Source organism: Sagittula sp. (assembly GCF_052825245.1).
This window is the reverse complement of the sequence record NZ_JBRBWD010000036.1, coordinates 1-55,088: the sequence shown is the minus strand read 5'-3', so window position 1 is coordinate 55,088 and position 55,088 is coordinate 1. Positions and strand designations below refer to the sequence as shown.

The 55,088-nt window shown below is 65.7% G+C and carries 59 protein-coding genes and 1 tRNA gene (1 of these 60 running past the window's edge); 27 read left to right on the top strand and 33 right to left on the bottom strand.

Annotation, left to right across the window (positions count from 1 at the left end; translation table 11 throughout):
* On the top strand, window positions 1–397 hold the 3' portion of the coding sequence (dtd, locus tag ACU0DV_RS15925) for a D-aminoacyl-tRNA deacylase (RefSeq protein WP_446241079.1). Its footprint begins 47 nt before the window's first position; 397 of the gene's 444 nt are visible here — the last part of the coding sequence; its start codon lies off the left edge, out of view; it ends in the stop codon at window positions 395–397.
* A 73-nt stretch (window positions 398–470) separates the two neighbouring features.
* On the opposite strand, the gene ACU0DV_RS15920 is transcribed toward dtd, so the two are convergent.
* The 6 genes from ACU0DV_RS15920 to ACU0DV_RS15895 all read right to left on the bottom strand — a co-directional run bounded on the left by ACU0DV_RS15920 (window position 471) and on the right by ACU0DV_RS15895 (window position 11,727).
* Window positions 471–1,652 (bottom strand): HlyD family efflux transporter periplasmic adaptor subunit, encoded by a 1,182-nt coding sequence (locus ACU0DV_RS15920; RefSeq protein WP_283981989.1) that lies wholly within the window; start codon window positions 1,650–1,652, stop codon window positions 471–473.
* Complete coding sequence (locus tag ACU0DV_RS15915) at window positions 1,652–3,880, bottom strand: ATP-binding cassette domain-containing protein (RefSeq protein ID WP_446241115.1); 2,229 nt, start codon at window positions 3,878–3,880, stop codon at window positions 1,652–1,654. The genes ACU0DV_RS15920 and ACU0DV_RS15915 overlap by 1 nt, the downstream gene beginning before the upstream one ends.
* A 14-nt stretch (window positions 3,881–3,894) precedes the next feature.
* Window positions 3,895–5,190 (bottom strand): TolC family protein, encoded by a 1,296-nt coding sequence (locus ACU0DV_RS15910; protein WP_446241080.1) that lies wholly within the window; start codon window positions 5,188–5,190, stop codon window positions 3,895–3,897.
* Between the two features lie 139 nt (window positions 5,191–5,329).
* On the bottom strand, window positions 5,330–9,730 hold the full coding sequence (locus ACU0DV_RS15905) for an Ig-like domain-containing protein (RefSeq protein ID WP_446241081.1): 4,401 nt from the start codon (window positions 9,728–9,730) through the stop codon (window positions 5,330–5,332).
* Between the two features lie 186 nt (window positions 9,731–9,916).
* A complete protein-coding gene (locus ACU0DV_RS15900) occupies window positions 9,917–11,029 on the bottom strand; it encodes a Gfo/Idh/MocA family protein (RefSeq protein WP_446241082.1) in 1,113 nt (370 codons plus the stop codon).
* Window positions 11,026–11,727: a GntR family transcriptional regulator gene (locus ACU0DV_RS15895; RefSeq protein WP_446241083.1), complete on the bottom strand. Its 702-nt coding sequence runs from the start codon at window positions 11,725–11,727 to the stop codon at window positions 11,026–11,028. Before ACU0DV_RS15895 ends, ACU0DV_RS15900 begins: the two co-directional genes overlap by 4 nt.
* Window positions 11,728–11,812: 85 nt before the next feature.
* On the opposite strand from ACU0DV_RS15895, the gene ACU0DV_RS15890 reads away from it, so the two are divergent.
* The 4 genes from ACU0DV_RS15890 to ACU0DV_RS15875 all read left to right on the top strand — a co-directional run bounded on the left by ACU0DV_RS15890 (window position 11,813) and on the right by ACU0DV_RS15875 (window position 15,926).
* Window positions 11,813–12,967 carry an LLM class flavin-dependent oxidoreductase gene (locus ACU0DV_RS15890; RefSeq protein ID WP_446241084.1) on the top strand — a complete coding sequence of 385 codons (1,155 nt, stop codon included), beginning with the start codon at window positions 11,813–11,815 and terminating at the stop codon, window positions 12,965–12,967.
* Entirely contained in the window at window positions 12,964–13,854 is an 891-nt protein-coding gene (locus ACU0DV_RS15885) for an aldo/keto reductase (RefSeq protein WP_446241085.1), read from the top strand. The genes ACU0DV_RS15890 and ACU0DV_RS15885 overlap by 4 nt, the downstream gene beginning before the upstream one ends.
* Before the next feature lie 9 nt (window positions 13,855–13,863).
* A complete protein-coding gene (locus ACU0DV_RS15880) occupies window positions 13,864–14,367 on the top strand; it encodes a flavin reductase family protein (protein WP_446241086.1) in 504 nt (167 codons plus the stop codon).
* A 215-nt stretch (window positions 14,368–14,582) separates the two neighbouring features.
* Complete coding sequence (locus ACU0DV_RS15875) at window positions 14,583–15,926, top strand: cytochrome-c peroxidase (protein ID WP_446241087.1); 1,344 nt, start codon at window positions 14,583–14,585, stop codon at window positions 15,924–15,926.
* Between the two features lie 74 nt (window positions 15,927–16,000).
* On the opposite strand, the gene ACU0DV_RS15870 is transcribed toward ACU0DV_RS15875, so the two are convergent.
* Window positions 16,001–16,462: an NUDIX hydrolase gene (locus ACU0DV_RS15870; protein ID WP_446241088.1), complete on the bottom strand. Its 462-nt coding sequence runs from the start codon at window positions 16,460–16,462 to the stop codon at window positions 16,001–16,003.
* Between the two features lie 250 nt (window positions 16,463–16,712).
* Entirely contained in the window at window positions 16,713–17,885 is a 1,173-nt protein-coding gene (locus ACU0DV_RS15865; RefSeq protein WP_446241089.1) for an MFS transporter, read from the bottom strand.
* 230 nt (window positions 17,886–18,115) lie between these two features.
* Between ACU0DV_RS15865 and ACU0DV_RS15860 the strand changes: the two genes are divergently transcribed.
* Window positions 18,116–18,922: a LuxR C-terminal-related transcriptional regulator gene (locus tag ACU0DV_RS15860; RefSeq protein ID WP_446241090.1), complete on the top strand. Its 807-nt coding sequence runs from the start codon at window positions 18,116–18,118 to the stop codon at window positions 18,920–18,922.
* 298 nt (window positions 18,923–19,220) lie between these two features.
* On the opposite strand, the gene ACU0DV_RS15855 is transcribed toward ACU0DV_RS15860, so the two are convergent.
* From ACU0DV_RS15855 to ACU0DV_RS15840, 4 genes are all read right to left on the bottom strand, one after another.
* Window positions 19,221–19,297: transfer RNA gene (locus ACU0DV_RS15855), tRNA-Arg, on the bottom strand.
* A gap of 58 nt (window positions 19,298–19,355) precedes the next feature.
* Window positions 19,356–20,738: a sensor histidine kinase gene (locus ACU0DV_RS15850; protein ID WP_446241091.1), complete on the bottom strand. Its 1,383-nt coding sequence runs from the start codon at window positions 20,736–20,738 to the stop codon at window positions 19,356–19,358.
* Between the two features lie 34 nt (window positions 20,739–20,772).
* Entirely contained in the window at window positions 20,773–22,194 is a 1,422-nt protein-coding gene (locus ACU0DV_RS15845; protein WP_446241092.1) for a dihydrolipoyl dehydrogenase family protein, read from the bottom strand.
* A 128-nt stretch (window positions 22,195–22,322) separates the two neighbouring features.
* On the bottom strand, window positions 22,323–23,060 hold the full coding sequence (locus ACU0DV_RS15840; RefSeq protein ID WP_446241093.1) for a TVP38/TMEM64 family protein: 738 nt from the start codon (window positions 23,058–23,060) through the stop codon (window positions 22,323–22,325).
* 395 nt (window positions 23,061–23,455) lie between these two features.
* Between ACU0DV_RS15840 and rpmH the strand changes: the two genes are divergently transcribed.
* From rpmH to ACU0DV_RS15780, 12 genes are all read left to right on the top strand, one after another.
* Window positions 23,456–23,590 (top strand): 50S ribosomal protein L34, encoded by a 135-nt coding sequence (gene rpmH, locus ACU0DV_RS15835; RefSeq protein ID WP_005854912.1) that lies wholly within the window; start codon window positions 23,456–23,458, stop codon window positions 23,588–23,590.
* Between the two features lie 35 nt (window positions 23,591–23,625).
* Window positions 23,626–24,018: a ribonuclease P protein component gene (gene rnpA, locus ACU0DV_RS15830; protein ID WP_446241094.1), complete on the top strand. Its 393-nt coding sequence runs from the start codon at window positions 23,626–23,628 to the stop codon at window positions 24,016–24,018.
* Window positions 24,015–24,236, top strand: coding sequence for a membrane protein insertion efficiency factor YidD (gene yidD / locus ACU0DV_RS15825; protein WP_100928251.1), 222 nt, complete (start codon window positions 24,015–24,017; stop codon window positions 24,234–24,236). The genes rnpA and yidD overlap by 4 nt, the downstream gene beginning before the upstream one ends.
* 360 nt (window positions 24,237–24,596) lie before the next feature.
* Window positions 24,597–24,839 carry a hypothetical protein gene (locus ACU0DV_RS15820; protein WP_283981973.1) on the top strand — a complete coding sequence of 81 codons (243 nt, stop codon included), beginning with the start codon at window positions 24,597–24,599 and terminating at the stop codon, window positions 24,837–24,839.
* Window positions 24,840–24,941: 102 nt separating this feature from the next.
* On the top strand, window positions 24,942–25,793 hold the full coding sequence (gene ttcA / locus ACU0DV_RS15815) for a tRNA 2-thiocytidine(32) synthetase TtcA (RefSeq protein WP_100928253.1): 852 nt from the start codon (window positions 24,942–24,944) through the stop codon (window positions 25,791–25,793).
* 69 nt (window positions 25,794–25,862) lie between these two features.
* Window positions 25,863–27,407 (top strand): putative bifunctional diguanylate cyclase/phosphodiesterase, encoded by a 1,545-nt coding sequence (locus tag ACU0DV_RS15810; protein WP_446241095.1) that lies wholly within the window; start codon window positions 25,863–25,865, stop codon window positions 27,405–27,407.
* 137 nt (window positions 27,408–27,544) lie between these two features.
* A complete protein-coding gene (gene yidC, locus ACU0DV_RS15805) occupies window positions 27,545–29,347 on the top strand; it encodes a membrane protein insertase YidC (protein ID WP_446241096.1) in 1,803 nt (600 codons plus the stop codon).
* Window positions 29,344–30,087, top strand: coding sequence for an MOSC domain-containing protein (locus ACU0DV_RS15800; RefSeq protein WP_446241097.1), 744 nt, complete (start codon window positions 29,344–29,346; stop codon window positions 30,085–30,087). Before yidC ends, ACU0DV_RS15800 begins: the two co-directional genes overlap by 4 nt.
* The gene (gene yihA / locus ACU0DV_RS15795) at window positions 30,087–30,737 is read left to right on the top strand and encodes a ribosome biogenesis GTP-binding protein YihA/YsxC (RefSeq protein WP_446241098.1); all 651 of its coding nucleotides are present in this window, start codon (window positions 30,087–30,089) and stop codon (window positions 30,735–30,737) included. The genes ACU0DV_RS15800 and yihA overlap by 1 nt, the downstream gene beginning before the upstream one ends.
* Before the next feature lie 189 nt (window positions 30,738–30,926).
* Window positions 30,927–31,805, top strand: a complete 879-nt coding sequence (gene argB / locus ACU0DV_RS15790; RefSeq protein WP_370313263.1) for an acetylglutamate kinase — start codon at window positions 30,927–30,929, stop codon at window positions 31,803–31,805.
* A complete protein-coding gene (locus ACU0DV_RS15785; protein ID WP_446241099.1) occupies window positions 31,802–32,461 on the top strand; it encodes a ferredoxin in 660 nt (219 codons plus the stop codon). The genes argB and ACU0DV_RS15785 overlap by 4 nt, the downstream gene beginning before the upstream one ends.
* Window positions 32,458–32,943 (top strand): SixA phosphatase family protein, encoded by a 486-nt coding sequence (locus ACU0DV_RS15780; protein ID WP_370313265.1) that lies wholly within the window; start codon window positions 32,458–32,460, stop codon window positions 32,941–32,943. Before ACU0DV_RS15785 ends, ACU0DV_RS15780 begins: the two co-directional genes overlap by 4 nt.
* Before the next feature lie 29 nt (window positions 32,944–32,972).
* Here the strand turns inward: ACU0DV_RS15780 and ACU0DV_RS15775 are convergent, their stop codons facing one another.
* The 6 genes from ACU0DV_RS15775 to ACU0DV_RS15750 form a co-directional block, all read right to left on the bottom strand.
* Complete coding sequence (locus tag ACU0DV_RS15775; RefSeq protein WP_446241100.1) at window positions 32,973–33,983, bottom strand: amino acid ABC transporter substrate-binding protein; 1,011 nt, start codon at window positions 33,981–33,983, stop codon at window positions 32,973–32,975.
* Between the two features lie 177 nt (window positions 33,984–34,160).
* Window positions 34,161–34,871: an ATP12 family chaperone protein gene (locus ACU0DV_RS15770; RefSeq protein ID WP_370313266.1), complete on the bottom strand. Its 711-nt coding sequence runs from the start codon at window positions 34,869–34,871 to the stop codon at window positions 34,161–34,163.
* Complete coding sequence (locus ACU0DV_RS15765; protein WP_446241101.1) at window positions 34,868–35,545, bottom strand: HAD-IA family hydrolase; 678 nt, start codon at window positions 35,543–35,545, stop codon at window positions 34,868–34,870. The genes ACU0DV_RS15770 and ACU0DV_RS15765 overlap by 4 nt, the downstream gene beginning before the upstream one ends.
* A complete protein-coding gene (locus ACU0DV_RS15760; RefSeq protein ID WP_100928263.1) occupies window positions 35,542–36,585 on the bottom strand; it encodes an RluA family pseudouridine synthase in 1,044 nt (347 codons plus the stop codon). The genes ACU0DV_RS15765 and ACU0DV_RS15760 overlap by 4 nt, the downstream gene beginning before the upstream one ends.
* Window positions 36,582–36,956 (bottom strand): fluoride efflux transporter CrcB, encoded by a 375-nt coding sequence (gene crcB, locus ACU0DV_RS15755; RefSeq protein ID WP_100930877.1) that lies wholly within the window; start codon window positions 36,954–36,956, stop codon window positions 36,582–36,584. Before crcB ends, ACU0DV_RS15760 begins: the two co-directional genes overlap by 4 nt.
* A 90-nt stretch (window positions 36,957–37,046) precedes the next feature.
* A complete protein-coding gene (locus tag ACU0DV_RS15750) occupies window positions 37,047–38,324 on the bottom strand; it encodes a DEAD/DEAH box helicase (protein WP_100930878.1) in 1,278 nt (425 codons plus the stop codon).
* Window positions 38,325–38,923: 599 nt separating this feature from the next.
* Here ACU0DV_RS15750 and rplO point away from each other — a divergent pair.
* The 3 genes from rplO (at window position 38,924) to ACU0DV_RS15735 (ending at window position 41,529) form a co-directional block, all read left to right on the top strand.
* Window positions 38,924–39,385, top strand: a complete 462-nt coding sequence (rplO, locus tag ACU0DV_RS15745; protein WP_005854878.1) for a 50S ribosomal protein L15 — start codon at window positions 38,924–38,926, stop codon at window positions 39,383–39,385.
* 135 nt (window positions 39,386–39,520) lie between these two features.
* Window positions 39,521–40,888 carry a preprotein translocase subunit SecY gene (secY, locus tag ACU0DV_RS15740; RefSeq protein WP_100928264.1) on the top strand — a complete coding sequence of 456 codons (1,368 nt, stop codon included), beginning with the start codon at window positions 39,521–39,523 and terminating at the stop codon, window positions 40,886–40,888.
* A complete protein-coding gene (locus tag ACU0DV_RS15735; protein WP_100928265.1) occupies window positions 40,885–41,529 on the top strand; it encodes an adenylate kinase in 645 nt (214 codons plus the stop codon). Before secY ends, ACU0DV_RS15735 begins: the two co-directional genes overlap by 4 nt.
* Here ACU0DV_RS15735 and ACU0DV_RS15730 read toward each other — a convergent pair.
* Complete coding sequence (locus ACU0DV_RS15730; RefSeq protein WP_446241102.1) at window positions 41,504–41,977, bottom strand: BLUF domain-containing protein; 474 nt, start codon at window positions 41,975–41,977, stop codon at window positions 41,504–41,506. The two genes, ACU0DV_RS15735 and ACU0DV_RS15730, sit on opposite strands and share 26 nt — an antisense overlap.
* 321 nt (window positions 41,978–42,298) lie before the next feature.
* On the opposite strand from ACU0DV_RS15730, the gene rpsM reads away from it, so the two are divergent.
* From rpsM to rplQ, 4 genes are all read left to right on the top strand, one after another.
* Window positions 42,299–42,667: a 30S ribosomal protein S13 gene (gene rpsM / locus ACU0DV_RS15725; RefSeq protein ID WP_005854870.1), complete on the top strand. Its 369-nt coding sequence runs from the start codon at window positions 42,299–42,301 to the stop codon at window positions 42,665–42,667.
* Window positions 42,668–42,682: 15 nt separating this feature from the next.
* Window positions 42,683–43,078: a 30S ribosomal protein S11 gene (rpsK, locus tag ACU0DV_RS15720; RefSeq protein WP_100928267.1), complete on the top strand. Its 396-nt coding sequence runs from the start codon at window positions 42,683–42,685 to the stop codon at window positions 43,076–43,078.
* Between the two features lie 117 nt (window positions 43,079–43,195).
* Window positions 43,196–44,212, top strand: a complete 1,017-nt coding sequence (locus ACU0DV_RS15715) for a DNA-directed RNA polymerase subunit alpha (RefSeq protein ID WP_100928268.1) — start codon at window positions 43,196–43,198, stop codon at window positions 44,210–44,212.
* 154 nt (window positions 44,213–44,366) lie between these two features.
* Window positions 44,367–44,783, top strand: a complete 417-nt coding sequence (gene rplQ, locus ACU0DV_RS15710; RefSeq protein WP_100928269.1) for a 50S ribosomal protein L17 — start codon at window positions 44,367–44,369, stop codon at window positions 44,781–44,783.
* Between the two features lie 109 nt (window positions 44,784–44,892).
* Here rplQ and ACU0DV_RS15705 read toward each other — a convergent pair whose 3' ends face one another.
* Genes ACU0DV_RS15705 through ACU0DV_RS15695 form a run of 3 tightly spaced genes read right to left on the bottom strand, consistent with a single transcriptional unit; the run spans window position 44,893 to window position 46,062 of the window.
* Entirely contained in the window at window positions 44,893–45,315 is a 423-nt protein-coding gene (locus ACU0DV_RS15705) for a DUF4174 domain-containing protein (RefSeq protein ID WP_446241103.1), read from the bottom strand.
* A 49-nt stretch (window positions 45,316–45,364) separates the two neighbouring features.
* A complete protein-coding gene (locus ACU0DV_RS15700; protein WP_100928270.1) occupies window positions 45,365–45,820 on the bottom strand; it encodes a host attachment family protein in 456 nt (151 codons plus the stop codon).
* Window positions 45,821–45,822: 2 nt separating this feature from the next.
* The gene (locus ACU0DV_RS15695; RefSeq protein WP_100928271.1) at window positions 45,823–46,062 is read right to left on the bottom strand and encodes a hypothetical protein; all 240 of its coding nucleotides are present in this window, start codon (window positions 46,060–46,062) and stop codon (window positions 45,823–45,825) included.
* A 124-nt stretch (window positions 46,063–46,186) separates the two neighbouring features.
* Here ACU0DV_RS15695 and ACU0DV_RS15690 point away from each other — a divergent pair, with 124 nt between their 5' ends.
* Together ACU0DV_RS15690 and ACU0DV_RS15685 are read left to right on the top strand one after the other, a co-directional pair.
* Window positions 46,187–47,572 carry a trypsin-like peptidase domain-containing protein gene (locus tag ACU0DV_RS15690; protein WP_446241104.1) on the top strand — a complete coding sequence of 462 codons (1,386 nt, stop codon included), beginning with the start codon at window positions 46,187–46,189 and terminating at the stop codon, window positions 47,570–47,572.
* Window positions 47,573–47,574: 2 nt separating this feature from the next.
* Window positions 47,575–48,885: a replication-associated recombination protein A gene (locus ACU0DV_RS15685; protein ID WP_446241105.1), complete on the top strand. Its 1,311-nt coding sequence runs from the start codon at window positions 47,575–47,577 to the stop codon at window positions 48,883–48,885.
* A gap of 111 nt (window positions 48,886–48,996) precedes the next feature.
* Here the strand turns inward: ACU0DV_RS15685 and ACU0DV_RS15680 are convergent, their stop codons facing one another.
* From ACU0DV_RS15680 to rplX, 11 genes are all read right to left on the bottom strand, one after another.
* Window positions 48,997–50,202: a cytochrome P450 gene (locus ACU0DV_RS15680; protein ID WP_446241106.1), complete on the bottom strand. Its 1,206-nt coding sequence runs from the start codon at window positions 50,200–50,202 to the stop codon at window positions 48,997–48,999.
* A gap of 82 nt (window positions 50,203–50,284) precedes the next feature.
* The gene (locus tag ACU0DV_RS15675) at window positions 50,285–51,076 is read right to left on the bottom strand and encodes an MBL fold metallo-hydrolase (protein WP_446241107.1); all 792 of its coding nucleotides are present in this window, start codon (window positions 51,074–51,076) and stop codon (window positions 50,285–50,287) included.
* 155 nt (window positions 51,077–51,231) lie between these two features.
* Window positions 51,232–51,357, bottom strand: a complete 126-nt coding sequence (locus ACU0DV_RS15670) for a hypothetical protein (protein ID WP_256388405.1) — start codon at window positions 51,355–51,357, stop codon at window positions 51,232–51,234.
* Between the two features lie 239 nt (window positions 51,358–51,596).
* Window positions 51,597–51,785, bottom strand: a complete 189-nt coding sequence (gene rpmD / locus ACU0DV_RS15665) for a 50S ribosomal protein L30 (protein ID WP_100928276.1) — start codon at window positions 51,783–51,785, stop codon at window positions 51,597–51,599.
* A gap of 3 nt (window positions 51,786–51,788) precedes the next feature.
* Complete coding sequence (rpsE, locus tag ACU0DV_RS15660; protein ID WP_100928277.1) at window positions 51,789–52,367, bottom strand: 30S ribosomal protein S5; 579 nt, start codon at window positions 52,365–52,367, stop codon at window positions 51,789–51,791.
* A 212-nt stretch (window positions 52,368–52,579) separates the two neighbouring features.
* Window positions 52,580–52,939, bottom strand: a complete 360-nt coding sequence (gene rplR, locus ACU0DV_RS15655; RefSeq protein ID WP_100928278.1) for a 50S ribosomal protein L18 — start codon at window positions 52,937–52,939, stop codon at window positions 52,580–52,582.
* An 11-nt stretch (window positions 52,940–52,950) separates the two neighbouring features.
* Window positions 52,951–53,484, bottom strand: coding sequence for a 50S ribosomal protein L6 (rplF, locus tag ACU0DV_RS15650; RefSeq protein WP_100928279.1), 534 nt, complete (start codon window positions 53,482–53,484; stop codon window positions 52,951–52,953).
* 12 nt (window positions 53,485–53,496) lie between these two features.
* Window positions 53,497–53,889 (bottom strand): 30S ribosomal protein S8, encoded by a 393-nt coding sequence (gene rpsH, locus ACU0DV_RS15645; RefSeq protein ID WP_100928280.1) that lies wholly within the window; start codon window positions 53,887–53,889, stop codon window positions 53,497–53,499.
* Window positions 53,890–53,902: 13 nt separating this feature from the next.
* Window positions 53,903–54,208: a 30S ribosomal protein S14 gene (gene rpsN, locus ACU0DV_RS15640; protein ID WP_005854839.1), complete on the bottom strand. Its 306-nt coding sequence runs from the start codon at window positions 54,206–54,208 to the stop codon at window positions 53,903–53,905.
* Window positions 54,209–54,219: 11 nt separating this feature from the next.
* Window positions 54,220–54,801 carry a 50S ribosomal protein L5 gene (gene rplE / locus ACU0DV_RS15635; protein WP_100928281.1) on the bottom strand — a complete coding sequence of 194 codons (582 nt, stop codon included), beginning with the start codon at window positions 54,799–54,801 and terminating at the stop codon, window positions 54,220–54,222.
* A partial coding sequence (gene rplX / locus ACU0DV_RS15630; protein WP_446273556.1) for a 50S ribosomal protein L24 occupies window positions 54,794–55,088 on the bottom strand: 295 nt, incomplete at its 5' end. The genes rplX and rplE, both read right to left, overlap by 8 nt.

Genomic DNA, 55,088 nt, shown 5'->3' with positions numbered 1-55,088 from the left:
CGGCTCCACCGTCGGAGAGATCGGGCCAGGCCTGATGATCCTCGTCTGTGCCATGCAGGGCGATACGGAGGCAGAGGCCGACCGCCTCGCCGCCAAGATCGCGAAGCTCAGGATCTTCCGCGACGACGAGGGCCGCATGAACCGCTCCGTCACCGACACCGGCGGCGCGGCACTGGTCGTCAGCCAGTTCACCCTTGCTGCCGACACCTCGCGCGGGAACCGGCCCGGCTTTTCCGCCGCCGCCAGCCCGGACGAGGGCGAACGCCTCTACAACCACTTCGCCGCGCAGGTCCAGAAGCAGGGCATCCCGGTCGCCACCGGACGCTTCGGCGCGGACATGGCGGTGAGCCTGACCAACGACGGGCCGGTGACGATCTGGATGGACACCGACACCTGACACGCGGCAGCCCCGAGGAGAAGGCCGCAGGCCTTCGACGAGACAGGCAGCGCGCCGCAGGCGCCCCGCCGGATCACGGTTCGTGGAAGGCCTCTCGCGATTTGTACAGCGGTTTCAACAGGTACTGGAGCACCGTCTTCTCGCCGGTGTGCAGCTCCGCCTGCGCCTGCATCCCGGGACGGACCTGCATCGCCGCCTGCCGGTCGGTCATCGCGTCCCGGTCGACGCGCGCCGTCACCTTGTAGTGCGGCGGCATCTCCGGGCGGCGCTCGTCCTTGAAGGTGTCCGCCGAGATCACGTCGACCCGCCCCTTCAGCGCGCCGTAGATCGTGTAGTCGTAGGCCGACAGCTTGATCGTGACTTCCTGCCCGGGACGGATGCCGGCGATGTCCTCGGGCTTCACCTTGGCCTCGACGTACAGTTCCTCGTCCAGCGGGATGATCTGCATGATCTCCTCGCCCGGGCGCACCACGCCGCCGATGGTCGTCACGCTCAGCTTGTTCACCACGCCGTGCAGCGGCGACACCAGCACCGTGCGGTTCAGCTGGTCCAGCGACGCCTTCAGGTTCTGCTTGAGCGTCGCAAGTTCCTTCAGCGTCTCGGAAAACTCCTCGGCCCGGGCCAGTTCCGTGCGCGTGACGATCTCGTCGTAGGCGTTCTTTGCGTCCGCATGGGCCTTGCGGGCCCGCGTCACCTCGATCAGCGCGACCACCTTCTTGTCCAGAAGGTTCTCCATCAGCGCCTTCTCTTCCGCCGCCTGGTCGAGCACCTTCTGCGCCCCCTGCCGCCGCGAGATATAGTCGGACTGCCGCGCCGCCAGCAGCGCCTGTTCCGAGGCGACCATGGCGGGCAGGCGCTCTCTCAGCTCGTCGGGCACCTCCACCACGGAACTGCCGGACAGCTCCGCCTCGAGGCGCAGCCTTCGGATTTCCAGCGCCGTGATCTGGTCGCGCAGATCGTCGACCGAGGACCGGAACTGCGTGCCGTGCAGCCGGGCCAGCACGTCGCCGCGCAGCACCTCGTCGCCTTCCTTCACCAGAAGCTCCGACAGGATGCCGCCTTCGAGGTTCTGGATGATCTGCGGACGGGAAGAGGAGATGATCTCGCCCTCCGCCCGCACGATCTCGTCCAGCCACGCCATCGACGCCCAGACGATGAAGACCCAGACCGAAATGGCGCACAGCCAGATGGTCATCGACGGGCCGCGCAGCGACTTCGACAGCTGCGCGCCGAGGTTGGTGGAGGACGCCGCCATCAGGCCGCTCCCGTCGCTGGAATGGACGCGGCCACGGGGGCCGGGGCACCCGCCACCTGCGCGCCGCGCAGATGCGCCAGGACCTGGTCGCGCGGCCCGTCCACGATCATCCGGCCGTTCGCCAGGATCATCGTCCGGTCCGCCAGTTGCAGGATCGGCACCCGGTGCGTGGCGATCACCGCCGTGCGCCCCTTCAACCAGTGTTCAAGCCGGGAAATCAGCGTCTTCTCAAGCGTCTGGTCAAGCGCGGCGGTGGGTTCGTCCAGCAGGCAGACGCTCGGGTCCTGAAGCCATAGCCGCGCCCAGCCGATCGACTGGCGCTGCCCAACCGAAAGCCCCTCTCCGCCGTCGCGGATGTCGAGGTCCAGCCCCTTCGGATGCGCCTTCACGAAGGGGCCGAGGCCCGCGAAATCCAGCGCCTCGAAAAGCCTGTTGTCGTCCCGCTCCAGCAGCGACAGGTTCAGGTTGTCCCGAAGCGTGCCGTGGAACAGCCGCACGTCCTGCCCGAGGTAGCCGATGTTGCGGCGCAGGTCCTTCGGTTCAATCTGCGCCATCTCCGTACCGTCGACCAGCACCTTGCCGGCCTGTGGCTGGTAAAGCCCGGTCAGCATCTTCAGAAGCGTGGACTTGCCCGAACCGTTGGCGCCCAGCACCGACATCACCTGCCCGGGCAGTATGCTCAGCGCGTTCACGTCCAGAACCGCCGCGCCTTCGGGATCGTAGCGGAAGCTCACACCCTGCAGGTCGAACCGGCCGCCCAGCGTCTCGCGGCGCAGGTAGGTGCGCGTGGCAGAGCGGTCCTGCTGCACCTCGGCAATGGAGTCGAGCCCGTCGAGCGCCGCCTTGACGTTGCCCCAGCGGGCAAGGATGCCGGACAGCTGGGTCAGCGGCGCCAGCGTGCGCGAACACAGGATGCCCACGGCGATGATCGATCCGACGGTGAATTCGCCCGCAAACACAAGGTAGGTGCCGGTGATGACCGCCGCGACATAGGTGGCCTGCTGGACGCCCTGGCTCCAGAACGTCAGGGTCGCCGCCAGCCTCCGCTGGTCGGAGGATTTCAGCGCCTGCACCGCGCTCAGTTCCTGCCACAGCCGGGCAAAGCGATCCTCGGCGCGCTGGGTCTTGATGGTGTCCAGTTCGACCACGGTTTCCTGCAACAGGCGCGACTGCTTGGACGACGCGCCCTGCATTTCCTTTGTCAGGCGGATCATGCGGCGCTGCATGAAGAAGCCCGGCACGACCATCAGGACACCGCCCGCCACCAGCACCCAGACGACGCTGCCCGCTATCGACCAGACCATCAGCAGGAAGACGAATATGAAGGGGATGTCGGCCAGCGCGCCCACGGTCGAGGCGGTGAAGAACTCCCGCACCGATCCGAATTCCCGCATGGAGGAGAAGAGCTGCGACGGCGTGCGCCCCGGCAGGTCGGACCGCATGCCCAAGAGGCGCTTCATCAGGAGGCCCTGCACGCCAAGCTCGATCTGCCGTCCGGCCCCGTCCAGAAGCTGGGACCGCGCGACCTTCAGGAACCCTTCGAGCAGCAGCGCCAGTCCGGCGCCCGCCGCCAGCACCCAGAGCGTCGCCTCCGACTGGTGCGGGATCACCCGGTCGTAGACCTGAAGCGAGAACAGCGCGACGGACACCGCCAGCAGATTGGCCACGAAGGAGCCCAGGGCCACCTCGCCGAACTGCTTGGAGAAATGGCCGAACTGGCCCCAGAACCAGTGCTGCTTGCGCTCAACCGCTGCGTGGGTTTCCGCTAGGTAGGCGACCGGCGCCTCCGCCCGGATCAACTGCCCGGAGAAGAACCGCGCGAATTCTGCCAGCTCAACCTCGGAGGTGCGCGAAACCGTGGTGTCGTCGTAAATCGTCAGCCAGCCCGCCTCCTGCGAGAGGACCAGCACCGCCTGCCCGTTCTTCATCACGGCGATGGCGGGCCAGAGACCGGGCACGAGGCTGTCGGGTTCGTCCTCAAGGGCCAGAAGGCCCGCGGCCTCGACCCCTGTGCGCAGGGCGTAAGCGTCATAGCTGTCGTCGCATCCGGCGTTCTGGGACAGGGCTTCGAGGATATCGGTCGCCTTGGCCTCCACCCCGAGCCGCCCGGCCAGCACGCGGATCAGCGTCGCCCGGGCGCGCCCTCGTGTGCTGAACCGCGACGACGCGCCAGAGCCGTGCCCCGAGGGCACCGCCCTCAGCACGGCATCGCGCGCCCGGCCCGCCATATGCAGGACCTGGCTCAAATCGCGCCGCCTTCGGCCAGCGCGCCACGCAGGCGGGCCAGTTCAAGCTCCGCGCGGGCGGCCTTGTATTTCAGCTCGATCTCCGTCTCCAGCGCGCGGGCGTAGGTCTCGTAGGTGTTGACCACGTCCATGACCTGCCGCTGTCCGCCTTCGAACTGGCGCTGGAACATGTCGAGGTTCTGTTTCGCCGCCGCGGTCAGGCCTTTCGCCTCGCCCGCCTGCCGCTTGTACGCCACAAGCCGCGACTGCTGGCTGGCGATATGACGATCCGCGGTCTCGCGCGCCTCGGCAACCTTGCGGTCGGAGGTCTCCTTCGTGGCCTCGATGGCCTTGAACTCTGCCAGCGTGCCCAGCCCGAAGAGCGAATCCGTCGTCACCTCCAGCCCGCCGCTGGTATCGCCGTAACCGTCGACCGATCCGGTGGCGGCGAGCCCCGGCAGATGGCCGGCACGCTCGATCCGGGCCGTGGCCAGCGCCTGCTCCCGCTCGGCACGGGCGCGCAGGACGCCCAGGGCCTCACCCGCGGTGTCGTCGCGCAGCCCGCCCAGCCCGCGCAGGTCGGTCAGGGAGGTCGCGGTCATGGCGTTCAGTTCGGCCAACGCGGTCGCCTCCGCCTCCTGCGCCTCGGCAGAGCGGGCGCGGATCGAGGCCAGCTTCTGTTGCAGGACGTTCAGGTCGGACGTGTTCGAGACACCGCCCTGCACCCGCTGCTGCATGACCCATTCGAATTTCGCCATGTCGTCGTAGGCGCGGTTGAGATGCAGCGACAGGTCGCGGTTTTCCTCGGCGGTCACGTACAGCGACAGCGCGTCGAACACCCGCTGGTTGCCGTCTTCCACAAGCTGCACGGCGGCGCGCTCCACGTCCGCCTTGGCAAGGTCGCGCTCTGCCACCTTGCGCCCGTTGTCGAACAGCACCTGGTTCACGACCATTTCCGCGACCAGATCCCCGAGGGAGGTCAGCGACACCCGCGGCCCGATCGTGGGCATCCAGTTCTTGCGGGCGGCCTCTTCCCGCAGTTTGGCCACGCGCAGCTCTGCCTCCGCCACCCGCGCGTCGGAGGCGATGACAGCATGCGACACGCGGGCGTAGGGCGTGCCGGAAACGATGACCGACGGCCGGGCCTGAAGGGCGGCGATGATCTCCGAGGCGTCGCCCGGCCTGACCACGGCCTTCCGGACGCCCGCATCCTGTTCGGTCGGAATCGTCGCTTCGGCGCCCCTGAAACGTGACACGAAGCCTTCACCTATATCCGTGGAACACCCTGCCACGATTGCCGTCATGGCGATCATGGCCAGGCTCCGCCTGTAAACTACACTCATTTCGTGCCCCCGTTGTCGGCCCGACTGCTCTGATTACCGGGATTCGGGGCCCGGTTGATCCGGACCTCCGAATGTCTTGCTTGTGCACCCTTTGCGCGGGTGTCCGTCTTCAGATCACCACGTTGGTGATGTCGTCGTCGATCAGGACGGTGGACCCGCCCAGTTCGAAGACGTTGAAGGTATTGCCGTCCTGCGTCACCGTCCCGTTCGCGGTGGCGCCGGTGATCGCCACCATGTCGTCCGACCCGCCGTGGATCGCGACCGTATCGGTCGTGGACGACAGCGCCTGGATTTGGCTTTCGGTGATCGTCAGCTGGCTGTCCTCGGCAAAGTGCAGGTCGATCGTGTCGATGTTGAACTGCCGCAGCGCAGAGGCGATGTCGTCCGACATCTGCACCTGGTTGGTGTTCGGATCGTCCGTCACGAGATACGCGCCCGAGGTGTTGCCCGCCTGGTCGGTGGACGCCAGCACGAGGTGCGTGCCGTCCGCGACCGTGTTCTGCAGGAACAGGTAAGTGTCCTGACCCGCCGACACGGTGTTGGCGATCTGCACCTCCGAGACGTTCGGGTTGCCGGACGGATCGCCGACCTTGCCGAGGAACAGGTCGTCGGCGGTGGTGTCGGTCCAGACCTGCGCCACCCCGCCGCCGCTGCGGCCGTAGCCGGTCCAGCTCAGCGTGTCGGGCGCTTCGGTGTCGATGCTCAGCGTCTCGGTGATCGAGGCGGTGTTGCCCGCTGCGTCCACGGCGGAGATCACCACCGGCGTGCTCAGCGTGCCGGTCGGGATCGAGGAGGACGGCACATCGACCGTCCAGCTTCCGTTCGCGGCCACCGTCGCCACATGGGTGTGGCCGTCGATCTCGATCTCGACGGTCGAGCCGGGTTCGACGTTGCCGGTCAGGGTAATGCCCGCTGCGGCCTCGGCAAAGTTCACCACGCCGTCGCCCGCCACCGTGCCGGTGGTCTCCAGCTGGTTCACCAGCGTGTCGATGGCAAAGTTGACCTGCGTCGTCGCCGTGTTGCCCGCCGCATCGGTGGTGTTCACCGTGGCAGAGGCCGGCATCTCGCCCGACGGAACCCGAGCGGCGGAGAAGTCCACCGACCAGTTGCCCTGGCTGTCCACCGTCGCGTTGTGCGTGACACCGTTGAAGCTGACAGAGACCGTGGCACCCGGCTCCGTCGTGCCCTTCAGGGTGAAGCCGTCCGACGCCTCGGCGGCGTTGATGACGTTGTCGCCCTCGACCGGATCGGTGGAGGTGGCGAAGTTCTGCACCTCGGTGTCCACCTTCACGCTGTCCGTCCGGGTCAGCGTGTTGCCCGCGCTGTCGACGATCTGCGCGGTGATCTGCGCGGTATAGGTGCCGGGCACGATCTCGTTCGCGGCGAAGGGCGCGACCCAGTTGCCGTTGGCATCGGTCAGCACCCGGTGGGTGACACCTTGCATGGTGACATCGACGTACTGGCCCGGGGTGGAGGTCCCGGTCAGCACCACGCCATCGGACGCCTCGACGAAGTTCACCACGTCATCGGTTTCCACCGGGTCCGGGTCGATGGTCAGGTGGCCCGCGTCGGTGTCGATCACCACGTTCTGGGTGATCGTCTGCGTGTTGCCTGCACGGTCGGTCGACACGGCGGTCAGCACGGTGGTCGTCTCGCCCGTCGGCAGCTGCGAGGAGGCGAAAGACGCCGTCCAGTTGCCGGTCGCATCGACAGTGGCGTTCACCGTCTGACCGTTCAGCGTCAGCTGCACCGCGCCGCCGGGTTCGGTGGTGCCGGTCAGGGTCAGACCCTGCGAGACTTCGGCGGCGTTCATCACCCCGTCCGCGCCACCGGGCGTGGAGGTCAGGGCAAAGTTGCGCACAAAGGTGTCCACCTCGACGCTGCCGGATGCGGTGGCCGCGTTACCTGCGGCGTCGACGGAAGTGGCGCTGGCGGTCAGCGTCGTCTCGCCCGTCGGGATCTCGGCCGCGGCGAAATTCGCGCTCCAGGTGCCGTCTGCGGCGACGGTCGCTGCGTGGGTCACGTTGCCCAGCGTCACCTGCACCGAGGAGCCGGGCTGGGTCGTGCCGGTCAGCACGACACCATCCGCGCGCTCGGCAAAGTTGATGACGCCATCGGTTTCCACGGTGGAGGTGGCGATGGTGACGGTGTTCAGCGTGTCCACGGCGATGCTGCCGGAGGTGCTGGCGCTGTTGCCCGCCACGTCAGTCGAGGTGACGGCCACGTTCAGCGCCGTTTCGCCCGCCGGGATGGACGCGGCAGGGACCGTCATGCTCCATGTGCCGTTCGCGTTGGCCACGGTATCGATGGCAAAGGGCGTGCCGCCCGCGGCGCCGACCGTGCCTGTGATGCGCGCGCCCGGTTCTGCGTTGCCGGTGAGGACAAAGCCGTCCTGCGCCTCGGTCGCGTTCACCACGCCGTCGCCTTCGACGGTCGCGGTGTTCACGGTCACGGCGGTCTGGGTGTCGACGGCGATGCTGACGGTCTGCGTCGCGGTGTTGCCCGCAAGATCGGTCGCGGTGACGGAGGCGCCCAGCGTGCCGACCCCTTCGGGGATCAGCGCGGGGGCCACGGTCACGCTCCACGCGCCGGTGTTGTCGGCGGTGGCGCTGAGGGTCTGGCCGCCGATGGCGACGGCAATGGTCGCGCCCGGCTCTGCCCCGCCCGTCAGGGTCACACCCGCCGCTCGTTCGGACGCGTTCACCACGAAGTCGGCATCGTCGAAGCTGGCGAAAAGCGAGGTGTTGCGGTCCACCGTCACTGTGCCGGAAGTGGATGTGGTGTTGCCTGCGGCATCCACGGCCGTGGCCGTCAGCGTGCCGGTGTATCCCAGCTCCGAATGACCCGGCGCGCCGTCGATCAGCGACGGCGAGAAGTCGAGCGTCCAGGTCCCGTCCTGCGCCACGGTCGTCGTGCCCAGCGTCAGCCCGCCGGAGGTCACGGTGATCGCCGATCCGGCCTCACCCGTGCCGGTCACGGTCACGTCAGAGCCATACTCTGCACCGTTCACCACGCCGTCGACGGCAACGCTGCCGGTGTCGATGGTCACGGCCTGCTCGGTATCCACGTCAAAGCTTTGCGAGGTCGTGGAGACGTTGCCCGCCGCATCGGTAGCGGTGACATCCGCCGTGGCCGTATAGGTGCCCGGCGCGAGGTCGCCGCTACCGAAGGTCACGGACCACGCGCCGCTGGAATCGGCGGTCGCGGTCTGGGTCACGCCGGCGATCACCACGGAAATCGCATTGCCCGGCTGGGACGTACCGCTCAGCGTCACACCGGCGGCATGTTCGGCGGCAGAGATCAGGTCGTCCCCGGTCAGCGGCACGTTGTCGAGCGCCACCATGTTGACCGTGTCGATCTGAACCTGATCGGTGACCGTGGTGCTGTTGCCGAAGGCATCGGTGGCGGTCATCGAGAAATCGGTGACGTATTCGCCTTCGGGGAAGACGGTGTCGTCGAAGGTGAAGCTCCACGCGCCGTCCGTGCCGATGATCACCGTTTCCGACACGGTGCCGATGGTGATCGTCAGTTCCGCGCCCGGCTCGCCGGTCCCGGTGATCGTCACGCCATCGGAATGATCGACCGCGTTGACGATGTCGCCCAGCGAGACGGTGCCATCCGTGATGTCGATGGCCGGGGGCGTCGTGTCGATCACGAAGGACGGGCCGTCGAGATCGGTGACCGTGCCGTTCGGATCGGTGACGGTGACGTCGATGTCCTCGTAGCTGCCGTCATCGGGAAACTCGGGGCCGGTGAAGATCACCTCCCACGTGCGGTCCTCGCCGGCGGTCGCGGTGACCGTGTCGTCGCCGATCACCACCTCGATCACCGATCCGGGATTGGCCGTGCCGGTGACGGTCAGGGTGGGATCGTCGTTGCCGCTGATGCTGTAGGATTCATCCGGGTTGTCGACGGTCGGCGCGATCCAGTTGTCGCCCGAGGACCCGTCGCCGCCGTCGCCACCGCCGCCGCCCTTGCCGCCGACCAGAAGCGGCAGACCCAGAAGCGCGCCAAGGCCGCCAGCCCCCGCGCCGCCCAGGCCGAGCAGCGGCAGAGCCGCGAGCATCGTGGCCTCTTCGCCCTCCCCGTCGAAGTCGGAAACACCCTGCGCCACGACTTCCGGATCGTCGATGAAGATCAGCGAGTCGGACGGGCTCCACTTGCCCCATGTCTCCGTCGGGCCGTACTGGGCGAACAGGACGCCGCCCTCGGTCTCGACGAAGCTGACCTCGTTCAGTTCGCCGTTGGCGCTGATGAAGAGACGGCTGTTCGCGGCGCCCGCGCTGCCCGAACTGAAGTAGTCCTCCAGCACGATCACACGGCCATCGGCAAGGGTGATCAACAGGTCATTGGCCGCCCGGTCGTAGCCGCGCAGGTCGCTCTGACCGATGTTGAGGGAAATATCGTTACCTGCGCCGCCAGCAAGAAGAAAACCTTGTCCTTCACCACCAACGGAACCGCGTTCCACCGCACCCTCAGGGGTACGGATCACGAATTCAATCGCATTCATCACTACACCGCTCTTGCCTCTGCGCCCGTCGATTTTTTTATATGACGGGCATTTTTTGCTCTGATGACCGGTTAACTTATTTTGGTCTCAGTCGCTAGGCGAAATTGACGTTGGTGCCGCCTCACGTCGCTTTGATCAGGATAAATCGCAAGTTCTGCGTCATCTTGTGGCAAAAATGCGGCGGTCTCAGCAACTATCGAAATGCATCGCCTGGCCGCGTTGTGCCGCAAGTTGTGCGGCCAATCCCATTCTCACCGCCCAGGCCCCATCCTGCAGCGAGACCTCGCAGCGCGCGCCGTTCCGCACCGCGTTCAGGAATCGGACATGCTGATAATAGGTGGCACCGTTGTGGTCGCCCGCATCCAGAAGAGTCGGGTCGACGGGTATTTCCACGATGCGCGGCGCCTTCGGGCTTCGCGGGCTGACAATGACCTGCGGCACCGGCGCCTCCGATGCGGGGCAGGGCCAGAATCGGGTGGGTCCGGGCACCAGCGCCTCGATCTTGCCAGCGGGGCCGACAGCCGACAGCTCCTCCTGGTAGCGGGAACCTTCGGCGTACATGCAAAGCTCAAGCATGGCGCGGGCGCCGTTGGCGAAATCGACGATGACATAGGCGCTGTCCCAGATGTCGGGCACCTCCTCGCCATAGCGTTCGTCGAGGTGGTTCACCTCCTGCCCGGCGCTGGCCATGATCCGCACCGGGTCGGACTTCAGGATCAGGCGCATCAGGTCGAAGAAGTGGCAGCACTTCTCCACCAGCGTGCCGCCGGTGTTCCGATTGAAGCGGTTCCAGTCGCCGACCTTCGGCAGGAACGGAAAGCGGTGTTCCCGGATGGTCAGCATCTTCACACCGCCGGTCGCGGCCTCCACCTGCTGCAGGAAGGTCGCAACAGGCGGCATGTAGCGGTATTCCATCGCCACCCAGATCGGCGCGGGATAACTGGCCGCGATACGCGCGACGCGTGCCGCATCCTCGGGCTCGGTATAGAGCGGCTTCTCCATGAGGATCGGCAGCGGCCTCAGCTCTGCAATCCGTTCGAGCTGCGACAGGTGCAGGTGGTTCGGACTGGCGACCAGCAGCGCGTCGAGGTCAGGCTGGGCCAGAAGGTCGTCGACAGAGGAAACCTGCCCGGCCCCGGGGGCAAGGGCGCGTGCCGCGCCGGCCATCGCCTCCGACGGCTCGTAGATGGCGGCGACGCGGGCATTGGGCAGAAGGGCGATGTTGCGCAGGTGCTCCTGCCCCATCATGCCGCAGCCGATGACACCGTAATTGACGGTCGCGAGAGAGAGGTCCTTCATTTCAGCCGTGCCACGTATGTTGCAACTGTCGTGTCGATCCAGCCGCGCGACACCTCCGCGCGCGCGCCCTCGCGCGAGAAACTGATGCGCGAGGCCAGGAGCGTCGGCGTGCCTACGGCCAAGCCGTAAGACGCAGGCGCCCAGTCGGGCACCGGCGCGACGGTCATCCGGTCCTCCACCCGGCCGATCATCAGCCCAAGCTTGTCGCGGTAGAACAGGTAGAGCGACTCCGACAGGTCGGCGCGGGTCATCTTTGCCGCGTAGGAGGCGTCGAGGAAGACCTCCTCGAGGATCGCGGGCACACGGTTCAGACGGCGCAGGCGGCGGATGCGCCACGCCTCCCTGTCCGTTCCGAACGCAGGCAGGTCATCGGGCTTCGGTACCCTCGCCACGTCAAGGACCTCGGCCGTGGGCAGGCCGCCGCCTTCCAGCAGTTCGACCCGGAAGAAGGCATAGACCGCCTGCACGTCGGCCCGCGCGCGGATGTAGTTGCCTGACCCCTGCACCCGATCCAAGAGCCCCTTCTCCGTCAGGTCGGCCAGCGCCTTGCGCAGCGTTCCGACGGAAATCCCCAGCTTGGCGGCGTAGTCGCGTTCGGGCGGTAGGCGCACCCCGTCCGTGAGGCGCCCGGCATTGATCTCGCGGATCAGCATCTCGCTGATCTGGAGGTACAGGGGCAGGGCGTAGCGGTCGGTCATTGCGCGCAATCCGAAATTGATACACCATTGATCTACCCAAAATCCGCGGCTAAGCAATATGGAAAATGCGGACCGGAGACATCTTATGACCGTTGTGCCCATCACCTCCCCCGATCTCGACGCCGCCGAGGTGTCATGGTTCGCGGCGCTCTGTTCCGACGACTACGAATACCTCGGAGTTCCTGAGGGCCGGTTAAGGTCGTCCTGGGCGCATTGCTCCTCCATCGTGCAGGAGGCGGAGCAGCAGGGTTTCCGCAACATCCTCTGCCCGTCGAGCTACCAGGTGGGGCAGGATACCCTGTCCTTCGTCGCGGGCTGCGCGCCGATCACCTCGAAGATCAACCTGCTGGCCGCCGTGCGCTGCGGCGAGATGCAACCCATCATGCTGGCCCGCACCATCGCGACGCTGGATCACATGCTGGAGGGGCGGCTGACGGTCAACATCATCTCGTCCGATTTCCCCGGCGAGAAGGCGGACAGCAGCTTTCGCTACCGCCGCAGCCGCGAGGTGGTGGAAATCCTGAAGAAGGCCTGGACCCGCGACCAGATCGACCACGACGGCGAGGTCTACAGCTTCCATGGCCTGACGACCGATCCCGCCCGCCCCTACCAGACCGGCGGACCGCTGCTCTACTTCGGCGGCTACTCTCCCGACGCGCTGGAACTGTGCGGCCAGCATTGCGATGTCTACCTGATGTGGCCCGAACCCAAGGACCAGATCGCGGAACGGATGAAGGCGGTGAACGCGGTGGCGGAACGCTATGGGCGCACGCTGGACTACGGCCTGCGCGTCCATGTCATCGTCCGCGATACGGAGGCCGAGGCCCGCGAATACGCCGAACACATCACCTCGAAACTCGACGACGAGATGGGCCGCCTGATCCGCGAACGTGCGCTGGACGCGGGCTCCCTTGGCGTTTCGCATCAGGCGCGCGCGCGCGAACTGGCGGACCAGTACGGTTATGTTGAGCGGCACCTCTGGACCGGCATCGGCCGGGCGCGGTCGGGCTGCGGGGCGGCGATCGTCGGCTCCACCGATCAGGTGCTGTCCGAACTGGAAGAGTACCGCCGGATGGGCATCCGCGCCTTCATCCTGTCGGGCTATCCGCATCTGGACGAATGCCGCCACTTCGGCAGCCGGGTTTTGCCACACCTGAAGACCTGTTCATTGCCCGAAGCATACGGCAGGGTGCCGGCCACCGCCCCCGACACGCCGCTTGCCGCAGGAGCCCGCCGATGACCCCCCGCATCCAGATCACCGACGACCTGTCGTTCTCGCGCCTCGTCTACGGCATGTGGCGGCTCGGCGACGATGCCGACACCTCGCCGGAGCACGTCCGCAACAAGATCGCCGCCTGCCTCGACCAGGGCATCACCACCCTCGACCAGGCCGACATATACGGCGGCTACATGGCCGAGGAGATCCTGGGCGGCGCCCTGACCCCTGACCTGCGCAAAGAGGTCGAGATCGTCACCAAGTGCGACATCGTCGCGCCCGTGGGCCGGCACGCCGGGCACCGGGTGAAACACTACGACACGACGCGCAAGCACATCCGCAGCTCGGTCGACGCCAGCCTGAAGCTGATGCGGACCGATCACATCGACCTGCTGCTGATCCACCGCCCCGACCCGCTCATGGACCACGTGGAAACCGGGGCGGCGCTGGACGAGCTGATCGACAGCGGCAAGGTCCGCGCCGTGGGCGTGTCGAACTTCCGCCCGTGGGACTGGGAACTGCTGCAATCCGGCATGACCACCCCGCTAGCCACCAACCAGATCGAGATCTCGCTGCTGCATCATCAGCCGCTGACCAACGGCGACCTCGCCTTTCACCAGCGGCACGGTCACCCGGTCATGGCATGGTCGCCGCTTGGCGGTGGCGCCCTGTTCGCGGAATCCAGCGCGCCCCTGCGCGCGCGGCTGAACGGGATTGCCGAAGAACAGGGCGTTGATGCCGCAGCGGTCGCCGTCGCCTGGCTGATGACACATCCGGCAAGCATTCTGCCGGTCCTGGGCACGAACACCCTTGAGCGTATTGCCCGGATCGGCGATGCCTCCCGGGTGACGCTCGACCGGGAGACATGGTTTGAACTCTATACCCTCGCCCTCGGCCACGAAGTGCCCTGAGGCCCGCCGGTGACACAGTCCACCGGCCACGAGAGCTTTGATCCGGCGGATGCCGATCCCCGTGCCTTCCGCGCTGCACTGGGCCGTTTCGCCACGGGCGTGACCGTGATCACCTGCGAAACGCCAACCGGGCCACTGGGGATCACCGCGAACAGCTTTGCCAGCCTGTCGCTGGAACCGCCGCTGGTGCTGTGGTCGCCGGCGAAGGCTTCTTCGCGCTACCCGTTTTTCATGGCGGCCAAGCACTTTGCCATCCATGTCCTCGGGGCCGAACAGGAAAGCCTGTGCAAGCGTTTCGCGAAGGCGGGCGACGCATTCGACGACTTGGACTGGGCCACCGGGCCGCACGGCGCACCGCTGATCGAAGGCTGCCTCGCCCGGTTCGAATGCGAACTTTATGCCGCGCATGACGGCGGCGACCATTCGATCCTCGTCGGTCACGTCCTTCAGGTCACGGCCCGCCCCGGCGCGCCGCTCCTGTTCCATGCCGGCCTGTTCGGGCGGCTCGCCTGATCCACGACGATGCCTGAAAGGCGCATCCTGAATGGGCGTTTCGCTAGGTCCAGCACATCCCTGAATCGGGAATAATTGCCAGTTCATTGACGGAAATCGGCGAGTTGTGGGGTAACTCCGAAGATTTCCATTGCACACCTGCTACTTGCATTGTCTGGTCAACGAGATCACGATTTAGTCATCCATACTTCCTTCCCATTGATCAAAGGTCTGCCATGCCTCTGACAACGCATTTCCTGAAGACGCTGACCCGCGTCTTCATCGCCTGCTGTGCCGCGGCGGTGCTGTCCGGCGCGCCCACCCATGCCGAGCCAATGGACGCCGACGATTTCACCCAATTCGACCCGGCGCAGGCGCGGCTCGGGCGGTTGCTGTTCTACGACAAGATCCTGTCCGGCAACATGAACATCAGTTGCGCCACCTGCCATCACCACAGTCTGCACGGCGCCGACGGCGTCAGCCTCGGCATCGGAGAAGGCGGGTACGGCCTTGGGCCAGACCGACTGTCCGGCCTTGTCGGCACCACACGTGTGAAGGCCCGCATCCCGCGCAATGCCCCGGCCCTCTGGAACCTCGGGCACAGCGACCGCCGCGTGCTGTTCCATGACGGGCGGGTCGAGGTGGACGCGGATCAGCCCTCCGGGTTCCGCACCCCGGCAAAGGACCAGACACCCTCCGGCCTGAACTCGCCTCTCGCGGCGCAGGCGCTTTTCCCCATGACCTCCGCCGACGAGATGAAGGGCCGCGCCGGTGACAACCCGGTGGCCGACGCCTTCGAGGCGAGCTTTACCGAAGGCTGGGACACCATTGCGCAACGCGTGCGCGACAACCCCGGGTACGAGGCCGCGTTCCTTGTCGCCTACCCGGAAATGACCAGCGCCGACGATATCGGCATCGTGGATATCGTCAATGCCATCGCCGCCTTCATCGGGACGGAATGGCAGAGCTTCGACAGCCCCTACGACGACTACCTGCGCGACGGCACGCCGCTCGAACCGCTGGCCGAGCGCGGGCGGGAGCTGTTCTTCGGCGATGCCGGCTGCGTGACTTGCCACAGCGGCCCGCTGTTCACCGACCAGAACTTCTATGCCGCGGGCGTTCCGCAGTTCGGGCCCGGCCGCAAGTTCGAAGGCAACCTCCTGCCGGTGGACATGGGCCGGATGGAAACCACGGGCGATCCGGCGGACGCCTACAAGTTCCGCGTTCCAAGCCTGCGCAACGTCACGCTGACCGGGCCGTGGGGGCACAACGGTGCCTACAGCGACCTGCGCGACATGATCCGCCACATGTGCGATCCGGTCACGACACGCGCCCGCTGGTCGCCCGGCATGGCCCGCCTGCCCGATGTGCCCTGGCTGAGCATCGAGGACTTCACCATCGTCACCCATCGCGAGGAACAGCAGCGGCAGGCCAGGGCACTGGACATCGTGCCCGTTGCGATGGTCGAGGAGGACATCGTGGCATTGGAGGCCTTCCTCGGGGCGCTGACCGGCAAGACCGCGCTGCAGCGCCCGCTGGGCCGCCCGGCACGGGTGCCAAGCGGGCTGCCGGTGGACTGAAGGTTTAGCGACCTCTGACAATCCTGCGGCGCGGCTGCCAGGTGGCCGCGCCTATTCCATGACCGTAGAGGCCCTCAGACTCGCCGTTTCTTCAGGTCGCGCCACAGCATGCGGGAGCGCTGCTTGTGGTCCAGATCCAGAAGAAGCTGCGCCAGATCTTCCTCCACCACACACCTCGCCGCGCCCTTCATCGAGAACCAGCGCCGCTTGCGTTGCTTGCGCTCTTTCCAGTCGCGGCGCAGCGTTTCGACCAGCATGGGGTAGACGCGGACGGTGCAGGGCACGATGCACCCGTTGGACAGGATCTTTGCGTAGCTGAAGGACCCGATGGGCTGGCGCCCCACGTGACCGACCGCGCCTGCCTCTTGCAGGGCCTCGATCTCGGCCGCGGTCCAGGGTTGCTTTCCGTCCATCTGCCAGCCCTTGGGCATGACCCACCTGCCGGTGTCACGAGAGGTCACCATGAGGACCTGCAACCTGTCCTTGTCGCTCCACCGCAACGGCAGGGCAGCGATCTGTTCGCCGACCACTGGCATGTGACGTGTCGTGCTCCTCCGCCTCCCGGCTCGCATGTATCGTCGGGGTGGCCTACCGCATTCGGGTAAAGCGGACATGAACCCGGACACATCCTCCAGCCGATGAGGGTAGTGCCGCACGCCCTGTCCGGCAACGATCATGCAGCACCGTCGCGGGGTCGTCGCCGCCGATCACCTGCCAGAGGGAAACGGTGAAGCATGATGCACCCTGCCATTCAGCGTGTGGGTTCATCAAGGTGGCATTGAGGGGTCAAACCAACTTGGCTTTGGCGCCTTCAAGTGCCGACCCCGCTGAAACCTTCGCCGACAGCCAGTGGAAGAGAGGCAAGAGACCGACGGTGATGACCAGCAGTACCGCCGCCAGCTGGAACGTTGCCGCGAGCGTCACCCGCTCTGAAACCTGCCCCGCCACCATCGGTCCGGCCGCGATGCAGACATAGTAGACGGTGAAAAAGAGACCCATGCCCAAAGACCGCGACGCAGGCGGGAGTATCAGCGAGGGCAGACTGACCATCGCGCCGACCGCTACGCCCGAGGACAGACCGATCGCTACGACACAGGCGACCGAGTTCCCGATGACCGAGCCCAAGACGACGAAGAACGCAAAGCTCAGGTTTCCCAGCGCGATGATCTGAAGCCTGCGGCCGCTCCGATCCGCCAGATTCCCGGCAATTGGCCCCATGATGGCAAGGCACCAGAGCACGATTGACGTCACCGAGCCCGCCTCTGCGAGGCCCATGCCGCGGCTGACGAACAGTTGCGGGCCAAAGCTGAACACGATGGCCAGCGCTGCATTGTAAAGGCCCCAGATCGCCCCCGAAGCCAGCACTGCCCAAAGGAGGGCGCCACGCACGCTGCCGGACATTGCCACGGCGGATTGCGCGCCGTCCCGGGGCGCGCGATACATCGCCCACAGTCCAAGCAGCGCCACGGCGATCAGCCCGGTGACAAGACCCATGGCAAGCCTCAGCCCACCTGACACCGCAACGACCGGCAAGCCGATCAAGGCAACCGCGATCCCGACCGGCCATGAATTGACGAAAACGGCCATCGCCAGGCTGATCTCCCGCCCCGCGAACCAGTCCGACACCATCTTGGTCAACAGCACGTTCAGAAAGACGCCTCCCACGCCGGAGAAAAGGCGTCCAAGGAGTTGCATGGACCAGTCGCCCGACACGGTCATCATGACCCCGCCGATCAACATGAAGCCCAGCCCCGCGAGAACGACCTGCTTCTCACCGAAGTATCGCCCAAGCGCCCCGCCAGGCGCCGCTATGAAGATGCCGGGGGCAAAATACAGGCCAATCAGGATGCCGACATTGGCAAGGCTGACGGCAAAGGCATCCTCGATGACCGGGGACAGTGCAGCCACCATCTGGAACTGGATCGCCATGGTCATGCGCACCAGAAACAGCAGAGCCAATATGCGCCATCTTTGCGGTAGGACTTGCTGAGGCATGCGGACCTGCTCCGAATGACGTCTGTGACCAAAGTATTGCGGCAGATTACACTCGCCCACTGAACGTGAGTATCGGCCAGACGCATCACGTTTCATGCTGCACTTGCCCGATAAGCCCTCATGCAAATGCGGTATTGGCAAGCCTGCAGGTGCCGAGCAAGATGGTTTGCGTCAGCCATTTTCGAGGCCCGACAGTGGACAAGGAACGATTGAGCGGACGGGAAACCGAGATCGCGCGCGCCTATGCCAACGGCGGCACCTACCACCGGATCGCGGACCAGCTTGGCATAGCGCCGTCCACGGTGCGCACGCATCTGGCATCGATCTACCGAAAGCTCGGCATTTCCTCGAAACTGGAACTCTTCAAGATCCTCGAAGGCGACGCGGTCGCGACAAGCGAAGAGACCGACCAGGCCGCGATCATCTCGGAACTGGCCCTGAGCCTCGAAGAGGCGCTCAGTCGCGAACAGGCGATTGGCGAAGTCCTTCGCATCATCAGCCGGTCGGAGGGCCGGATCGACGACGTCATCGAAGCGCTTCTGGGCTACGCGCTGGAGCTCTGCGACGCTCAGTTCGGATTGTTGCTGACCTATGGCCCGGGCACCGGATTTACCGCGCGATTCATGAAGGGCATACCACCGGCGTTCGAGGACTGGTGGGAGGAGCGCGGGAGCTACAGGCCGAGCCCGCAGACGGCAATCGGCAGGCTCGAGAGGAGCCTGGATGTCGTCAACATCCCCGACGTGCGGGCTGAGCCGATCTTTCGCCAGAACGATCCCCTCCGCCACGCAACGGCTGTGCTGGGCGGCGCGCGTTCCTTCACTGCGATCCCGATGCTGGCTGGAAAACGCCTCATAGGGGCGTTCACGATCTATCGTCAACAATTGCGTCCGTTCGACGAAAGAACCGTACAGATCGCCCGCAGCTTTGCGGACCAGAGCGCAATCGCCATCGAAAATGCAAGAATGATAGGGGCGCTGCGTTCGAGCATCAAATGTTAGACGAAGTGGTTCGCTCAGGATCGAAACCCGCGCCGTTCGAGCCTTTCAAGAGCCCATTGACCTGCGCCCAGCCCCTCCCTCCGGGCTACGATAAAGTCCGCTCCGACGAGGAAACGTATAGAGGAGCGACCGAGGTTCAGCGAAGAGCAGGCATTAGGACGCTGGAGGAACCGGACACGGCTTCGTTCAACCCCTCTGCCTTGCGCCTTATCGATTGCCGCTGCGAGAGCCGCCTACTGAAAGAGCATCGAAGACAAGAAAAAACCGCACCGGAGGCACCGGCGCGGTTTTGAAATTCTGGCGGACCGAGGAGGATTCGAACCCCCGACCCCTTGATTCGTAGTCAAGTACTCTATCCAGCTGAGCTATCGGTCCGTGAGGCGTGCATGTACCGTCCGTGTCCGGGATGCGCAAGGGGCATTCTCGAGATTTTTCAACTCATGTCCCCCATCGGCAGGCGGATCTCGAAACACGACCCGGTCTCGTCGCTGCGCTTCAGTGCCAGCGTGCCGCCGTGCCCCCGGATCAGCTCCGACACGATCGGCAGACCCAGACCCGAGCCGCCCTTGCGTGCGCCGCCCTGGAACGGCTGGAACAGGTGCTCCTTCGCCTTGGGCGGCAGGCCCGGGCCGGTGTCCGTCACATTGATGACCCAGGCCTCGTCCTCCGCCCATGCGGCTACGGAGATCTCGCCCGGCTTGCCGGTGGCGATGATCGCCTGCCGCGCATTGCGGACGAGGTTGGCGAGCGCACGGTAGATCTGTTCCGGATCGCCCCGGATCATCAGGCTGGCAGGCACGTCCTCCGACAGCGAAAGGTCGGAGTCGCCGATGGCCAGCCGCTCGGCCTCCAGTACCTCGTTGGTGAGTTCGGCGAAGTTGAACAGGGTCAGTGAGGGTGCGGGTTCCTCCGCCCGACCGAAGGCCAGCGTGTTCTCGCACAGCGACACGGCCCGCGAGATGGAGTTCACCAGCTTCGGCGCCATGCGCTTGACCGCCGGGTCCTCGGATATCTCGATCCGGTCGGTGAACAGCTGGGCCGAGGTCAGGATATTGCGCAGGTCGTGGCTGACGCGTGCCACGGCACCGCCCAGCTGGGCCAGCCGCTCCTTCTGGCGCAGCGCCTGGGTCAGTTGCGTCTCGAGCGCCTGCAGCGCCTGTTCCGCCTCGCGCAGTTCCCGGACCCGGGCCGAGGGCGCGATGATGCGGCGGGCGTCTTCGGGCGCTTCGGCGTAACGCATCATGTGGCCGATCACACGCTTGATCGGGTGCACCATCAGCCGCCGGACGGCAAGGAACAGCAGCAGGGCGGTCATGACCGAGATCGCCGCCGACAGCAAAAGGATGCGCAGCCCGTAGTCGACCATGGCGGTGCGCAGTTCGGTTGTGTCCATGGTCACTTCGATCAGCTGGCCCGCGTCGCGCGACGGGGCGCCGATCACCCGGATGATCGCCGGCTCACCCGCAATCAGCCTGTAGAGCGCGTCCCGCATCAGGTCCCAGGCGCTCGCCTCCCTCAGATCGAAGGTGACGTCGACCTCGCCGGGGATCGGAGAGGTCAGCACCAGTTGCCGCATGGAGTCGCGGCGGAGCACGACGTTGAAGACGCCTGCATTGTCCAGCAGTTCCGCCTCCAGTTCCTCGGACAGCATGTCGTCGGCCAAGAGCGCGAGGGACGCGATCTGCGCCCGCTCCAGCCGCGACTCGAGGAAGTCCTCGCGGAAGCGCGCGATCGAGGGCACGAAGATCAGCACTTCGGCCAGCATCACGAAGATCACCGTGAGAAACAGGAAACGGCCAGAGAGCGAGGTTAGCATTGGGAGGTCAGCATGGGGCGGTCAGGTCAATTTCTCAGGGCAGCCATCGTTGGATCAGGCGCACAACCGTCTTCACGGTCTGGTTTTCGAACAATCTGGGGGAAAAATAGGCTCCGGCCACCCGTTTGTTAATCTCTCCAACAGTCGGATAGGGCGAAACCATCGCAGAAATTGCGCTCATCTTGAGATTGTTGGCAATCACCATCGACCAGAAGTTCGCCAGTTCACCCGCCTGGGGGCCGACGATGGACACGCCCACGGGCCGGCCGCGGACCACCATCGCCTTGATGAACCCCTGCGCGGACCGCTCGGCGACAAGGCGGTCGTTGTGGCCGAAGTCGAAGCGAGCGACTTCAAGGCGATCTCCGTGCGCGGTGCGGGCCTCGGCCTCCGTCAGCCCGACCTGCGCCAGTTCCGGGCGGGTGTAGGTGGCGCGCGGGATGTGGGCGGTGCCGGCCTTCGCAGGCAGACCCAGAACGGCAGAACGGACGACGATCCCGGCGTGGTAGCCTGCCACATGGGTGAACATCAGCCCCCCTGCCGCATCGCCGATGGCGTAGACCTTGCGGTTCGTGGTCTTCAGCGCGGCGTCCACCTTGATCCCGGTGCCCGTCGTCTCGATCCCCGCGGTGTCGAGGCCGAGGTTCTCCGTATTCGCGCGACGTCCCACCGCGACCAGCAGATGAGAGCCCGCGATCTCGCGGCCGTCCTCCAGGACCACCGACACGCCATCCGCCTCGGTGCCGCCAACGCGCGTGACCTTTGCCTCCTCGATCACCTCGACGCCCTCGGCGCGCATCGCCTCCAGCACGCGGGCGGCGCATTCGGGGTCTTCACGGCCAAGCGCCTTCGCCCCTTCCAGCACCGTCACGCGAGAGCCAAGCCTGCGGTGCGCCTGCGCCATTTCCATCCCTATGGGACCGCCGCCGATGATCAGCAGGTGCTCCGGCCGCGTCTTCAGCGACCAGAGCGTCTCGTTCGTCAGGTATGGCACCGTGTCGAGCCCGGGAATGGGCGGCACCATCGGGGAAGAGCCGGTGGCGATCACGATGCGGCGCGCGGTGATCCTGTGGTCGCCTGCCTCCACCTCCGTCGGCGCGACGAACCGCCCGAAGGCACGGATGACCCGCACGCCGAAGCCCTCGAACCGTTTCTGGCTGTCGACCGGCGCGATCTGGTCGATGACACCGGCTATGTGATCCTGCACCGCCGCGTAATCCGTGTCCGGCGTGACGTTGGCGATGCCGTAGGAGCAGAGCCGCCCCATCATGTGCGCCCTGTCTGCCGCGGCAATCAGCGCCTTGGACGGCACGCAGCCGTAGTTCAGGCAGTCGCCGCCCATCTTGTGACCTTCCAGAAGAATGACGTCGGCGCCCATCTGGCTGGCACCCGCGGCGACGGACAGGCCACCCGACCCGGCACCGAGGATGAGAATGTCGCAGGACAGCTTTTGCATGGGTCAGGTGCCTTCCCGGGTCTTGGTGATATTAGGCTTGGTTTAACGGGCCATGCCGATGGTATCCGGCGCAAGGGCGGCGATGACGAGGACGACCGCCCGGCCCCTCCTTGCATTGGTCCCGCAGCTCAGATCTCGCGCTTTCCGCGCACCGCCTTGATGACCATCGGCAAGGCCGCCAGCGCGCAGAGGGCGAGGATCGGGCCGATCACATGCGGCTCCCACAAGATCGACAAGTCCGGCGTCTCGCCCCGGTCAAACACCTCGCCGACACCGACGCCGATCCACGTGAACACGATGGCGCCCGGCACGATGCCCAGAGCGGTGGTGAAGACGTAGTTGCGAAAGCGCACCCCGACCAGCGCGGGCAGCAGGTTCGCGACAAAGAACGGCACGGCGGGCACGAGCCGCAGCAGGAAAAGCACGCTGATCTCGTTTTCGCGCAGCCCGTCGCGCAGCTTTGCGATCCGCCCTTCCGACGCATCCATGCGCGCCGACAGCATTTCACCCAGACCGGCGCGGGCCGCGAGGAAGATCAGGCAGGCGCCCGCGGTCGCCGAAATCACGTTCAGCACGGTGCCGCCCACAAGCCCGAAGAGGAACCCGCCGGTGATCGACGCCACCGCGGCGCCCGGCAGGGAAAAGCCGACGATGGCCACGTAGATCAGCACGAAGGCGGCGGCGATCAGCACGAAATGGTCGTCGCGCAGGGCAATCAGCGCATCGCGGTTCTCGGCCAGCGTCTCGAAGCTGAGGGTGTCGCGCAGCGTAAACACACCGAAAAGCGCAACCGCAGCGATCAGGATCAGCGGCAGGTGCCGCTTCAGTCCGGCCGCGCGGGCCCTCGGGTCTGTCATTTCGCTCATGGTCCTGTCCCTCGTGTGCGGCCATCCTGCCCCAAAGATGCGCCGGGCGCCTCCCCGGAAACAGGGTTCTCACACCCGCTTGATCTTCGGGACGCGGAAACGTGACAAACACGGGTCCGGCGCTCCGGTTCTGAAACATTGGCAGCCCGCGAAGTCGGGGCACTGTAACAAACGGAACTGCCGTGAAGCCGGTTGCGCAACAGGCTGAAATCGCTCACTACGGCGGGGCGCGCGGCCATTTGCCGTGTCATTTGCCTGCGCCGTTACGACAGCGCAGAAGTTTCTCAACAGGTGTTTGACAAGTGAAGTCCTCTTCCCTATAGGCAGGGCTTCCAACGTCCCTGGCGGGCGACTCGCACTGTCTTCTCGCCTGCCAATGAACCGGAGTAGCCGCGATGAAACGCACCTTTCAACCGTCCAACCTCGTCCGCAAGCGCCGCCACGGCTTCCGTGCCCGCATGGCAACCAAAGCCGGCCGCAAGATTCTGAACGCCCGCCGCGCGCGTGGCCGCAAGAACCTCTGCGCCTGAGCCTGACCCGCAAGGACGACACGGCTGGCGCCGTCATGGCGCCTTCGAAAGCCGCCCCGGTTGAAGCCGAGGCGGCTTTGTTGCCGTTGACGGTCATCAAGCGCCGACCGGATTTCCTGAAGGCGGCGCGCGCGCGTCGCGTGCCCTGCGAAGGTTTCCTTCTGCAGGCCCGCAAACGCGACCCCGGTGAGGCCGAAGGCCCGCGGGTCGGCTTCACCTGCTCAAAGAAGGTCGGCAACGCCGTCGCTCGCAACCGGGCCAAGCGCCGCCTGCGCGAGATTGCACGTCTGGTCATGCCCGGACGCGTGCACCCGGACCACGACTATGTCCTGATCGGGCGCGCGGAAAAGACCGCGGACCGCCCCTTCGATCTGCTTCAGGACGATCTCCGCAAGGCCTTGGCGGTCGTGCACGGGGGGCGGGAATGACGCCCGCCGCCTGGCTGGTCTCGCTGCCTGTCAGGGCCTATCGGCTGGTGGGATCGCCCTGGGTGGGCCACGGCTGCCGCTACCATCCCACATGCTCTGCCTACGCACTGGAAGCGCTTGAAAAGCACGGCGCTTTCCGGGGGACATGGCTCGCCGCGCGGCGCATCGGCCGGTGTCACCCCTGGGGTGGTTCGGGCATCGACAACGTCCCCGACTGAGCGCCTGTCTGATGCCGGTCGGCCACAGCGGAACGATCTTTCGCCCGTGGCCGCAAACATCTCTTCATTTTTCGGCTTTTCCTGCTAACAGGGCGGCGCACGTCAACCTGACAGAGAAGGAGTGCATGATGACCAAGCAAAATGCGCCCCGCAAGGCTGTCCCGATGACTGCATGGGGCCTGCGATCCGCAACCTATCGCTGCGCCGCGTAACGCCCCCCGCCTCTGACCAGAGGCACACTTTCATCACACATCCATAAACCGCTCCACACCGGCCCCATGCCTTTCGCATGACCCGGTCCCCGGCTCGGTCCTTTCTTCAAGCAGGAGCCCTTGGCGTCTGTGCCTTGGGAAGTCTCTCATGATCACGATTCCAAATCCGTCGCCCGTTCGCGGCGAAATCAGCACTCTCATCAGCCGGCACGGTGCCCTTCCGGTGCTGCGCGCCGTGCTGTTCACCCTGCTGTCCCGCCAGGGCCGCAAGCGGCGGCCTCCGCCGGTGTTCGCCAACGAGCTGCCCCCGCACCTGCGGCGCGACCTGGGTCTGCCGCCCCAACAGCGCAGCCTGCGGCCCGGACTGCCGCCGAGCGCCGGGCTGTTCTGACAGAGGCCGCGCGGCTGCCACGCCGCGCGGATCTGCGCTGTAGCGGGCCATGCCATGCGCGTCGCCATTGCGCGGCGGCATGCGAACGGCTAAGCCGCCGCCATGCTCGACGACAACGACGAAATCCACCCGCTCTTTTACGGGGCCCCCAAGACGACGGAGTTCAAGAAGCTCCGCAAGCGGCTTGTGCAGAACGTGCGCGAGGCGGTGGACCAGTATGGCATGGTGCAGGAAGGTGCGCGCTGGCTTGTCTGCCTGTCCGGCGGCAAGGACAGCTACACTCTACTCGCCATCCTGCACGAGCTGAAGTGGCGCGGCCTGCTGCCAGTCGAGCTTCTGGCCTGCAACCTGGACCAGGGGCAACCCGGCTTTCCGGCGACCGTGCTGCCCGAGTTCCTCGAAAAAATGCAGGTGCCGCACCGGATCGAGTATCAGAACACCTATTCCATCGTCATGGACAAGGTGCCTCAGGGCCGGACCTATTGCGCGCTCTGCTCCCGGCTGCGGCGCGGACACCTGTACCGGATCGCGCGCGAGGAAGGCTGCTCTGCCGTCGTGCTGGGACATCACCGCGACGACATCCTTGAAACCTTCTTCATGAACCTCTTCCACGGCGGGCGCCTTGCGACCATGCCACCGAAGCTGGTGAACGAGGAAGGCGACCTGTTCCTGTACCGCCCCCTCGCCCATGTCGCCGAGGCCGACTGCGAAAAGTTCGCCCGCGACATGAACTACCCGATCATCCCCTGCGATCTGTGCGGCAGCCAGGACGGCCTGCAGCGGCAGCAGGTCAAGCAGATCCTCGACGGCTGGGAAAGAAACAGTCCCGGACGACGGCAGGTGATGTTCAAGGCGCTCACAAACGTGCGGCCGTCGCACATGCTCGACCCGAAGCTGTTCGACTTCGCAGGGCTGGATATCGGCGGCAAAACAAGCAATTCGAGCGACTTCTGATCTCTGCGTTAAGGAGCGGGTTACTCCCGACTTCTAGTCTCCCTTCCGAATGGAAAGGGACGGGCAGAGATGAAGGTTTCCTTCGACAAGAGCCTCGGCAGACTTCGGATCCTCCTGCGCCGTGGCCTGCACGGGCCGCAGGTGCTCGCTTTCCTGCCCGCCGGTGTGCTGACCGCCTTCTGGCTGGGTGGCGAACCGCTGCTGATCCTGACCGCCCTTTGTGCCCCGCTGCTCTATGTCTTCGCCAACGGCGCGCCGCCCGAGGCGCCCGAGGACCCCGCCGAGCGTAAGGGCAATCTCGCGGATGAGGACACCTCCCGGTCCCTTGCCCAGCAAGCGCTGGATCGCGCAGTGGCCGCCAATCTGTCCACCGCCTGCATGATCGTGGAACTGGCCGGGCTGGACGATGTCTCGCAGCAGGCAGGGGACACGACCGCCGACACTCTGCGGGACCTGTCGCTGTCGCGGCTGCGCAATGCCCTGCGCCGCGATGACACCGCCGTGCGCATGGGCGACAACCGTTTCCTCGTGTTGCTCGGCCCGTCGCTCAGGCTGGATCTGGAGGCGCTGCTGCAACTGGCGACCCGCATCCAGAACGCGCTGGAAGAGCCCGCGGCGATCGAGAATTCCATGCGCTACCTGTCGGCCTCCGTCGGGTTCTGCGGCAGTCCTCGCATGCCATCCGGTGCGAAGGGCGCGCAGCTTCTCGAAGCGGCGCAGGTCGCCCTTGCCGAGGCGGTCGCCAACGGCCCCTCCGCCATCCGCGCCTGGTCGGAACACATGCGGCTCGCGCACACGGAGCAGAAGACCCTCAAGTCCGAGGTCGACCGCGCCCTTGCCGCCGGGCAGATCCAGCCGTGGTTCCAGCCGCAGCTGTGCACGTCCACCGGGCGCATAAGCGGGGTGGAGGCGCTGGCCCGCTGGATCCATCCGACCCGCGGCATCGTCCCCCCGGCACAGTTCCTCCGTGTTCTCGAAGACGCGGGCCGTATGGAACGCCTGTCCGAGGTCATTCTGCAACACTCGCTTACTGCGCTGCGCAGCTGGGACACCGCCGGGCTGTCGATCCCGCGGGTCAGTGTCAATTTCTCCGACCAGGAGTTGCGCGATCCCCGACTGGTGGAGCGTATCCAATGGGAGCTGGACCGTTTCGGGCTGACGCCGGAACGGCTTGGCGTCGAGGTGCTGGAAACCGTCATTGCCAGTTCGCCCGAAGGAGTCGTGGCCCGCAACATCGTGGAACTGGGCAAGCTGGGATGCCAGATCGACCTCGACGATTTTGGCACGGGCCACGCCTCCATCACCTCGCTCCGCCGGTTCAAGGTGCACCGGCTGAAGATCGACCGCAGCTTTGTCACGCGCATCGACCGGGACGAGGACCAGCACCGCATGCTGGCCGCAATCCTGGGCATGGCCGACCGGCTGGGCCTCGAAACGCTGGCCGAAGGGGTGGAAAGCGTGGGCGAACACGCCCTCCTCGCACAGCTTGGCTGTGACCATGTCCAGGGGTTCGGGATCGCCCGCCCGATGCCCGCCGACCAGATCGCCGAATGGGCGCATCAGCATGACGAACGCATCGCCGGGGCACAGCGGCTGGGACGCAGTTCCGGCTGATCTCGCCGTGCGGCGCGCTGCGCCTGCCTGTTACCATGGGCCGCATCTCGCATATATGACCGGAATCCGCTTGACCTTTCAGGCCGGGGACGATTGAACCCGGCGGTGACTTTCAAGTGGAAAGGCAGGCCCCCCCGATGGATGAACAGAACAAGAACCTATTCCTGGCAACGGCGCTCAGCTTCGTTGTCATCCTCGTATGGTTCATTCTCTTCCCACCGCAGGAGCCGGTCGAGGATCCCAATGCCCCAGCTGAGGTGACGCAGACTGCCGACCCGGCGCCCGGCGTCGCCGCCGTCCCGAACGCGGCCCCCGGCACCGAAGCCGCGGCCCCGACCGGACAGCCCGTCGGCGCCGCCGCGGACGCGCCCCGCCTGCCGGTGGAAACCGCGCGTCTCGAAGGCTCCATCGCCCTGACCGGCGGACGCCTCGACGACCTGCGCCTCAAGGACTACACAGTCTCGCTCGACAGCGACGAGATCGTCCAGGTGTTCCAGCGCGTGGGCTCCAACGATGCCTACTATACGCTGTACGGCTGGGCCCCCGGCGGCGGCCTCTCGATGGAGGAGGTGCCCGGCGCCAACACCGTCTGGAGTGTCGAGACCGGCGAGACGCTGACCACCGAGACGCCCGTGACGCTGCGCTGGGACAGCCCGTCGGGCCTGGTCTTCCGCCGCACCATCGCGGTCGACGAGGACTACATGTTCACCGTCACCCAGACCGTCGAGAACGCCAGCGATGCCTCCGTTTCGCTGGCCCCCTACGGCGTGCTGGCCCGCCATGGCGAACCCTCGAACGTGAAGAACTTCTTCATTCTTCACGAAGGCGGGATTTCCATGATCGACGGCGAACTGGCGGAAACCGACTACGACGATTTCCAGAGCGCCGGTCAGCACCAGGACACCACCATGGAGACCGCCGGGTGGACCGGTTTCACCGACCACTACTGGATGAGCATCCTGATCCCGACCCAGCCCGGGACCAAGATCAGCACATTCCACAACCAGAGCAACGACATCTACCAGACCACGGCGCGCATGCCGACGATGACCGTGGCTCCCGGCCAGACCCAGCAGGTCACCAGCCAGCTTTTCGCCGGCGCCAAGGAATGGGAAACCATCCGCGAGTACCAGAAGAACGGCGTCGACCGCTTCCTCGACAGCATCGACTGGGGCTGGTTCTTCTTCCTGACCAAGCCGATGTTCGCTGTCCTGCACTGGCTGCACGGCGTGATCGGCAACATGGGCATCGCCATCATCGGCCTGACCGTCCTGCTGAAGATCCTGCTCTTCCCGCTGGCCTACAAGTCCTACGCTTCCATGGCGAAGATGAAGGAACTGCAGCCCGAGATGGAGAAGCTGAAGGAGCGCGCGGGCGACGACCGCGAGAAGCTCCAGAAGGAGATGATGGCGCTCTACAAGAAGGAAAAGGTGAACCCCGCCGCGGGCTGTCTGCCGATCCTTCTGCAGATCCCGATCTTCTTCTCGCTCTACAAGGTGATCTTCGTCACGCTGGAACTGCGGCACGCGCCCTTCTTCGGGCCGTTCCAGGACCTCAGCGCACCTGACCCCACCTCGCTGTACAACCTGTTCGGTCTGCTGCCCTGGGCCGCGCCCGAGGCGGGTTCCATCCTCGCGCTGGTCTTCATCGGTATCCTGCCGATCCTGCTCGGCATCTCCATGTGGCTTCAGCAGAAACTGAACCCGGCGCCGGCCGATCCGACGCAGCAGATGATCTTTGCCTGGATGCCGTGGGTGTTCATGTTCATGCTCGGCGGCTTCGCCTCCGGTCTCGTGGTCTACTGGATCACCAACAACACGATCACCTTCACGCAGCAGTACCTGATCATGCGCAGCCACGGCTATCACCCCGACGTGCTTGGCAACATCAGGGGCAGCTTCAAACGTGGCAAGAAGGGTGAGGCGGCCGCGAAGAAATGACCGCGCGGCTGACCCAGATCTGGCGGTTCCCGATCAAGAGCCATGGCCGAGAGGCCCTGACCGAGGCGCAGCTTGCGCCCGGTCAGACGCTGCCCTGGGACCGTCACTGGGCCGTGGCGCACGAACACAGCGACGCCGATGGCAGCCGCTGGGTGCGCTGCAACAACTTCTCGATCGGAACCAAGGCGCCGCTTCTGGCTGCGATCACCGCCCGGCTTGACGAAGAGCGGGGCGTCGTGACGCTCTCTCATCCGGATCGCCCGGACCTGACCTTCGATCCCGATTCCGAGGGCGAGCTGCTGATCGACTGGACCCGCGGCTTCGTGCCGGAGAACCGGGCACAGTCGGCCCGCGTCGTGCGCGGAGAGACGCGCGGTTTCACCGACAGCGAGTTTCCGTCGATCACCATTGGCAACCTCTCGTCGCACCGCGCGGTGGAACAACGCGTGGGGCAACCGCTCTCCGTGCATCGCTGGCGCGGCAACCTGTGGTTCGACGGCGGCGCTCCGTGGGAAGAGTTCGACTGGATGGATCGCGAGGTCCAGATCGGAGAGGCCGTGCTGCACGTCCGCGAACGGACCGACCGCTGCCTTGCCACCCACAACAATCCCGACACCGGCACCCGCGACCATGACGTGCTCGGCGCGCTCGACAGCTGGGGCCACCGGGATTTCACCGTCCGGGCAGAAGTCGTCCGCCCCGGCCGGATCGCCATCGGCGACGACGTGAGGTGCCTGTGATGGAACTGCGCTTTCCGCTGGCCGAAGAACCCGATGACGCTGCGCGCGAGGCCGCGCGCAAGTTGTTCGTCGGAGAGGTCGACTTCCTCAAGGGCGTCGTGGCCATGGACGGCCTGCCGCCCGACGACCGGGCAGAGGTCTGCTTTGCCGGTCGCTCCAACGTCGGGAAGTCCAGCCTGATCAACGCGCTGACCGGCCGCAAGGGACTGGCCCGCGCCTCGAATACGCCGGGCCGCACGCAGGAAATCAACTATTTCACGCTTGGCAGAGAACGCTACCTCGTGGACCTTCCGGGCTACGGCTTTGCCAATGCGCCGGTGCAGGTCGTCGAGAAGTGGCAGGCCCTGCTGAAGGCGTATCTTGCCGGGCGTGTGTCCCTGCGCCGGGCCTTCGTCCTGATCGACCATCGCCACGGGGTAAAGCCCGTCGACAACGAGATCATGACCCTGCTCGACCGCTCTGCCGTGACCTTCCAGGTCGTGATGACCAAGGCGGACAAGGTGAAGGGCGTGGCACACGACAAGATCCTCGATCAGGTCCGCGGCCAGCTGGCCAAGCACCCCGCTGCATACCCCGAGATCGTCGTGACCAGCAGCGAGAAAGGCGATGGCATCGCCACGCTGCGCAGCATCATCGCCACGCTGACCTGACCTGCGGCGGCCACCGCCCCGCATCGAAGCGCGCCCCTGCGCCCGCGGGCAGCCGGGCGCCTGATCCACCGGATGCCGGAAGCCCCCCGCGCACTCCCGTCTTTGCCACAACACCCACTGGCATTCCTGTCCCGCGCGCGGCATTGTCGCAGCAGATGCCAAGGGAACGACCAGATGAGACCGCGCAACATGAACAAAGACTGGAAAGCGACCGCCCGGACCCTCTCCGAGGCCCTGCCCTACATGCAACGCTATTCCGGCGCCATTGTCGTCGTGAAGTTCGGCGGCAATGCGATGGGCGACGCCGACGCGATGGCGGAATTTGCCCGTGATATCGTGCTGATGCGCCAGGTGGGCGTGAACCCCATCGTCGTGCACGGTGGCGGGCCGATGATCAACGACATGCTCAAGAGGCTCGACATCAAGTCGGAGTTCGTGCGCGGCAAACGCGTCACCGACCAGGCCACCGTAGAGGTGGTCGAGATGGTGCTGACCGGCCTCGTGAACAAGCGGATCGTTCAGGCGATCATGGACGAGGGCGGCCGCGCCGTGGGCCTGTCGGGCAAGGACGACGACCTTATGGTCTGCGAGGCCGACGATCCGGAACTGGGCTTTGTCGGCCGCCCGATCGAGATGAACGTGCAGGTGCTGCGCGACCTCTTCACCGCCGGGATCATCCCCGTGGTGGCGCCCGTGGCGACCGGCATGGACCCGCTCGAGACCTTCAACGTCAACGGCGACACTGCGGCCGGGGCAATCGCGGGCGCGCTTAAGGCGGATCGCCTGCTCCTGCTGACGGACGTGGCCGGGGTGAAGGACAGCTCGGGCGAGGTGGTGACGGAGCTTGTCCCCGACGACATCCGCAAGCTGACCGCCGAAGGGGTGATCGCGGGCGGCATGATCCCGAAGACCGAGACCGCGCTGAAGGCGCTGGAGGAAGGCGTGCGCGCCGTGGTCATCGTCGATGGCCGCGTGCCCAACGCCTGCCTGCTGGAGCTTTTCACCGAACATGGCTCCGGCTCGATGATCCGGCAACCGGACCTGCCGCCGCTCACCCCGCGCAGATGACGCTCGAGCGGGTGGATGCCGCGGCCCGCGCGCAGGCACTCGCCGTGCGCGGTGCGCTGCATCCCGGCCCGGACGACGGTGCGCCCGAAGGCACCGGTACCATCGTGCTGCTGGGCCCGGACGAGCCGCGCTTCTGGCAGGTGTTCACCGCTTCGCCCGAGTATGGCGACGGCGGAGAGGACCCGTTGGACCGCTGGTCGAAACGGGTGATCGGCGCGCTGGCCTCGGACCTCGGCGCGCCCGCCATCTTCCCGTCCGACGGTCCGCCCTACCCGCCGTTCCTGCAATGGGCCGTGGACAGCGGGCGATGCTGGCCGTCCCCCGTGGGCCTTCTGGTGCATGACGAAGCGGGGCTGTTCCTCAGCTTTCGCGGCGCCCTCGCCCTGCCCGACCGGCTCGACCTTGCCGCGCCGCCCACGCGCCCCTGTGACACCTGCGCCGCCCCCTGCACGACCGCCTGCCCGGTGTCCGCGCTGGCAGAGGATCAAGCCTACGATGTCCCGCGCTGCCAGGCCCACGTGGCAAGACCTGAGGGGGCCGCGTGCCGGCAGGGCTGCCTCGTCCGGCGCGCCTGCCCGGTGGCCAACGACTTCCGTCGGCGCCCCGAACAGTCCACCTTCCACATGTCCGCATTCATGAGGCATTACCGACCGTGAAACGCCTGATCCTGATGCGCCACGCCAAGTCCGACTGGTCCCTCGGCCAGCCCGACTCCGCCCGTCCACTGAACGCCCGGGGCCAGAGGTCCGCCGAAGCCATGGGCGACTGGCTGCGAGAGAAGGGCTACCTGCCCGACCAGATCCTCTGCTCCAGCGCGCAGCGCACGCGCGAGACGCTGGACCTGCTGCGCATCACCGCGCCGACGAGTTTCCAGAAGGGACTGTACCTCGCCACGCCGGACAAGATGCGCAAGGCGCTGCGGAAGGCGAAGGGCGACACCGTGCTGATGCTGGGGCACAACCCGGGCATCGGGCTTTTCGCGCAGAGTATCGTCGCCACGCCGCCGGACCATCCGCGCTTTGACGACTATCCGACCTGCGCGACGTTGGTGGTGGATTTCCCGATCACGGCCTGGAAAGCGCTGGATGCGCCGGGCGAAACGGTGGACTTCGCAGTCGGGCGCGATTTCAGCGACTGATCCGCGAGCCCGTCAGCCCTGACCCGGCCTCAGCGAAACGGCGGGCTGTAGAGCAGGCCGCCCTCGGTCCACTGCAGGTTCAGTCCCCGCGACAGACCGATGGGCGTGTCCACCCCGATATTGCGCGAGAAGAGCTCGCCATAGTTGCCGCCCGCCTTGATCGCCCGGACAGCCCAATCTGCATCAAGCCCCAGCATCTCGCCCATGCGCCCTTCGAGCCCGAGCAGGCGGTTGAGCTCGGGCGTGCTGGTGCCCTGTGCCTTCAGTTCGTCGACGTTGGCGGAATTGACGCCAAGTTCCTCAGCGGCGATCAGGGCGTTCAGCGTCCAGCGCACGATATCGGCCCAGTCGTTGTCGCCATGCCGGATCGCCGGCCCCAGCGGTTCCTTCGAGATGATGTCTTCCAGAAGGACGTGGTCACCCGGGTTGGCGAAGGTGGCGCGGATCGCGGCCAGCTGGGAGGCATCGGACGAATAGACCTCGCACGCGCCCTCAAGGTAAAGCGACTGCGCTTCTGCCGTGCCTTCGACCGGCACCGCCTCGTAGCTCATCTGGTAGCGGTCGAAATACTCGTCGACGTTCAGCGCGCTCGTGGTACCGGCCTGCACACAGATCGACCGCCCGTCCAGTTCCCGCGCCGAGCTCAGCCCCAGCGTCTTGGGCACCATGAAGGCCTGGCCGTCGTAATAGTTGATGCCTGCGAAATCGACCTTCAGGTCGACGTCCGTCGCGAAGCTCCACGTCGTGTTGCGCACCAGCAGGTCGATTTCCCCGGCATTCAGCGCGGTAAAGCGGGTCGCGGCGGTGGTCTCAACGAAGTTGACGGCCATCGGGTCGCCAAGGACGGCCGCGGCCACGGCCCGGCACATGCCGACGTCGAACCCGCGCCATTCGCCATTGGAATCCTTGGAGGCGAAACCGACGAGCCCGGTGTTCACGCCACAGTTCAGGGTTCCGCGCGTCTTGACCTCGTCCAACGTCCCTGCCGTTGCGGCGCCCGCAAGCAGCATGGCGAGCCCTGCGCCGATTATCCTGTACATGCCGTCCTCACCTTCAGGTCTTTGCCTCGCCATCAACCGTCGGATCAGCCTTCGGATTCAGGAAATTATGAGGGTTCATCCCTCTTGATCGGCGACAGTTTGGGCGGATTCCTGCCAAGAGGTCAAGCCGCGATCCCGTGCTGTCATCCACGATCCGCCAAAGGCCCGCCCGGGCCTTCAAACGGTTGATAGCACGTAGAAACGCGCGGCGTGCAGAAATTCGTTCCGCTTCAGGGCCACAATTTCTGCCGCTTCCTCGTCGACGCCCCACTGCTCTTCCTGCCAGGTCTCGTCGATCCGTGACAGCCGCCACGCCTCTTCCGCGTCGCGATGTCCGCGGATCACCGCGAGGGCCAGCACCAGCGAGCCCGACATGGATACGAGATCGTGGAACGCAGCAAGCTGGAAGGCATCCAGAGCGTGCACCTCCCGCGACAGGCGCGCCAACGATTCCGGCGACTGCGGCTGGTGCATGACACCGGCGCGCGGTTCCAGCCGTGCGCCGTATGTCTCCGCCGCCCAGTCGAGCAGCGGGTCCCAGCCGTCGTTCTGGCGCTTCACCAGTGCGGCAGGCTTGTCGGCGCGGTAGCACAGAAGATCGCTGTCGCCGTAAGAGGCCAGCATCTCCGCCACATCCGCGCGCTGTGTGGCCACCTTGTCGAGGGCCGAGTTGGACATGCGCGTGAAGGGCATGGTTAGCGGGTTCACGCGCTCGTCCTGCGCGCGCCATTCGGCGGCCACCGCCTCGGCCAGCCCTTCGGTCGGGACGATCAGCGGCGTCTTGGCCGGGGTCTTCACCCCGCGCCCGTCCAGCTTGACGGCAAACCCCGGGCCGGACGGCTCGACCGTCGCGTCCTTCCAGAAGCGTTTCATTGCCCATTCGCTCATGCAGAGACCTCCAGGATGTCGAAGATCGCGGCCTGCAGGCCCGCCGTGTCGGACACCACCCGCGCTGCGTTGATCAGCGCCGTCGCCGGGTGATAGCCCCATGTCACGCCAATGCCGGGTATGCCCGCAGCGTCCGCCATGTCCATGTCGTAACTCGTGTCGCCGATCATCACCGCCTGAGGCGCATCCACGCCCACGTCATCGAGCGCCGCATATAGCATCGCCGGATGCGGCTTCGAGGGATGGTCGTCAGCAACCTGCGTGGTGACAAACCGGCCCGCAAGGCCATGCGCGTTCAGAAGCGCCGTCAGCCCCTTGCGGGATTTGCCTGTCGCCACGCCCAACAAGACGTTGTCGATGGCGCCCAGCCGGTCGAGAAGCTCCGGGATGCCCGGATAGAGCGGCGAGGCCATCGCCCCACCCTCCTTCACGATCGCCGCGTAGGACCGCTTGTAGGCCTCCACCAGGTGCGTCCTGCGGACGACGCCCAGTTGCGGCGCAAGCCGTTCCATCGCGACCGGCAGCGACAGGCCGACGATGCCCAGCACATCCTCGCGCGCCGGTTGCGGCAGGTCCTGACTGTCGAAGGCCCGGGTCATCGCGGCGAGGATATCGCCCTGGCTGTCCACCAGCGTCCCGTCGACGTCGAAGATGACAAGCTTCAGATCGGTCAATGCAGCGCCTCGAACGGATCGTCGTCGGCAAAGTCCTCTTCCCAGCCCAGCGTGTCCCAGCTTTGCTTCATATGCTCGGGCAGCGGGGCGGTCACGGTGAAGGGCTTCTTCGTCACCGGGTGCAGCAGCGTCAGCGACCGCGCGTGCAGGTGCAGCTTCTTCGAGATGATCCCGCCAAGCTGGGCGCCCCAGCCGTCGCCGAGGTTCTCCTGACCGGAGCCGCCGTACTTGCCGTCGCCGATGATCGGGTGACCGATCTCGGCCATGTGCGCGCGAAGCTGGTGGGTGCGGCCGGTGATCGGCTCCATCGCCACCCAGGACGCGCGACCCGCGACGCGGTAAAGCGTGGCGTATAGCGTATGCGCCCGCTTGGCGCCCTCGGTCGTGGCGATGTCCTTCGGATGCACGCAGCGCATCTTCTCGGCCTCGCCGCCCTTGCCGTGGCCGGGTGCCTTCACCAGGCCGTACTTGATCTCGCCAAGGTAAGGGGTCGGCACACCGGCGACCAGCGCCCAGTAGATCTTGCGCGCCTCGCGGTGGCGGATCGCCTCCGTCAGCGACTTGGCCACGGCACGGGTGCGCGCCAGCAGCAGCACGCCCGAGGTGTCCTTGTCCAGCCGGTGCACGAGCCGGGGCTTTTCGTCCATGCCGAAGGTCAGCGCCTCCGACAGGCCGTCGACGTGCCGGGTCTGGCCCGAGCCGCCCTGCGTCGCCAGCCCCGGGGGCTTGTTCAGCGCGATGATGTGGTCGTCCTTCCACAAGACGCAGTCGCGGATCATCTCCGCGTCCTTCTCGTTGAAGGAGGGTTTCGGCGCGCTTTCCACTTGCCCCGGTTCGGGCAGCGGAGGGATGCGCACCTGCATGCCCGTCTCGATCCGCGAGGACGCCTTGCAGCGCCCGCCGTCGATCCGCAGTTCGCCCTTGCGGCACATCTTCTCGATGCGGGCCTGGGCGACGTGGGGGAACAGCCGCTTCAGCCAGCGGTCCAGCCGCTGGTCGCCGTCGCCCGGCCCCACTGTGATGGTCTGTACCCGGCTCATGTCGTCACGCTCCGTGCCAGCAGCAGCCCCGCGAAGAGCGCCGCGATGGAGACGACCACCGACGCGCCCACGTAAAGCGCCGCGATGCCAAGTTGCCCGCGTTCGTAAAGCGTCACCGCGTCCAGCGAGAAGGCCGAGAAGGTGGTGAACCCGCCCAGCACGCCGGTCATCAGGAACGGCGCAAGGCGGTTGCCGCCCAGATGCGCCAGCACCACGACAAGGACGCCCATGGCGAAGCTGCCGACGATGTTCACCGTCAGCGTCCCCCATGGGAATCCCTTGCCCATCAGGCGCGCCATGCCAAGGCCGGTCATGTACCGGGCCGAGGCGCCAAGCGCGCCGCCAAGGGCTACTTGCAGAAGTGGTGTCATGGCGGTGTCGTCACGAATGTGGGGGTGGTTGTCAAGCACGCGAAGGCCGCCCCGCGGGATGCGGGACGGCCTTCGCTCGTCAATTCAGGCTCAGGCTGCCTTGGCGCGGCGCTGGCGGCGCGGACGGCCCTTGGCTGCGGCGGGCTTGGCATGGGCCGGCTTGTGACCGCCGCCGTGCTTCGCGCCGTGACCGCCGCCACCGGGACGACCGCCCCGGCCACGACCGTTGCCGCGGCCCACGGGCTTCACCGGTTCCCAGGCTTCGCCGCCCGCGACCTCGATCTCGCGGCCCATCAGCTTCACGATGGCCTTGAACTCGCCCATCTCCTCGGCCGAGCAGTAGGCGACCGCCGTCCCGTCCCGGCCCGCGCGCGCGGTGCGCCCGATCCGGTGGACGTAGTTGTCGGCGACGTTGGGCAGATCGTAGTTGTAGACGTAGCGCACCGACGGGATGTCGATCCCGCGGGCCGCCACGTCTGTCGCGACCAGCACCGTCAGCTCTCCGTCACGGAAGGCCTTCAGCGCGCGGTCCCGCTGACCCTGGCTCTTGTTGCCGTGGATCGAACCGGCGGCAAAGCCCTTGTCCTCGAGGTGGCGCTTCAGCTTCTCCGCACCGTGCTTGGTGCGGGCGAAGACCAGCGCGGCCTCGGTGCGGTGACCGTCGAGGTGGTTGACCAGCAGCGACGTCTTGGACTTCTGCTCGACGAAGTGCACCGACTGGTCGATGCGTTCGACCGGCTGGCCCGGAGGTGTGACTTCGATCCGGATGGGATCGGTCAGGTAGGCGGCGGCGATCTCGGCCATCTGCTTCGGCATGGTGGCCGAGAACAGCATGGTCTGACGCTCTTTCGGCAGGACCTTGGCGATCTGCCGCAGCGCGTGGATGAAGCCGAGGTCCAGCATCTGGTCGGCCTCGTCCAGCACGAGGAAGCGGGTCGCGTCCAGCCGTACGGCCTTCTGCTCCATCAGGTCGATCAGGCGGCCCGGGGTGGCGACCAGCAGGTCGGTGCCCTTGGCAAGACGGTTGATCTGCCCGTTGATGGAATTGCCGCCGGTGACCAGGCCGATCTTGACCGGGGTATTGGCGGAGTAGGCGCGCAGGTTGTCCACGATCTGCTTGGCCAGTTCGCGGGTCGGCGCAAGGATCAGCCCGTGCACCTGTTTCGGGCCGGGGCGCGACTGGTCGCGCATGATGGTGGTGACGATCGGCAGGCCGAAGGCGGCCGTCTTGCCGGTGCCCGTCTGCGCAAGGCCCATCACGTCGCGGCCGTTCAGCGCGTGCGGGATGGCCTGGGTCTGGATCGGGGTCGGATCGGTGATGTTCAGGTCGGCGAGGTTCGCCAGGAGGCGGGGCGGCAGCCCCAGCATGTCAAAATCCAAAAGGTGTTCCTTCGAAGCGCCAGCAGGCGCGAATAGCGTGGCACCCGCCGGAAGGGCAGGACCGCAAGGGGACCGCGAACGCGGGCACCGGACCGTATGTCGGGCGCCTGTCGCGGGTCTGGACCCAAGCGTGATGTGGGAGCCATGTCAGGGAGTGTGGTCGGCAGGTTGGATGTGCCGAAACAGCCGTGCGGGCCATATTGCCCGTCTGCCCCGCTCACGCGGCGGGTGCGGCTGAGGGGCATATGATCGCTGCGGTGCGGAAAGTCAATCGCTACCGAGCATCATGGTCCGTTTATCGTCATGGCGTCCGGCGCAGCCCGGCAGGATCGGCGCCCATTGGCTTCACATTTGCGAGGTATGACAAGGCATGTCGTACCCGATACCGGACACATATCGAACCGTCGCACGCTCCGGTTCCTGCCGAGGGAAAGGGCCGGCCGCACTCCTCCCTTGCACGGCAGCCCCTCAGCGACTATACGCCCCCGGTGGCCCGACTCGACTTGCGCGGCCACACTTCACAATCAAGAAAAGCCGTGGTTGGCCCGTATCGCTTCGAGGGCCACATCCGGCAATGGAGAAGCGACATGAAACTCAATGAACTGCGCGACAATCCCGGCGCAACCAAGACCAAGAAACGCATCGGCCGCGGCCCGGGTTCGGGCAAGGGCAAGATGGGTGGCCGTGGTATCAAGGGTCAGAAATCCCGTTCGGGCGTGGCGATCAACGGCTACGAAGGCGGCCAGATGCCGCTCTACCAGCGTCTGCCCAAGCGTGGCTTCACCAAGCCGAACCGCCTGAGCTTTGCCGTCGTGAACCTGGGTCTCATCCAGAAGTTCGTCGACGCAGGCAAGCTGGACGCCGCCAACATCAACGAGGACACGCTGGTGTCCTCGGGCCTCGTCCGCCGCAAGCTGGACGGCATCCGCGTCCTCGCCAAGGGCGACGTGACCACCGCCCTGACCATCGACGTGACCGGCGCCTCCAAGTCGGCTGTCGAAGCGGTCGAAAAGGCCGGTGGCGCGCTCAAGGTCGCGGCTGCGGAGTAACCTCCGCCCGCGCCCTGCGGCGCAAAACCGGGTTGTGAGCGGCGTCAGCGCCGCTTACATAGCCCCCAGTTTTCCCAAAGCGCCGCCAGACGGAAAACCCGTCTTGGCGGCGTTTGCCTGAAAAGAGAGATCCGCATGGTATCCGCAGCAGAGCAGATGGCCGCCAACACCAGCTGGGCCGCGCTGGGTAAGGCAACCGACCTGCGCAACCGCATCTTCTTTACCCTCGGCCTTCTGATCGTCTACCGCCTCGGCACCTTCATCCCGGTTCCCGGGATCGACGGCGCCGCGCTGCGTGACTTCGTGGAGCAGGCCTCGACCGGCGTTGCGGGCATCGTGTCGATGTTCACCGGCGGTGCGCTCGGCCGGATGGGTATCTTCGCGCTGGGGATCATGCCCTACATCTCCGCCTCCATCATGGTGCAGCTTCTGACGGCCATGGTGCCGGCGCTCGAGCAGCTCAAGAAAGAGGGCGAGCAGGGCCGCAAGAAGATCAACCAGTACACCCGCTACGCCACCGTCGCGCTGGCCACCATGCAGGCCTACGGCCTTGCCGTCAGCCTCGAAGGCGGCGACCTCGTGACCGATCCGGGCTGGTACTTCCGTGCCTCCTGCGTGATCACGCTTGTCGGCGGCACCATGTTCCTGATGTGGCTGGGTGAGCAGATCACCGCGCGCGGCGTCGGCAACGGCATCTCGCTGATCATCTTCGTCGGCATCGTCGCCGAACTGCCCGCAGCCCTGGCGCAGTTCTTCGCTTCCGGCCGGTCGGGCGCCATCAGCCCTGCGGTGATCGTCGGCGTGATCCTGGCCGTCGCGGCGCTGATCGCCTTCGTCGTCTTCATGGAGAGGGCGCTGAGGAAGATCACGATCCAGTACCCGCGCCGCCAGGTCGGCATGAAGATGACCGAGGCGCAGTCCTCCCACCTGCCGGTGAAGGTCAACCCGGCGGGCGTCATCCCGGCGATCTTCGCCTCGTCGCTGCTTCTGCTGCCGGTGACGATCTCCACCTTCTCCGGCTCGGATTCGGCTGGCCCGGTGATGTCGACGATCCTTGCCTACTTCGGTCCCGGCCAGCCGCTCTACCTGCTGTTCTTCGGGGCGATGATCGTCTTCTTCGCGTACTTCTACACGTTCAACGTCTCCTTCAAGCCGGACGACGTGGCGGACAACCTCAAGAACCAGAACGGCTTTGTCCCCGGCATCCGTCCGGGCAAAAAGACGGCGGAGTACCTCGAATACGTGGTGAACCGCGTGCTGGTGGTGGGCTCCCTGTACCTGGCCGGTGTCGCGCTGATGCCGGAAATCCTGCGCACGCAGCTTGCCATTCCGTTCTATTTCGGTGGTACTTCCGTACTGATCGTGGTTTCCGTGACCATGGACACCATCCAGCAGGTGCAAAGCCACCTCCTGGCGCATCAATACGAAGGTCTTATCCAGAAATCCCAGTTGCGTGGTAAGGGTAAGGCGCGCAAGAAACGTGGAGGACCTGCGCGGCGATGAATATCATTCTTTTGGGGCCGCCGGGGGCGGGCAAGGGCACACAGGCTCGGTTTCTCGTGGAAGAACGCGGCATGGTGCAGCTCTCGACCGGCGACATGCTGCGCGAGGCGAAGGACAGCGGAACGGAAATGGGCAAGAAGGTTGCCGACGTGATGGCACGCGGCGAGCTTGTCACCGACGACATCGTGATCGGCCTGATCCGCGAGAAGCTGACCACCGAGAAGGCGTCGGGCTTCATCTTCGACGGCTTCCCGCGCACCCTGAAGCAGGCCGATGCGCTGGGCGAGCTGCTGGAAGAAGTGGGCCAGACGCTGGACAAGGTGATCGAACTCCGCGTCGAGGACGAGGCCCTGGTAAAGCGCATCACCGCGCGCTCGACCTGCGGATCCTGCGGCGAGGTCTACAACGACATCACCAAGCCGATCCCCGAGGATGGCAAGTGCTCGAAGTGCGGCGGGACGGAGTTCAAGCGCCGCGCCGACGACAACGAGGAATCGCTGCGCACGCGCCTGATGGCCTACTACAAGCAGACGTCCCCGCTGATCGGCTATTACTACCATGCAGGCGTGCACAGCCGCGTGGACGGCCTGGGCGAGATCGACGAGATCAAGTCGGCTATTGGCGGGAAGCTCGACGGCTGAACGTCATCCCTGAAACGAATTGACCGAGAGAGGCCGCGAGAGCGGCCTTTTTCCTGCGCCGTCCCACGGCCAGCAGTTCGACATGGGCCCGCAGGCTTGAATCCGAGATGGCAGAGGACTTCAGGCTCTCGATGAACGCCGCCGCACGCATTTGCAGCACGTCGTCGTAGCCCATGGCAAAGCGCTCGAAGCTGCGGGTGTCGGCCTGCATCGTGCGGATCACGTCGAAATCGGTATGGCGCGGGTCGCGGCGCAGGGACTCCGTCACCTGCCCGACCGCCTCGGGCGGCCCTTCGAGGAGCTGGATGTAGTGGGTGCGCGTCCGGAAGAGGAACCCCGTCAGGCCAAGTTCCGCATTGCGTTTCCGCGCCACCCTGAGGATATCCCTGTCGGTCCCGCGGCCCATCGGATGAACCGCGCGACTGACGTAAACGACCTGTGTGATCATCCACTCCCCCGAGCACACCAATTTCGTTGACCGGACCACAATGTCATGATCCGGGTGCACGGACAACGGTTTATGTACTGGCTTATACGCCCGTTCAGGGCTATATCCCGATTTGCCCGAAACGAGGACTTGACAGGGGTTGACGTTGTGGCGTCCGCCCCTTAGGTAGCCCCATCCCGCATGGGAAGCCGCCCGAATCGAAGGCCTTCGTGCCGGGCAGATCACCTGAGAAATGACGGACAGCCCGTGCGCCGACCGCACGGGCTCATGTTGTGAAAAAAGGGCCCGGTGCTACGGGCTCGCAACGAAAGGAACAGAGACTTGGCACGTATTGCCGGCGTCAACATCCCGACCGCCAAGCGCGTACCGATCGCGCTCACCTACATCACCGGTATCGGCCACACATCGGCCCGGGCCATCTGCGAAGCCGTGGGCATCGACGCGACCCGTCGCGTGAACGAGCTTTCGGACGCCGAAGTCCTCGCCATCCGTGAGCACATCGACGCCAACTACACCGTCGAGGGCGACCTGCGCCGCGACGTGCAGATGAACATCAAGCGCCTGATGGACCTCGGCTGCTACCGCGGCCTGCGCCATCGTCGCAACCTCCCCGTCCGCGGCCAGCGGACCCACACCAACGCACGCACGCGCAAGGGCCCCGCAAAGCCCATCGCAGGCAAGAAGAAGTAAGGGAGGCACCGACCAATGGCACGCGATACTCGCCGCACCAGCGGCAAGAAAAAGGTCTCCAAGAACATCGCCGCTGGCGTGGCGCATGTGAACTCGACCTTCAACAACACCAAGATCCTGATCTCCGACGTTCAGGGCAACGCCATCTCCTGGTCCTCCGCAGGCACCATGGGCTTCAAGGGTTCGCGCAAGTCGACCCCCTACGCTGCCCAGCTCGCCGCGGAAGACGCAGGCAAGAAGGCACAGGAACACGGTGTGAAGACGCTCGAAGTCGAAGTGCAGGGCCCCGGTTCGGGTCGTGAATCCGCGCTGCGTGCGCTGGCTGCCGTCGGCTTCAACATCACGTCCATCCGCGACGTGACCCCGATCGCGCACAACGGCTGCCGTCCGCCGAAGCGCCGTCGCGTCTGATCCGACCAGAATATTCGACGAGGCGGGGCACAATGCCCTGCCTCGTTCTGTCGTTTCGAAACCTCGGGCGTCGGCATCTATTGGACATGGGACGCCGGCAGGTATGGAGGGAACTGCATGATCCACAAGAATTGGGCAGAATTGATCAAGCCGACCCAGCTTGAGATCAAGCCGGGCGCTGATCCGTCCAAGCAGGCGACCTGCGTCGCCGAGCCGCTGGAGCGGGGCTTTGGTCTGACACTTGGCAACGCACTGCGTCGTGTGCTGCTGTCCTCGCTGCAAGGCGCGGCCATCACCTCCGTGCAGATCGACAACGTCCTGCACGAGTTCTCCTCGGTTGCAGGCGTGCGCGAGGACGTCACCGACATCATCCTGAACCTCAAGCAGGTCGCCCTGAAGATGGAAGTAGAAGGGCCGAAGCGCCTCTCCGTCTCCGCGAAGGGCCCCGGCGTGGTAAAGGCCGGCGACATCTCCGAATCCGCCGGCATCGAGATCCTCAACCGTGACCATGTCATCTGCCACGTCGACGAAGGCGCGGAAGTGTACATGGAATTCACCGTGAACACGGGCAAGGGCTACGTCAGCGCCGACAAGAACAAGCCGGAAGACGCACCCATCGGCCTGATCCCGATCGACGCCATCTATTCGCCGGTCAAGAAGGTCGCCTACGACGTTCAGCCGACCCGCGAAGGCCAGGTTCTGGACTACGACAAGCTGACGCTGAAGGTGGAAACCGACGGTTCCGTCACGCCGGAAGACGCGATTGCCTACGCGGCGCGCATCCTGCAGGACCAGCTGTCGATCTTCGTCAACTTCGAAGAGCCCGAGTCGGCCACCCGCCAGGACGACGACGACGGTCTGGAGTTCAACCCGCTGCTGCTGAAGAAGGTCGACGAGCTGGAGCTCTCGGTCCGTTCGGCAAACTGCCTGAAGAACGACAACATCGTCTACATCGGCGACCTGATCCAGAAAACCGAAGCCGAGATGCTCCGCACCCCGAACTTCGGCCGCAAGTCGCTGAACGAGATCAAGGAAGTGCTGTCCGGTATGGGTCTGCACCTCGGCATGGACGTCGAGGACTGGCCGCCGGACAACATCGAGGATCTGGCCAAGAAGCTGGAAGACTCGTTCTGAGAATAGCGGTGGGTCCGTCTTATGACCGGACCCACCCTTTGACGAGGCGGCAACGCCTCGTTCCGGGCCTCACGGCCCCAAGGAGAGCCGGTGACACGCATCGCCGGACTGACAAAGCAAAACCGCCCGTAGAGGGCACGTTAGGAGTAAGAAAATGCGTCACGCAAAAGGCTACCGCCGCCTGAACCGCACCCACGAGCACCGCAAGGCACTCTGGGCGAACATGGCCGGCTCGCTCATCGAGCATGAGCAGATCAAGACCACCCTGCCGAAGGCAAAAGAACTGAAGCGGATCATGGACAAGCTGATCACGCTCGGCAAGCGCGGCGACCTGCACGCCCGCCGTCAGGCCGCATCCCAACTCAAGGAAGACAAGGACGTCGCCAAGCTGTTCGACATCCTCGGCCCGCGCTACGCAGAGCGCAGCGGTGGTTACACCCGCGTCCTGAAGGCCGGCTTCCGTTACGGTGACATGGCCCCGATGGCCATCATCGAGCTGGTGGACCGCGATCCCGAGGCAAAAGGCGCCGCCGACAAGGCCCGCCTCGAGGCGCTCGAAGCAGAAGAATAATTACGGACGGCGCACGACGCCGATCCGTGGGTCACAGACTCGGGACAGTGAAAGCCCCCGCCGCGCAAGCGACGGGGGCTGTTTCTTTGTCGTGAGCGGTATGGCCGGTTCAGTCCACCATCTCGCGCTGCCGCATGGGCATGGCATCAATCGTGGCAAAGAGGTCATCGACCGACAGCGGCGTTTCCTGACGCAGCTTTACGCCGCCGTCCTTGCCGACCAGCAGCACTTCGAACCCGTCGACCGCCAGGGCGGCCCGCAGGCGCCCCTTCTCGTCCGGTGCGGTATCCGTCAGCACCACGATGTCCCGCTCTGCCAGACCGGCCTCTGCGGCCCGCAGCAGCGCAATTTGCTCTGTGTACTGCGCGTCGTCGCTGTCGGGGGCAAAGACCAGAACCGGACGCACAGACCATCGGTAGGCCTCCAGATCCTCACGGTCCGGCGACAGGCGCAGGAACAAAGCGTTGTCCGCCGCGGCGGCGCTGCCAGCAAGGCCAAGCGCCACCGCAAGTTTCTTCACGATGGCCGTCATGTCAGCTCTCCTTCCGAAGGTGTGCCTGCGACGTCCATCTGGCCCGGCATCACGCCGCGTCCAGCTCCCGCTTCACCAGCTTCTCGATCTCGCGGACAGGGTGGTTGGTCAGCGTCTTCGGCACCTCGGCGACGACCTTGTCGGCAACCTCCTTGTGCATCTCCTCACGCAGCACGCCCAGCACCTGCGGCGAGGCGACAATCACAAGATGCTTGAAAGAACCCTTGTGCGCCTCCTCATAAAGCTTCTCGGCGAGGTCGGCCGCGAACCGCTCCTTCGCCAATTCATGCCAGTCGGTGTCGTCCATGGCCGAACGCTGCTGCACGCCGGTGTCGTTCATCCGGCCGGGCCGGTTGGCGGACTGCTCGCGGTCCGAGGGGTTCTCCTGCTCGTCCTCGTCGAAGACATCCAGGTTCGGATTGTCGTGGTCGGTCAGGTTGCGCAGGAACAGCGCCTTTTCACTGTCCGTCACAACGACCCATGTTCCGTTTTTCAGCTTGCTCATGCTCAGGTGCTCCCCTTGTCCGTGCCGTGATGGCCGCCGAGGTTCCCGGAGCCTGCTTCGTCCGATTTCGTGACGCGGGTCGCGCCCGGATCGTCCTTCTCGGCACGCTTCATTTCGTCTCGGGTGCCCACCTTTCGTTCAAGGTTGCCCTGCGCGCGGCCCTGGTCGGACGGCGTGTCGACGTCATCGACATAGGCTTCCGTCTCGCGGCGCCCGTCCTTGGATTTCAAACGCTCCGGCATGGGGTCCTCCTTTTCTTTCCGTTCTCTGCAAGGTCAACGCCCGGGCAGGGAGCGGCGTTCCGCCGGGTTGAAACGTACCCCCGCGGCAGGCATATCAACCGGACACGAAAACCGGAGGTTCCCCGTGCGCGTCCTGCTGCTCTGCCTGACCGCCATTCTCGCCCAGCCCGCCCTCGCCCAGACCGAGGTGCCGCAAAGCCAGGCCCAGATTTCGCTCAGCTTCGCGCCTCTCGTGAAACAGGCAACCCCCGCGGTGGTTAACATCTACGCCAGCCGTGTCGTGCAGCGGAACCGCAGCCCCTTCGCCGACGACCCGATATTCGGCAACCTATTCCGCGACTTCCAGAGCCAGGCCCGCCCCCGGATCCAGAACTCCCTCGGCTCCGGCGTGATCCTGTCGGAGGACGGGATCGTGGTGTCGAATTACCATGTCGTCGGACAGGCCACCGACATCCGCGTGGTGCTGAACAACCGGCAGGAGTACGCGGCCAAAGTGCTCCTGGGCGACGAGGAATCGGACCTCGCCATCCTCCAGCTCGAAGGCGCCACCGACAAGCCCCACCTGCCCCTCCGCGACAGCGACACGGTGGAGGTGGGCGAACTGGTGCTGGCTATCGGCAACCCCTTCGGCGTCGGGCAGACCGTCTCTTCGGGCATCGTCAGCGGGCTGGCACGCTCCGGCACCGCCACCGGCAACGCGCGCGGCTACTTCATCCAGACCGACGCACCGATCAACCCCGGCAACTCCGGCGGCGCGCTGATCGACATCGAGGGGCGCCTGATCGGCATCAACACCTCGATCCTCACCCGGTCGGGCGGGTCGAACGGCATCGGCTTCGCTATCCCCTCCGGCCTCGTGGCGCAATTCGTGAAACAAGCCGCCGCCGGCAACACCCGCTTCGAACGGCCCTGGGCCGGGATGACCGCACAGCCGGTGAACGCGGACCTGTCAGAGACGCTGGGCCTCGGCCTGCCCGGCGGCGTCGTCATCGCCGAACTGCATGCCGCCAGCCCATTTGCAGAGGCAGGTCTGCGCACCGGCGACGTCATCCTCGAGGTGGACGGCATGGCAGTCAACACCCCCGCCGAGGTGCTGTTCCGCATGTCGGTGCGCGGCATCGGGGCGGAGGCGGATGTGCTCTACATCCGTGACGGCGACCAGTCCCACGCCCGCGTCGCCATGATGACCCCGCCGGAGGACCCGCCACGCGACACAATCAGCCTCGGCGAAGACGCGACCCTGCCCGGCCTCTCCATCGCCCGCGTCAATCCTGCCGTACAGGCGGACCTGGGCCTGCCCCTCTCCACCAGCTACGGCGTGGCTGTCCTCGACCCCGGCCCCTACGGCGCGCGGGCCGGGCTGCAGCGCGGCGACCTCGTGCTGCGGGTCAACGGCGCGCCGGTGGCCTCACCCGCCGACGTGGAACGCCTGATGCGCCGCGCCGGGCGGCTGATCCAGATCGAGGCGCTGCGCGGCAACCGCCGCCTCGTCCTGCAGTTCCGGATCTGACCGTGGCCGACCTCTTCGACAACTCACCCACGCCCGCCTACAACGCCCCCCGCCCGCTGGCGGACCGCCTTCGCCCGCAGACGCTGGCCGAGGTCATCGGACAGGAGCAAGTGCTCGGCCCGGAATCTCCGCTGGGGGTGATGCTGGCCGCCGGCAGCCTCGGCTCGATCATCTTCTGGGGGCCGCCCGGCGTCGGCAAGACCACCATCGCGCGGCTTCTGGCCGATGCCACCGACCTGCACTTCGTCCAGATCAGCGCGATCTTCACCGGTGTGCCGGAGCTGCGCAAGGTCTTCGACGCGGCCAAGCTGCGCCGCCAGCAAGGCCGCGGCACGCTGCTTTTCGTCGACGAGATCCACCGCTTCAACAAGGCGCAGCAGGACGGCTTCCTGCCGCACATGGAGGACGGGACGATCCTGCTCGTCGGCGCCACGACCGAGAACCCCTCCTTCGAACTGAACCGCGCGCTGCTCAGTCGGTCGCAGGTTCTGGTGCTCGAACGCCTCTCTGCCGGGGACCTCGAAAAGCTGGCCACCCGCGCCGAAACCATGCTCGACCGCAAGCTGCCGCTCGACGAAGGTGCCCGTCACGCGCTGATCAACATGGCCGACGGCGACGGCCGCGCCCTCCTGAACCTGATCGAACAGGTGATGTCGTGGAAGATTACAGCACCGCTCGGCACCGACGGGCTGAAGACCCGCCTGATGAAGCGGGCGGCGCAATACGACAAGTCCGGCGACGGCCACTACAACCTGATCTCGGCGCTGCACAAGTCGGTGCGCGGCAGCGATCCGGACGCGGCCCTCTATTGGTTTGCACGGATGCTGGACGCGGGCGAAGACCCCCGTTTCCTCGCCCGCCGCATCACCCGCATGGCGGTCGAGGACATCGGCCTCGCCGATCCGCAGGCGCAGGCCGTCTGCCTCGACAGCTGGAACACCTACGAACGCCTCGGCTCGCCGGAGGGCGAGCTGGCGCTGGCACAGGCGCTGATCTACCTCGCCCTGGCGCCCAAGTCGAACGCCGCCTACGTGGCCTACAAGGCCGCGCGCAGGTCGGCGAAGGACACCGGCTCCCTCATGCCGCCCAAGCACATCCTGAATGCGCCCACCCGGCTGATGAAGGAGCAGGGCTACGGCACCGGCTACGCCTACGACCACGACGCCGAGGACGGGTTCTCCGGACAGGATTACTTCCCCGAGGACATGGGCCGCACCCGGTTCTACGACCCCGTGGACCGCGGCTTCGAACGCGACATGCGCAAACGCGTCGACTACTTCGCCCGCCTGCGCAAGCAGCGCGGCACCGACTGACGCCCCACCCCCTTCATCTTGGCGGCAAATACCTCGGGGGGCCCCGAAGGGGCGGGGGCAGCGCCCCCTCCGCACTCTCCGCCCGCACCACGCACAGGGCCCCGCAGGACCTCAGCGCACGCTCACCGGCAGCATTGCCCAGCCCCGGAACCGGGCCAGCGGCACGCGCTTGCGGTCCCCGTTCGGCACAAGCCGTGGAAACCGTGCGACGAAGCGGCCGATGGCGATGCGCCCCTCGACCCGCGCCAGGGTCGCGCCAAGACAGACATGGATTCCTGTGATGAAGGCGATCTGGCGGTTGGGGCGCCGGGTGATGTCCAAAACGTCGGGATGGGCAAAGACCTCCGGATCGCGGTTGGCCCCGGCGATGGATGTGTGGATGTAGGTGCCCTTCGGCAGAACGCCGCCCGAAAGGGCAATGTCCTCTCCCGCCAGCCGGTTGCCGATCTGCAGCGGGCTTTCCACACGCAGGAATTCCTCCACCGCGGTGCCGATCAGTCCGGGGTCGTCCAGAAGCATGCGGTGCTGGTAGGGGAAATCCAGCAGCAGTCCGATGGCGTTGCCGACAAGGCTGGTCGTCGTCTCGTGCCCGGCGTTCAGCAGGAAGATGCAGTTCTGGATCAGTTCGTCGCGTGTCAGCCGCCGTCCGTCGTGTTCGCCAAAGATCAGGCTCTGCAGCACCTCGCCCTGACGCGCAGCGTCCGGGTTGCGGCGCCGGTGGTCGATCAGGTCGCCCAGAATCTCGCCGAACTCCGTGACCGCGCGGTTGCCCTCCTCCAGCTTCTCATCTGAGACCACCGGGTCCAGCGCACCGAGGATGGCGAGGGAATAGCCCCTCAGGCGGGCGCGATGCTCCTCCGGGATACCCAGCATGAACGAGATGATCTCGGTCGGCAGGACCTTGGCGAAATCGTCGATCATGTCGAAGCGGCCCATCTCCTCCACCCGGTCGAGCAGGCGGTCGACGATGCCCTCGATCAGCGGCTCGAACTCCGCCAGCTTGCGCGGGGTGAAGGCGCCGGACACCAGCTTGCGCACCACCGTGTGATAGGGCGGATCGTTGAACACGAGGCTGGAGGTATGATGGGTGTGCAGCGGACAGGCGCCGAACTTCTCGTCGAAGGCTCGGGTCTTGTCCGACGACATCTCACGCGACTGGTAGATCTTCAGAACGTCGTCGTAGCGCGTCAGGTAGACGGACCCGTCGGGGTTGCGGTGCATTGGCGCCTGTTCCCTGAGCGCCGCCAGCATGGGATGGGGATTCTCGATGAAGTCCGGCCCAATGGCGTTCAGGTCAAAGCCGGCGGTGTCGAGCATCTCATGTCCTCCCCACAGCAGAGTGCGGGAAGGACAAATCGCCTGCAAGAGGGTGCGTGATGCGCCCCAGGGTGGCTGTGCCTCAGCCCAGTTCGCCGGGCTTGTACCACTCGCCCATCTTCACTTCGGCCGCGTCACCGACCATTTCGGCGAAGGCCTCCGGGTCCTGCGTGCCGCCGTCGCGACCGCGGTAGTGATAGGGATAGACCACGGCGGGCATGAAGGCCTTGACAGCCTCGGCGGCCTGTTCGGCGGTCTGCGTGAACGGCAGGTTCATGCACATGAAGCACAGGTCGATGTCGGTCAGCGCTTCCATCTCGGGCGTCGGTTCGGTGTCACCGGAGACGTAGATCCGGAAATCGCCCATGGTCAGGACATAGCCGTTGTCGCGGCCCTCCGGGTGGAAGTTCATACGGTCCTCGGTCACGTTGTGTGCCGGGATCGCGTCGATGGTCAATTCGCCGAAGGTCTTCGAATCCCCGTTCGCCATGGCCTCGGCGCTCGGCTTGATGTCCTCGTTCAGCATGTCGAAGACCGCCGGGTTGGTGTAGATCGCAACCGGCTTGTCCGCGGGCTTCACGGCGGAGAGCGTCTCAGCGTTGTAGTGGTCGCCGTGCTCGTGCGTGATGAGGATCAGGTCCGGGGCGGGCAGGCCCTCGTATTCCGAGGCCTCGCCGACCGGATCGACGTAGATCACGCCCACCGGCGTCTCAAGCACGATGGAGGCGTGGTGGACCGGGTGCACGGTCACGGCGCCCATGTCCGTCTCGAACATGTCGCCCATGTGGGCCTCGGCGCGGGCAGCGAAGGGCAGGACCATGATGGTCCCGGTCGCGGCGGCGGAATACAGAAAAGTCCGGCGGTTGATGGTCATCGAAACGCTCCCTGTTCGTTTGGTGACGCAAGGGTAGCGCCCGGCCTGTTCCCGGCAACTTGAACTCTGCGTGAGAAATGTGTCTGCGATGCAAACGAAAATCGCCGCCCCTTGCGGGACGGCGATTTGGCGGGCCTGTTCTGGCGTGCGGGCGATCAGCCGCGCAGGCCACCCTGGGCGCGCAGGTATTCGGTCCAGCTCGGGACCGGCTTGTGGTTCGCCACGCTTTTCAGGCGCTCGACGACAAACCCTTTCGCGATGCTGCGGAAGATGGGGGTCATTTGGTGTCTCCAGTGTGCGACTTGATTGTCTTACTGGCAGATAGACCCGGCGGAGGCCCGTTACAAAGCCCGTTTGGACAATGCTGCAATGCAGAAAACGCATAAGTTTTGTGCAGAAAATTAATTTCAAAATCAGCCGTTTGGGCGATCTTTTCCGCCGGTATCACCTCCCCTGCCCCAATAAAAACACCCGCCGGCGGAACCGGCGGGTGTTTCTGATACAAATCCGGAAGGACGGCTCAGCCGCGCTCTTCGATGATCTCCACGAGGTGCGGGATCTTGCGGATCATGCCGCGGATGGAGGGGGTATCCTCCAGTTCGCGGGTCTTGTGCATCTTGTTCAGGCCCAGGCCGATGAGCGTCTTGCGCTGGATCTCCGGGCGGCGGATCGGGGAGCCGATCTGCTTGACGACGATGGTCTTTGCCATGGGTTACGCCTCCTCAGCGACCTGGCTCGATTCCTGCGGCGCTTCATCGCGCTTGGGCAGGATGTCGGCCACTTTCTTGCCACGACGCTGCGCAACGTTGCGCGGCGACTGCTCCTTCGAGAGGCCCTCGAGGGTGGCGCGGATCATGTTGTACGGGTTCTGCGAGCCGATCGACTTGGCGACAACGTCGTGTACGCCCAGCATTTCGAACACGGCACGCATCGGACCACCGGCGATGATCCCGGTACCCTGCGGTGCGGTGCGCATCACCACGCGGCCAGCACCGTGACGGCCTTCGACGTCGTGGTGCAGCGTGCGGCCTTCCTTCAGCGGCACGCGCATCATCTTGCGCTTTGCCTGCTCGGTGGCCTTGCGGATGGCCTCGGGGACCTCCTTCGCCTTGCCCTTGCCGAAGCCGACGCGGCCCTTCTGGTCGCCCACGACCACGAGCGCGGCAAAGCCGAAGCGCTTGCCCCCCTTGACGGTCTTGGACACACGGTTGATCGCGACGAGGCGATCTGCGAATTCCGGTGTTTCGTCGCGGTCGCGACGGTTGCCCCGGCGGTTATCACGTTCTGCCATCTGGCATTCCTTCCTTGTGGTGCCCAAGAGCACCGGTTTGGCCAATCCAGGTGGTGCGCGGACGCGGACCCCGGATCATCGAGGCGGTGACCCGCCTGCAAAAGAGGGTGCCCCGAAGGCGCACCCTACCTTCTGTCCCATGGCGGACACGTCTTGCGACGCCCTTCCGGCGGGACGGTGAGCAGGGCGGAGAAACTCCGCCCCGCCACGCATCAGATCTTCAGACCACCTTCGCGGGCGGCGTCGGCCAGGGCCTTCACCTTGCCGTGGAACAGGAAGCCGCCACGGTCGAAGTAGGCTTCTTCCACACCGGCTGCCTTGGCACGTTCGGCAATCGCCGCGCCGACCTTTGCAGCCGCCTCGACGTTGTTCTTGCCGACCACGCCCAGCGTCGGCTCGAGCGAGGATGCGGAGGCAAGGGTCTTGCCTGCCACATCGTCGATGAGCTGAGCCGAGATGTTCTTGTTCGAGCGGTACACCGACAGGCGCAGGCGCCCGGCGTTGACCTTGCGAAGTTTGTTCCGGACGCGCAGACGGCGCTTCAGGAACAGTTGACGTTTCGTATTTGCCATCGTTCCCGTCCTTACTTCTTCTTGCCTTCTTTCATGAAGATGTATTCGCCCTTGTAGCGGATACCCTTCCCCTTATACGGCTCCGGCCGGCGCCAGTCGCGGATGTTGGCCGCAACCTGGCCCACCTGCTGCGCGTCGTGACCTTCGATGATGATCTCGGTCGGCTTCGGGCAGGTGATGGTGATGCCATCAGGGATCGCGAACTCCACGTCGTGCGAGTAGCCGAGGTTCAGCCGCAGGGTGTTGCCCTGCAGTGCAGCCCGGTAACCCACACCCTGGATCTCCAGCTCTTTCTTGAAGGTGTTCTGCACGCCGTGCACCAGGTTGGCGACGACGGTGCGGGACATCCCCCACTGCTGGCGCGCGCGCTTGGACGACCCGCGGGGGGTCACCTTCACGGCGCTGTCCTCGACGACGATGGTCACGTCGTCGGTGGCAGTGAAGCTCTGGGTCCCTTTCGGGCCCTTCACTTCGATGGTCTGGCCGGAGACCTTGGCGTCGACGCCCGAAGGCAGCTCGACCGGTTTCTTACCAATACGAGACATGTGAAAGCCTCCTTAGAACACGGTGCAGAGCACTTCGCCGCCGACGTTGGCTGCGCGTGCATTTGCGTCCGACATCACACCCTTGGGGGTGGAGACAATCGACACGCCCAGGCCCTGACGGACCTGCGGAATGTCATTGACACCCATGTAGACGCGACGACCGGGCTTGGAGACCCGCTTCACTTCGCGAATGACGGGGGTGCCGTCGAAGTACTTCAGGCTGATCTCGAACGCGGGGTGGCCGCGCTCGTCCGTGCTCTTTTCATAGCCGCGGATGTAGCCTTCGTCAGCCAGCACGTCCAGAACCCAGCCGCGCAGCTTGGACGCGGGGGTCGAGGTCGTCGACTTGCCGCGGGCCTGTGCGTTGCGGATACGGGTGAGCATATCGCCGATAGGATCGTTCATATCATACCCTCCCTTACCAGCTGGATTTCACGATGCCGGGCAGCTTGCCGTTCGAACCCAGTTCGCGCAGCATGATCCGGGAGATCTTGAGCTTGCGGTAGTAGGCATGCGGACGGCCAGTCAGCTGGCAGCGGTTGTGCAGACGGGAGGGCGCAGAGTTGCGCGGGAGCTTTGCAAGCTCCAGACGCGCCTTGAAACGCTCTTCCATCGGCTTCGATTCGTCGTTGGCGGCTTCCTTGAGCGCGGCCCGCTTGGCGGCATACTTCTCCACCAGGCGCTGGCGCTTCTTCTCGCGCTCGACCATGGATTTCTTGGCCATGTCTTTTCCCCTTACGCCTTGGTGAACGGCATGTTGAATGCGGTCAGCAGTGCCTTGGCCTGCGCGTCCGCGGTATGCTCGCCGAAGTCGATGGCGGTGGTGGTGATGATGATGTCCATCCCCCACACTTCGTCGACCTTGTCGAACTCGATCTCCGGGAACACGATGTGCTCCTTCAGGCCGGTGGCAAAGTTGCCGCGGCCGTCGAAGGACGCCTTCACGCCCCGGAAGTCGCGGATGCGGGGCATCGCGACGGTGATCAGGCGATCGAGGAATTCGTACATGCGCACGTCGCGGAGGGTGACCTTCGCGCCGATGATCATGCCTTCACGCAGACGGAACGGCGCGTGCGACTTCTTCGCCTTGGTGCCGACGGCCTGCTGGCCTGCGATCTTGGTGAGATCCTCGACGGCCGACTTGGCCTTCTTGGAGTCACGGACGGCTTCGGCGCCACACCCGATATTGATCACGATCTTGTCCAGACGCGGGATCTGCATGTCGTTGGTGTAGCCGAACTGCTCCTTGAGCGCCGCCTTGATCGAGTCCTTGTACTGGGCCTTCAGACGCGGGGTGTAGTTTGCAGTATCAAGCATCGATCACGTCCCCCGTGGTCTTGGCGTAACGGACCTTCTTGTCGCCTTCCATGCGGAAGCCAACGCGGGTCGGTTTGCCGTTTGCGTCGACGATGGCCAGGTTCGACAGGTCGATCGGCAGCGCCTTCGGGACGCGGCCACCCTGCGAGGTCTGGCTCTGGCGGGTGTGACGGATGGCCATGTTCAGACCTTCCACGACAGCCTTGCCGGCTTTCGGGTCAACAGACTGGATCTCTCCGGTCTTGCCCTTGTCCTTGCCGGTGAGGACGACGACCTTGTCGCCTTTC

Coding starts and splice junctions, on each gene's coding strand:
- ACU0DV_RS15920 (WP_283981989.1), bottom strand. CDS start 1,652: ATGGCGGCGTCCTCCACCAACCTCGGCGCGCAGCTGTCGAAGTCGCTG.
- ACU0DV_RS15915 (WP_446241115.1), bottom strand. CDS start 3,880: ATGGCGGGCCGGGCGCGCGATGCCGTGCTGAGGGCGGTGCCCTCGGGG.
- ACU0DV_RS15910 (WP_446241080.1), bottom strand. CDS start 5,190: ATGATCGCCATGACGGCAATCGTGGCAGGGTGTTCCACGGATATAGGT.
- ACU0DV_RS15905 (WP_446241081.1), bottom strand. CDS start 9,730: ATGAATGCGATTGAATTCGTGATCCGTACCCCTGAGGGTGCGGTGGAA.
- ACU0DV_RS15900 (WP_446241082.1), bottom strand. CDS start 11,029: ATGAAGGACCTCTCTCTCGCGACCGTCAATTACGGTGTCATCGGCTGC.
- ACU0DV_RS15895 (WP_446241083.1), bottom strand. CDS start 11,727: ATGACCGACCGCTACGCCCTGCCCCTGTACCTCCAGATCAGCGAGATG.
- ACU0DV_RS15890 (WP_446241084.1), top strand. CDS start 11,813: ATGACCGTTGTGCCCATCACCTCCCCCGATCTCGACGCCGCCGAGGTG.
- ACU0DV_RS15885 (WP_446241085.1), top strand. CDS start 12,964: ATGACCCCCCGCATCCAGATCACCGACGACCTGTCGTTCTCGCGCCTC.
- ACU0DV_RS15875 (WP_446241087.1), top strand. CDS start 14,583: ATGCCTCTGACAACGCATTTCCTGAAGACGCTGACCCGCGTCTTCATC.
- ACU0DV_RS15870 (WP_446241088.1), bottom strand. CDS start 16,462: ATGCCAGTGGTCGGCGAACAGATCGCTGCCCTGCCGTTGCGGTGGAGC.
- ACU0DV_RS15850 (WP_446241091.1), bottom strand. CDS start 20,738: ATGCTAACCTCGCTCTCTGGCCGTTTCCTGTTTCTCACGGTGATCTTC.
- ACU0DV_RS15845 (WP_446241092.1), bottom strand. CDS start 22,194: ATGCAAAAGCTGTCCTGCGACATTCTCATCCTCGGTGCCGGGTCGGGT.
- ACU0DV_RS15840 (WP_446241093.1), bottom strand. CDS start 23,060: ATGAGCGAAATGACAGACCCGAGGGCCCGCGCGGCCGGACTGAAGCGG.
- rpmH (WP_005854912.1), top strand. CDS start 23,456: ATGAAACGCACCTTTCAACCGTCCAACCTCGTCCGCAAGCGCCGCCAC.
- rnpA (WP_446241094.1), top strand. CDS start 23,626: ATGGCGCCTTCGAAAGCCGCCCCGGTTGAAGCCGAGGCGGCTTTGTTG.
- yidD (WP_100928251.1), top strand. CDS start 24,015: ATGACGCCCGCCGCCTGGCTGGTCTCGCTGCCTGTCAGGGCCTATCGG.
- ACU0DV_RS15820 (WP_283981973.1), top strand. CDS start 24,597: ATGATCACGATTCCAAATCCGTCGCCCGTTCGCGGCGAAATCAGCACT.
- ttcA (WP_100928253.1), top strand. CDS start 24,942: ATGCTCGACGACAACGACGAAATCCACCCGCTCTTTTACGGGGCCCCC.
- ACU0DV_RS15810 (WP_446241095.1), top strand. CDS start 25,863: ATGAAGGTTTCCTTCGACAAGAGCCTCGGCAGACTTCGGATCCTCCTG.
- yidC (WP_446241096.1), top strand. CDS start 27,545: ATGGATGAACAGAACAAGAACCTATTCCTGGCAACGGCGCTCAGCTTC.
- ACU0DV_RS15800 (WP_446241097.1), top strand. CDS start 29,344: ATGACCGCGCGGCTGACCCAGATCTGGCGGTTCCCGATCAAGAGCCAT.
- yihA (WP_446241098.1), top strand. CDS start 30,087: ATGGAACTGCGCTTTCCGCTGGCCGAAGAACCCGATGACGCTGCGCGC.
- argB (WP_370313263.1), top strand. CDS start 30,927: ATGAACAAAGACTGGAAAGCGACCGCCCGGACCCTCTCCGAGGCCCTG.
- ACU0DV_RS15785 (WP_446241099.1), top strand. CDS start 31,802: ATGACGCTCGAGCGGGTGGATGCCGCGGCCCGCGCGCAGGCACTCGCC.
- ACU0DV_RS15775 (WP_446241100.1), bottom strand. CDS start 33,983: ATGTACAGGATAATCGGCGCAGGGCTCGCCATGCTGCTTGCGGGCGCC.
- ACU0DV_RS15770 (WP_370313266.1), bottom strand. CDS start 34,871: ATGAGCGAATGGGCAATGAAACGCTTCTGGAAGGACGCGACGGTCGAG.
- ACU0DV_RS15760 (WP_100928263.1), bottom strand. CDS start 36,585: ATGAGCCGGGTACAGACCATCACAGTGGGGCCGGGCGACGGCGACCAG.
- crcB (WP_100930877.1), bottom strand. CDS start 36,956: ATGACACCACTTCTGCAAGTAGCCCTTGGCGGCGCGCTTGGCGCCTCG.
- ACU0DV_RS15750 (WP_100930878.1), bottom strand. CDS start 38,324: ATGCTGGGGCTGCCGCCCCGCCTCCTGGCGAACCTCGCCGACCTGAAC.
- rplO (WP_005854878.1), top strand. CDS start 38,924: ATGAAACTCAATGAACTGCGCGACAATCCCGGCGCAACCAAGACCAAG.
- secY (WP_100928264.1), top strand. CDS start 39,521: ATGGTATCCGCAGCAGAGCAGATGGCCGCCAACACCAGCTGGGCCGCG.
- ACU0DV_RS15735 (WP_100928265.1), top strand. CDS start 40,885: ATGAATATCATTCTTTTGGGGCCGCCGGGGGCGGGCAAGGGCACACAG.
- ACU0DV_RS15730 (WP_446241102.1), bottom strand. CDS start 41,977: ATGATCACACAGGTCGTTTACGTCAGTCGCGCGGTTCATCCGATGGGC.
- rpsK (WP_100928267.1), top strand. CDS start 42,683: ATGGCACGCGATACTCGCCGCACCAGCGGCAAGAAAAAGGTCTCCAAG.
- ACU0DV_RS15715 (WP_100928268.1), top strand. CDS start 43,196: ATGATCCACAAGAATTGGGCAGAATTGATCAAGCCGACCCAGCTTGAG.
- rplQ (WP_100928269.1), top strand. CDS start 44,367: ATGCGTCACGCAAAAGGCTACCGCCGCCTGAACCGCACCCACGAGCAC.
- ACU0DV_RS15705 (WP_446241103.1), bottom strand. CDS start 45,315: ATGACGGCCATCGTGAAGAAACTTGCGGTGGCGCTTGGCCTTGCTGGC.
- ACU0DV_RS15700 (WP_100928270.1), bottom strand. CDS start 45,820: ATGAGCAAGCTGAAAAACGGAACATGGGTCGTTGTGACGGACAGTGAA.
- ACU0DV_RS15695 (WP_100928271.1), bottom strand. CDS start 46,062: ATGCCGGAGCGTTTGAAATCCAAGGACGGGCGCCGCGAGACGGAAGCC.
- ACU0DV_RS15680 (WP_446241106.1), bottom strand. CDS start 50,202: ATGCTCGACACCGCCGGCTTTGACCTGAACGCCATTGGGCCGGACTTC.
- ACU0DV_RS15675 (WP_446241107.1), bottom strand. CDS start 51,076: ATGACCATCAACCGCCGGACTTTTCTGTATTCCGCCGCCGCGACCGGG.
- ACU0DV_RS15670 (WP_256388405.1), bottom strand. CDS start 51,357: ATGACCCCCATCTTCCGCAGCATCGCGAAAGGGTTTGTCGTCGAGCGC.
- rpmD (WP_100928276.1), bottom strand. CDS start 51,785: ATGGCAAAGACCATCGTCGTCAAGCAGATCGGCTCCCCGATCCGCCGC.
- rpsE (WP_100928277.1), bottom strand. CDS start 52,367: ATGGCAGAACGTGATAACCGCCGGGGCAACCGTCGCGACCGCGACGAA.
- rplR (WP_100928278.1), bottom strand. CDS start 52,939: ATGGCAAATACGAAACGTCAACTGTTCCTGAAGCGCCGTCTGCGCGTC.
- rplF (WP_100928279.1), bottom strand. CDS start 53,484: ATGTCTCGTATTGGTAAGAAACCGGTCGAGCTGCCTTCGGGCGTCGAC.
- rpsH (WP_100928280.1), bottom strand. CDS start 53,889: ATGAACGATCCTATCGGCGATATGCTCACCCGTATCCGCAACGCACAG.
- rpsN (WP_005854839.1), bottom strand. CDS start 54,208: ATGGCCAAGAAATCCATGGTCGAGCGCGAGAAGAAGCGCCAGCGCCTG.
- rplE (WP_100928281.1), bottom strand. CDS start 54,801: ATGCTTGATACTGCAAACTACACCCCGCGTCTGAAGGCCCAGTACAAG.